The organism is Psychrobacter sp. AOP7-C1-14 (genome assembly GCF_052376135.1).
Lineage (GTDB): Bacteria > Pseudomonadota > Gammaproteobacteria > Pseudomonadales > Moraxellaceae > Psychrobacter.
This window is the reverse complement of sequence record NZ_JBQSVH010000011.1, coordinates 1-57,671: the sequence shown is the minus strand read 5'-3', so window position 1 is coordinate 57,671 and position 57,671 is coordinate 1. Positions and strand designations below refer to the sequence as shown.

Here is a 57,671-nt window from a genome sequence, read left to right as displayed (position 1 = left end):
TGCAAGAATCGGCAGCGACTGCTGCTAAGCCTAATCGACTGATAGAAGCACTAAGTTTTGCGGATAATGACACGGCAGTAGTCTATGCCAATATGCTTGCTCGTTACCCAAATGACGTGCAACAACGTAGTAACCAGCAAGCACTATCGTCAGCATGGCAGTATTTGAGTGATTACTTATCACATCAATTAGGTGGTATTTTATCGTCTCACTCTGAAGTCATCACCATGATGGCAGATGCTATGCCAAACACGGCAAACAAAGGTGACGCTAAAGGAAAAACCCATAATACGGCCTCTATCCGAGCAAGTATCCTGGCAACCGTCAGTACCGAAAAACTACAACAACTGGCCAGACTCAGTCAACACCAGCAACCACTAGTACGTGCGCAAACCATCAGGGTCATCTGTCACTTCTCTGAATTATTCGCTTATGAGTATTATGATGACGAAGACGATGTTTTTGAGACGTTGCAGAAGTGGCAGCGTGGTCTACAGGCATTATTAGGTGCTCACCCCGTATCAGCCTCCATTCAGGATACAAGTGAATCTTCTACTGACCCACAAGACTGTTTTGAAGTGCATTATCCATATCAATCTCTTGCCTTTGGTGCTTGGATTGGTGTCATACGTGCAGGCGATGATTATTATGCTGATAGCAGTACCACGGACCAAGCCATACGAGGATTGATGTGGCTGGCTACTCAATCACTGGAGTTGGATACTAATAGCGATGAAGGCTGGCAAGACAGTACCAGTCGCGTGTTGTTACCACTACTGAACCACAGTAGTTTTGATACTCGTGAGTTGGCATGGGAGTGCTTGTATAAGCTAAACATGCCTGCCAAAAAGCTGGCCGACTATGCCATGAGTACGCCCTACCGTGATATGGTAAAACGCGGCTTGGGTTTATTATTAGATATCACAAAGGACGATGCTGTACAGCAGCAGAGTGAAAAATCAGACACAAGTAACGTCAGCAGCAGTGCCAATCAGCAACTCATTGATTTATTAAAAACCAATAATCAAACCTTAGCAGAAGAGACCTATCATCTGCTAAAAGGTCGATTAGGTCATCTGCCAGCCAGCTTGCTTGGGCTACAGACCTATTGCCAGTCGCTGCTGCCTCAAATCGTTGCTGAGTGGAAACAAGTCATCGTCACACCCTTTGCAGACAGTCAATCGCCATCAGTGCAACGTCAAGACAAACTGACGTTTTTGCTACAGGCCGTCAAAAGTGATGACTGGAGTGCCAAGTACCAAGCACTGGAGCAACTGGTCGAGTTTTATGACGTACTGTTTGCAGACAGCACGCTATTTGATCACTTATTTGATTTTGCTGAAGATGCTCGGACCAGTGGAGAAAAATATCGTAGCTCGAAGCTACTGTCTGATGCACTCATATCGTACCAATACCTCAATAAGAATACTTTAGAAGGGCGTTTAGAGAGCAGCTTTGATAGCGAATTTGATATCACCACTGCTGAACAGGTTGCCAATGCGGCGCACTTTCGATTATTCGCCTTACTTGATGACCCTCACAACAAAAAACCCAAACAGATTATTTATTGGGATATTGCTGACCTGCGTAGCAAAAAATTGGTTGCACCCTTACTGCAGCGTTTAGAAAATCTGTTTGAGCACACGCCAGAAAAAAATAAAGAAGAGCGTAAATACTTATTTACTACTCTCTTAAAAATCAGCGGTTACGATCAAAAAATTGAGGATTATTTAGAGGAGCGTGAAGACACGCGTTGGTTACAACGTCAGCATCCAAGAGACCCGCAAGTGCTACTTTCGCTGTTTGTCACGCTTATGAATCATAATGATTATGAGCTTGCCACGCAGCTACTGCCATCACTTGCATGGGTAAAGTCGGACGACAGCGACCTATCCTCACGCATTGATACCGCTTTGGCACTTGCTTACGAGCAAATGCCAGCCAACCATACCTTTAAGTTGGTTGAAGCACTGGCATATCGAGCCAAAAGACGTCACGGCAGTATTGCTTCATTACAAAACGCCCTACGCAATAAAGACGCCGATGTGCAATTTGCCGCGGCTGAAGGGCTCGCTAAATGCGGTCATGCTGATGGGGTCAACATCTTGATGGCCACGATCGATTATAATCCTGATGCTGAGTTCCGCAGCTGCAGTGTGTTAGCCATTGGCGAGCTACTAGGCAGCAATAACAATCAAAATGCTAACTCGCCTAATGCCAAAGCGCCTGTGAACAATGCTGATAAAAACTTACAGGTTCATACTTTGTACAAAGCCTATGATAAGTTAATCAAACTGGCCGAAGACGATGAGCACTACCTGCAAGACGTAGCCAGTGAAGCCTTAGGTCGCCTTGCACAAGGTGGTGAGTTTGAGCATAGTCCGCATATTTTTGAGCTATTAAAATCGCACTTGTCAGACCCCGCAATCCATTTCACCAATCCCGCCATTGTCCATTGGTTAAATGGACTGCGCTGGCTCAACACAACGCCTGCTTGGGAACAAATACGCAGCTATATACGCATTCATATCGATAAAGCCATATTCTTCCGTCCACAAAGGCATGCGGTATGGCTACTGCAGATGAATGATAGCGATGCCAATAAAGCTTTAATTTTAGATATCTTAAAGCAAAACAATCTAGATCGTGATGTGCTCATGGTGGCTTATACTGCGGCACAAAAAACTTGGGGCAGTCTGGCGTCACAGATTTATCCTTATGATTGGGCAGCTATCCAAAGCCATAATGATACCTTTGTAGAAAAGACGGAGCGTTTAAGCCTAAAGCGTATTATTGATAATAGCAGCATCGATGAGCTGGCAGTATTCATCACGCAGCATGGTGCGCACTTGCCAGCCGATACCCTGATGGCACTGCAAAATGCCATTATGGCTAAGCAAGATATGCCAACATCACAGCTTACCGCGTTGATTACCAGTAACAACACACTGACACAGCATATTGGACTGTGCTATCTGACTCAGTATCCAACCAGCTATCTAGACAAAGAAATGGTGGCGACATTGCAGCAGCGTTTTGAAACCGCCAGCGAGCAATGGCATACACTGATCGATACCATCAACCACAGCCCGACTACTATCAGCAACAACCAGTGGGTCGAGATGGTTGAACAAGTGGGTGACACTATCAAACAACTGGTTTGGCTAATCATGCGTCATGTGGCCATCAAAACTGCCAAAGGATCTGTCGATAAAGTGGCGGTGAAGCAGATCTCAGCAATGCTAGATTGGCTCAATAAAGCGCGTCAACCATTGACTACTACCTCTATTCCATTACTGTCTACTACCGTCAGTAATTGGTGGCAGCAAGCACTGCTAGCATTACTGGCCAGACCTGTCGCTGAAGATAAGATGCTGTCAGGTATCGTAGCGACGTTGAGCGCTGTATCGACAGCAACTCAATCTCAGCTCACTTATGACAATCAAACCTTGCTAGAAACGTTGCTTTCTCGTATTGAACAAAGCGGTATATCTGCCCCAAAATCCATAATAACTGTGGTAAAAAATGCGCTGAAAAACAAGAGCTCGTCTACCGAGATGCCAATCAATCAGCAGCTACTACAGTGGGTCAGAGCAAAAGATGCCGATGCACTTTATCATTGTGCGAGTAATGACAACATGGATATGACCGTTCGTATCCGTGCCATCGAGGCGCTTGGACAACTACATGATCCAAATATCGAGCAGTGGCTGACGACACTCATGACGCATGAGAATGCAGATATTCAAAAGCTTGCTTATAAAGTAATGCGTCGCTGGCAGCGTGCCATGGTACGAGCACAGCAAAAGCGTCCATTATCATCTGGAAAATTGTCATCTAGCAATACAGAGTCGCAACCTAGCTCGACCCAAGTAACACAAAATAGTCAGGACAGCAGTCAAAAAAGCAATCAGGGTGAAGGAGACAGTCAATGACTATAGATAACCAATTGGACCAAGCGCCAGAAACAAAGTCAGAAGCAGTAGCAAACACTGATGGCTTGATGATGCAGTTAGACTACGCTGCACCCAGTCAAATCAGTCAAACCGATGTGAAAACGAGCGAGCACACTCAGCATGTAGCACTATTTGCTCAGCTGAATCGATCTGACGTTAACTTCCACGGTAAGGTCAAGTCTCCTCTTGTTTTTCGTGACAGTTTGCTAGCATTGTTTGATGTGGTGAGTAGTGACTACCGTTATGTGCCAAAAGACCGCTCAGCATATACGGTATTTATGCAGATGCGCCGTGCTAGTAGCAATAAAAACCTATTTACCGCACAACGTGATTATTTCACGTGGCTATTCGATAACGACCCACTCGCCTTTTGTATTTTAGATCCGATTATTCAGGTGCACGAGCAAGGCGTTAGCTTTGAGGTATTTAGCCGTGATGAAGGCTGCTATGCTCAATTGACATTGACCAATGAGATTTTTGAGCAAAGTACCAAACCGACCATTGGTACCACAAGCATTGATTACAGCGCGGCTCTATTTAACGGTATTGAAAAAATTCGCGACCATCAACAAACGATATTAGACATTGGTCATGAAGCGGTCGGCTTACAGCTACTTGAAACCATACCAGAAACGGACGCAGCAGATACTGATAGCGATGTAGCCAACCCTAGCGTAAAAGAGCAGATCATAGAAAAACGTATCAATGTACCCAAAAGTTGGATCAGAGCGCTGTTACAAGTACAGTCTGCAGGCCAATTACCACAAGATACTATTCATCTTGATCCAATCGCATTGTATAACGTATTGTTTGAGCTACGCATGCATGCTGATATCAAAGGCAAGCGCCGTGGCCTACTCATTGAGCTCAGGCCTCAGCAGCTGCCAGTGATTATACTAGAGCCTTTTGACATCACTGTTACCAGCCAAGTGAGTCAACAGCAAAAACCCTACCAAGGGCAACAAGCAAAACTAATTCGCTTGTGGGGTCGCAGGCGTCTGAGCTTGCTAAAACGTCTATTACCACATACTGATAGCGTGTCCGTATCATTACTCGGACAAGGCATGCCAAGCTACTGGACGCTAAAAGGCAAAGGCTTTCATTTCACCTTTGCTATGACCGGCTTTAGTCAAGCCAATTGGTCTCAGTCATTAAACTTTGATTTATTGCTGCCCAAGCGCCCACTACATAATACATTAGCTGCTAGTGAAGAAAACCTTTCAGACAGCCATAACGATAGTAACGATGACAATAATGGCTTGTCTGTATTAATTAAAACACTGACAAGCACCCCTAGTACTTTAGACGATTTGGTAAAGTCGCTGTCAGCAGATGCTTTATTGAAATCTGTGCCTGTTTCTCACTCACAAGTGCAGCAATGGTTACTATCAGGTACGCAACAAGGGTTGATTCGCTTTGAGATGGCGACACAGCTGTATCATTACCGACCTTTGACTCAAGTGCCGCTTGAAATGGCACAGTTCGCTTATCACAACGAAGCAGAAAAGCAGGCTTTTGATTTGATTGGCCGTACAGATGCTGTGCAGAAATTCACAGTTGAGACTGTCGCTGTCAAAGGTATCACTATCCGTGCAGATATCCATGTTGAAGAAGACAGACGCACTTATCACAGCCAGCTGCAATTAGGCGACGAAGGACTGGTGACTAAGGCAGAGTGTAGCTGCCCGCAGTACTTGCAACATCGTCTTACTCATGGCGTGTGTGCACATCTTATCGCGCTGCGCCTTAGATACAACCAGTACGACCCTAATAACACAAGCAATGATAGCTGGCATGATACTCGAGTCTTGAGTAAACGTGTGCCAAGCAAGCGTCTTAATAAGACTAAGAATACTCAAGCAAACGTACAAGAAAGTGCAAAAATAAAAGCAGCCAACAGCTCGCTTATGGCATTACCTTCTGCAGCGACGCTTGATTTGACTGCTCTAGCTCAACCAGCTGCTCATACACATACCAATGAAAACGGTAAGGCGCAGGATTCAGCAGCGCAAGAGAATTCTATTGCTTATGTCTACATCACTATTGCTCATAAGAAAATCACCATCGAACAAACAATAGGGGGCGAAGATACGCGCCAACAACTGGTGTTTAATCAACCTGCTCAAGCCAAATCCGCTTTTTTACAACATATTGCCAGATTTGAAGCCAAAGGCTTTATCGAAAACCAAGGGATGTAATGTATGACCATTCAAACAGCAAACAATAATGATTACATCAGTCCTGAGCCAACACCCACTCCTTTTGAGCGTCAGTGGCAACAGCTATGGCAAGACATTGAGCAGGCAGGTGGACGCTACCAATATGTGCAACAGCAACTGGTCAGTCAAGGCTTTATGGTTGATCGCAAACCTGTCGATAACATGAGTCCAAAAGAACGTGAGCGCTATAAAAAGGCCTTAAAAAAGGAAGCCGCTGAAGAAAAAAGTCTCAAAAAGGCTGCTTGGCAAGCATATAAAGCGCATCACATGGTTTATCTTGGTCGTCATGTGTATTGGTCAGATGATACCAGTACTGATAAGTGGGATGTCAAAGACGCCGCCAATCGTCTTATCGAAAACAAATTACCACTGTTAAATAAACACAATGAACTCGCAGAGGCTGTGAACCTTACTATTCCGCAACTAAAGGGACTTTGCTATCAAAGAGAGGTCGCCACCAATCTGTCTTATTCGCATTTTACGATTGCCAAACGCAATGGGACAGCGCGTCAGATATGGTCGCCGATACCGCGTTTAAAGTTTGTACAACGCTGGATTTTGCACAATATTTTGAATAACTTAACGACGCATGGTGCCGCTCATGGCTTTGTACGTGGCAAATCTATCGTAACCAACGCAGCAGTACATAGCAACAGCGAGTTACTTATCAAGTTGGATGTTAAAGATTTTTTCCCTAGTGTCAGCTGGCGCCGTGTCAAAGGTGTGTTTCGTCATGCCGGCTATCCAGAGCAAATTTCTACCTTATTGTCATTACTCTGTACCGAATCACCCCGTCAAGTGGTACAGCAAGATGGCAAAACTTATTACGTAGCGCTAGGAGACAGAGCCTTGCCACAAGGCGCGCCTACTAGTCCTGCGTTAACGAACATCGTCTGCTTAAATTTGGATCGTCGTTTAACAGGGCTGGCTGACAAAATAGGCCTGCGTTATAGTCGCTATGCCGACGATTTGACCTTTAGCATGCCCGCTGTTGAAGACACCAAAACTAAATCAAAAGCTAAAACTAGCACCACAAAGAAACAAGCCGATACGCAGCACAATAAGCTGATTGGGCAATTGCTTGGCTCAGTGCATAAGATATTACGCGAAGAAGGTTTTGCATTAAACAATGATAAAACGCGTGTGATTCGTAAAGGTAATCAGCACAACGTTACTGGCATGGTGGTAAATGGCGATGGTGTCCCAAGAGTCTCACGACAAATCAAACGCATGTTACGTGCAGCGCTTCATAATCTAGAGTCAGGTGGCAAATTGCGCGCGGATGAAACTTTGGATACGTTATCAGGATATGCCGCTTGGATTGCCTCAGCAGAGCCAGAACTGGGACATAGCTATCTGGCTAGAATTGAGCGGTTGCAAGAGCAGCAAGCGACACCTGCATAGATATTTATTTCTAGTTATAAAAAATGAGTATTAGAAAGAACTCTATTTCTAATACTCATTTAAGTAAAGCATACTAACGCAGAGCTATTTAACCCAACATGTCATTTTCATTACACCAGTAGAAACTGTGCAGTACGACTGTCTTTTGATTGAGCAACGTCATATGGTGTACCTTGAGCGACAATCATACCGCCCGCATCCCCTGCCTCTGGCCCGATATCAATAATCCAATCACTATTGCTCGCCACTTGCATGTCGTGTTCAACCATGATGACAGTGTTACCTGCATCGACGAGACCATTTAACTGTGCCATTAGCATAGACACATCAGCGGGATGTAGACCTGTGGTTGGCTCATCCAATATGTATAGTGTGTCGCCTCGCTGCGTGCGTTGTAGCTCAGTGGCAAGCTTGATACGCTGTGCTTCGCCGCCTGATAATTCAGTGGCAGGCTGACCCAGACGTAAGTAGCCAAGTCCAACTTGTAGCAACGCCTCTAATGCACGCAAAACAGGTGCTTCATCGACAAAAAACTCATGAGCCGCTTCAACTGTTAGGTTTAATACTTCAGCGATGTTTTTATCTCGATAAGTGACTGCTAGCGTTTCCTCGTCATAGCGTTGACCGCGACATACCTGACAAGGCGCATAAACACTTGGCAGAAATAGTAGCTCAACACTGACAAACCCTAAGCCTTCGCAATTTGGGCATCGACCTGTTTTGGTGTTAAATGAAAACCTACCAGCATCATAGCCGTGTGCTTTTGCCTGATTGGTCGCTGCAAATAGCTTACGCACATCATCAAATAAGCCAGTATAGGTGGCCAAGTTAGATCGCGGTGTACGTCCAATGGCTTTTTGATTAATATTAATAAGTCGGCGGATATACTTCATACCAGCGACGATTTCACCGCCAGTTACTGACTCAAGCTCTTGTTCAAGCAAATCCGCTTCACCGACAGGCGCTTCTGTCACTGTTTTTTGCCCCAATGCTTCGTTAATAAGCTCTACCAACGCTTGGCTAACCAGACTTGATTTACCTGATCCTGATACTCCTGTGACACTTGTCATTACTCCAAGCGGAAACGCAACGTCTAACCTTGTAATATTGTTACGCTCAATATTCGCAAGCTTTAGCCATGCGGTAGGCTGCCTTGTACTAGATTTGGATTGAGCGTTAGACATAGTATTGGCAGAGAGGTATTGCCCCGTGTGCGACTGCTCAACTTCACCAATATCTTCTACAGGCCCGCTATAAACGATCTCGCCGCCATGTATGCCCGCCTTTGGCCCAACATCGACTATCCAATCGGCATGTCTGATAACACTAACATCATGCTCAACGACAAACACTGAATTACCAGCAGCAATCAGCTCGTCTAATGCACTTAGCAAGGCTTGGGTGTCAGCAGGATGCAAACCAGCCGATGGCTCGTCAAGGACATAAACTACGCCAAAGAGTTGCGAGCGAATCTGAGTGGCTAGCCGCAGTCGCTGTAGCTCACCAGGAGAGAGTGTCGGTGTGGTACGCTCAAGCGATAAGTAGCCGAGTCCTAACCTGTTTAATGCTTCAACACGCGAGAGAATATCACTGGCAATACGCTGTGCGACGATAGCTTTTTCGCGATTCGGTGTCTCATCGGCTATCTTAGTGCGAGCAGTGACTTCTAACTTTTTCGCCATTTCAGTCAATGTCAACTGTGACAGCTCACCAATATCCAATCCTGCAAACTTAACTGATAGCGATTCTTTTTTTAGCTTTTTGCCATGACATTCTGGACACTCAGATATTTGCATAAACTGCGAGACGCGCTTTTTAGTACGCGGGCTTTGAGTCGTGGCAAAAGAGTGCAGAATGAAGTTTTTGGCACTGGTAAAAGTGCCCATGTAGTTTGGCTTTTCACCTTTCTCAATCGCATCGCGCGTTTGTTCAATATTGTATTCAGGGTAGACAGGTACGGTAGGCGTCTCATCCGTAAACAAAATCCAGTCGCGTGTCTTTTTGGGCAGCGTGTGCCATGGTTTATCGATATCATAACCCAGTGTGGTCAATATACGGCTGAGGTTCTGACCCTGCCACGCTGGTGGCCATGCTGCAATCGCACGCTCACGAATGGTTTTGGTATTATCTGGAACCAACAATTCTTCAGTGACTTCAAACACACGGCCGATACCTGAACAAGTAGGACAAGCACCATCAGGCGTGTTTGGAGAGAACGCATCCGCGTACAGAATTTCTTGGTTTTCTGGATACTCTCCTGCTCGTGAGTACAGCATACGTAGGCCGTTCGATATCGTTGTCACACTACCTACAGATGATCGCACTGAAGGCGTACCCCGCTTCTGCTGTAAGGCGACTGCTGGTGGCAACCCCTCTATACTATCAACATCTGGCTCGTCAACCTGATCGATTAATCTCCTTGCATAAGGGGATACCGAATCAAGATAACGCCGTTGTGACTCGGCAAACAACGTGCCAAAAGCTAATGATGACTTTCCTGAGCCAGATATACCAGTAAAGACCACTAATGCATTACGAGGTAAATCAACATCAACATTCTTTAAGTTGTGTACGCGTGCACCTCTAACCTGAATATTATCTTGGTCAGGGTTGTAAAGGGCATTTCTTACTTTGTTTGTTTTATTGGTTGTTTCTTCTAATTTTTTTGAGTTCGCCATAGCGTTATTGTTCCTATCAAATCTTTCTTTGTTCCTAACGAGTTGAGTTATCTTTTTTCAATTAGCAGAAAGATTAACACGTACTTATATGGTGCTATGGCTAGGATTACGTATTGATAGCACAGATAGACAAAACGATAACTCAAACCGCCTAATAATTCATCATGAAAAACCCGCATCAACGCGGGCTTTGTTTAGTAAAAAACACTATAGTCGATTCAATTTAAAAGTAGTACCAGGCAACCGAGTGTAGACGTATATTTAATACTTCAAGTGAGGATAACGATGTAATTTAAGATACTGATAACGTAGATATCATGACACGACCAACCGCATCAATTGCGTACTGATATAGCCGCCAAATGTCCCTACCGCATAACCCAAAATACCTAAGAACACACCGACTGGCGCTAGTGATGGGTGAAAGGCCGTAGCGACAATGGGCGCTGACGACGCACCACCTGTGTTGGCATTCGAGCCAACTGCCAAAAAGAAGAACGGCGCACGAATCATCCTAGCAACAGCAAATATGATAACGACGTGAATGCTCATCCATAACAGGCCAATGAGCAACAAACGCCACTGTGAGATGATACCAGCCAAATTGATTTGCATACCGATCGCCGCAATCAATACAAAGATAAATACTGTACCGATTTTTGATGCGCCCACATGATCTAGCCTACGAATCTTGGTAAAAGAGAAGACAACGCCTATTAAGGTAATAATCACCACCATCCAAAAGAATGAACTGGCAAAGCTATATTGTACCGCCCATTTATATGGGGCAAAAAACTCTGCAATCTGCCCTCCGACAAAGTGCGCTACGCCGACCATGGCAAAGCATAAGCCAAACATCACCATCAAATCGTTGATGGTTGCTGGGCGGGCATGATCGCGATCATAGCTTTCGACTGCTTTAATGACCTTGTCGATACTACTGGTATCCGCTCGCAAAAACCGATCTATCTTGTCACTGTGTTTTGCCATCACCAGTATGGCCAATAGCCATAGCGAAGCATTGGTCGCATCAACTAAAATCATCATACCAAATAGATCATCGCTGACCCCAAACAACTCCTTCATCGCTGCTTGGTTAGCTGCGCCACCGATCCAGCTGCCCGCCACTGCTGAAAACCCACGCCATAAGGTATCATCGGTAAACATCGCAGGTGATACCCATTTAGCGACTCCTAAGCTGATCGGACCACTAATAATAATAGCGACACTGGCAGCAAAGAACATAGCGATTGCTTTCCAACCTAAGCCCAATATTTTAGGTACATCCATGGATAAGGTCATTAATAGTAAACTTGCTGGCAGCAAATAAGTAGCGGTGAAGCCATAAATCTGCGAACCAACACCATCAGCAAACACACCCAAACTATTTAACGTAGCTGGTATAAAACAGCAAAGCACAATACCTGGTAGAACTGCGTAAAACCGTCGCCAAAACTTACCAGGTAAGCCTTGGGTATAAAAAACAAGACCAATAATGGCCATGATGATGCCAAAAGCTAATGGCAAACTATCAATTGCTAAATTTGAGGTGGCAGGCATCAAGGTGCTCCAAGCGTTACAACTGGCAAAAGTAAATCAGTATAGACAAGGCAAAAAAGTCGCGCAATGATAAATACAGAATTACCAGACACAAAAAAGCCAGACACCTAAGTATCTGGCTTTTTGATATTTTTAGACGATTAATGAATCAATGATTTTAATCGTCCAATCTAACCATATTACGAGTTATTACCACGGTTGCCACCGTTTGAACGACCTTGACCACGGCTGTCAGAACGACCTGCTGGACGGCCTTGGCTGCCACTTGGACGACCGCGACCACTTGCAGCACGCTCACCACGTGGAACGCCATTGCTATCACCACGGCTTGGGCCACCAGTACGCTTTCCTTGATACGGCTTGCCACCTGAACGCTCATTTGGTTTGCCAGATGAATCGCGTGACTTACCTTGATAACCGCTATCGTTGCTAGCACGTTGACCAGTTGGTGCGCTGTCGCTTGAACGACCACGGCCTTGACCGCCGCCATTAGAACGACCTGCATAACCACCGCTTGAACGACCACGGCCTTGACCACCGCCGTTAGAGCGTCCACGACCACGGCCACGGCCTTTACCTTTGTTTTCACTAGGTACATAAGTCTTCTTAGGCTCCATACCTTCGATGACACATACTTCCATCTTACGATCTAGATAGCGGTTGATGGCTGCTAGCTGTGGACGATCGTCCATGCTACATAAGCTGATAGCAACACCAGTACGACCAGCACGGCCACAACGACCGATACGGTGGACGTAGTCTTCAGTCTGACGTGGTAGGTCATAGTTGATAACGTGTGAAATAGCTGGTACATCTAGACCACGTGCAGCAACGTCAGTCGCTACTAGGATTTTACATTTGCCATTACGTAAGTCTTGAACGATACGGTTACGCTTGCTTTGTGGCAAGTCCCCATGTAGGAAGCTTGCTTTATGGCCCGCTTCTTGTAGCTGTTTTGCTAGCTTCTCAGTACTGCGCTTAGTTGCAGCAAAAATAATGATTTGATCCATTTCTTTTTGGCAAACGATTTTGTCAAGTAAACGGTTTTTATGATCAAAATCATCACAGTAGTACACTTTTTCTTCGATGTGTGCAGATTCTACTTTAATAGATACGCGCTCAGGATTCTTAGTGAAACTGGCAGCGATTTTACCTACTGGGCCATCCCAAGTCGCTGAACACATGATTGTTTGACGATCGACTGGTGCTGCACGGAGAATATCACTGATATCATCAGCAAAACCCATATCTAGCATACGGTCAGCTTCATCAAGTACTAGTACTTCTAGGTTTGATAAATCAACGCGGCCCGCATTGATATGGTCAAGTAGACGACCAGGAGTCGCAACGATTACTTGAACACCCTTTCTCAAAGCAGTGATCTGACCGTTGTACGGTGCGCCGCCAACTAGTGGTACACAGAATAGACCACGCATGTCTTTAGAGTAAGTGCGCACGCTGTCATGCACTTGCTGAGCAAGCTCACGTGTTGGCGTTAGGATAAGTGCTTTGGTTAGTTTGTCAAAGCTAGTTGCACGGCTCAAACGGTCAAGTACAGGGATAACAAATGCCGCTGTTTTACCACTACCCGTTTGCGCTGACAACAACAGGTCACGTCCGGCTAAAGCGAAAGGAATGGCTTGTTCTTGGATAGGTGTTGGATTGGTATAACCACTACGATCAAGCGCAGTAAGAATTGGCTTAGCAATACCAAGATCAGTAAAAGTGGTTTTGTTTTCTTCAGTGGCGTCAGTAGCAGCCGCTTGAGTATCAGTGTTTGGAGTATCGGTGTTTTCGATGATGCCGTTTTCAGCGGCGATAGTAGATAAGATGTCAGTCATAGGAATCCTTGGTAAGTATAAGCTGCTGTAAATTCAGCAAACTTGATGCATACCACTGATAACCGTTCACCACGCTGCTCTTATTAGCATTACCGAACAATATAAAATTGTCGATAATTAGAAACCAAGCCAATAGAGCTTAGCGTCTTTACAATAAATGCGTTCGTGCTGTCTGACGTATTTTGGTGGTAGTGCCGAGTGTCTTATCCTTGCTTGATATACGCGCATTATCAATGCTTTGTCCAAAGCAGATAAAGGCAAACAGCAACCAATCTAAACCCATTTTTTGGGCTAGTAGATAAGATATGAGTCAAAAATAACTGATTTTTTGAAAGGTTATTTAAGTACACAAAATCATCGGCAACAATTACTTATGGTCATCCTAGACCCAAAATCGCAGGCGATGTTATCAATCTCATAATTCACGAAAGCCTAAGCTAACGTGGCGACGTAGTATAGCACAATAAAAAATTATATCTAGCCATTTCTTTGGTTATGGGTGAGATAGTGCGTTACTCATATAAAAACCCAGCCTACTTTGACTATATTTCTTTCAACTGATATTCAACGAACAAGAGGCTCGCTGGTCACACATTAGCGCACCATTTTGACTTCAGTGACATAGGTAGGCAGTTGCCATGCCCCGCCCACCTCGATTAAACGGCAAAGCCCTGTGGTGCTTTCATGACTTTTTTCAAATGCACGGCCCGTCCAAAGCCAATCCGTTTTGCTCATGCAATCACCAATACCGCGACCTTTTTGTACAGAGGTAAGCTTGCCTTTATCGTAGCTAGTAGCACTGGTCGTCACTAACACCGGCTTATAAGGTTTACTGTCATTGATCACCCAAGCTCCTGCGCCAGAGTTATAAGCGCTTGTCCAGCACCCATGTTGCGCCAATAGTTGCGAGCCATTTAGACGACTGATACGCCAAGGTGATTTATCTGATAAGTTGGGACAAACATTGTCTGCATCTTTCATCGTACCTTTTACCAACGATGCCAATTGAGAAGACTGCATCACAAACTTTTTGTCATTGCTATCGTCAGCTTTGGCACTCGGCAAAACAAACCGTAGTACTGGCGCGGCTTTGGGAGGTAGTATACCGCCACTTGACTTAACAGCAGCGTCATTTTTAATAAAAGCACTTGAGGTACCAACACGGCCTTGAAACTCGTCTGCTTTTAGCATCGCAGCACTAGCACCTTTGTCAGAGACCTGCCAACGTGAATTACGTAAGGTTAGCGTAATCTTGCTAGACTTGGTCAAAGCTTCTAACAATGCATTTACCTGTGTTTGAGTAAGCTCAGCATTACCTGCGGCGGCTGAGTATGGCTTAGTCTCACCATAGTCTTTGTCATTAATAAACAATGAGATACGATGACGGTTGCCGAGCTGCATTAAGGCTTTAGACGAGCTATCCTTAGCCCCGCCAAGCTTTACTTTACCATCCACACCAGCATTCGCACCTGCGCGGCGTACGAGCAATATAGAAACCGGAAACTCGCTGTTGTTCTCTGCTTGATAACCTGCTAACCGGCACGTACGCGTATTATCACAGGCGACTTGCCAGTCTTGACTAGTAAATTCAGTTGATGTACTCGCTATACTAGTAGTACTAAATAAAGCTGTGCTAAGCGCTACAAATACAGGTAGTAATATTTCATTTTTCATCATAAAGGTGGGTTTTTCTTTTATTTTTTTAGGTATATTTTCTGAATAATACTCTATAGGGATGTTTTTTAGATTTTCATTAAATTGGGCACTATTATCATATATATTTGAATAGGTATTTGACCTGCTAGCAATAGTTAAAACAGCGCCCCTTAATAGCGACGTATCGTTTATATAATTATGGTCTTTCATAATCATCACCTTTCAGTAGAAAAAGTACAAACACCTGTCTATTGTAATGGTGCTCGGCTATCTTAACGCACTAGTGTTTCTATCTGTTATTCTAATGTAGCATTATGTAAATCTTATAGGAAGACCAAAAAGTAATTATATTCGTTTTTACAAATACAAATATAAAGGCTGATAAATGATAATTTATCAGCCTTACTACTCTATTTATGCTTTATTGTTATATCAAATCATATTGAGTATTTGGATTAGTCGATTGGTTTTAGCTCTAGCTCTACCGCCCGTTTAACTGCAGGACGTTCAGCAATTTTCTTGGCCCAACGCTGTAAGTGTTTATAGTCTTCTACTTGTAAGAATTCTGCTGCATCATAGAGCTTTCCTAATGCCAGCTGGCCATACCAAGACCAGACAATCATATCTGCAATGTTGTAATCAGACTCATCGTTGCCGCACAGATACTCGTAATCTTTTAGGTGCGTATCTAATACATCGAGCTGACGCTTTGTTTCCATGGTATAGCGGTTAATGGGATACTCTAGAGGTTCAGGCGCATAGGCATAAAAGTGTCCAAAGCCACCACCTAAGAAAGGTGCGCTACCCATTTGCCACATAATCCAAGACAAGCAATCTGCTCTCGCTTTGCCAGTAGTCGATGGAAGAAATTTATCAAATTTTTCTGCTAAATACATCAAGATTGCGCCCGACTCAAAGAGTGCTATTGGCTCCCCAGCTGTATCATCAGAATGATCGACCAAAGCTGGAATCTTTGAATTGGGGTTTATCTCTACAAACCCTGAACCAAACTGCTCTCCTTCAGAAATATCGATTTTGTAGGCATCATATGCAGCCCTCTCAACACCAAGCTCGGCCAGCTCTTCTAGTAGTATATTTACCTTGACGCCATTTGGCGTATTTAATGAGTACAGCTGTAACGGAGCATCACCAACAGGCAGCTCTTTATCATAGCGAGCACCAGACGTTGGACTATTAATACTGGCAAACTTGCCGCCGCTATCTTTGTCTTGCGTCCAAACTTTGGGTGGTACGTATTTATTATTATCCTGACTCATAGTCTCTCCTCGATTTATATTTATGACTGTCGCGAATGTTTACTATAACGAGAACTCATGATGATATTAAAGCTCTCTCTTGTAATCAATGTTGTGTTTCTACTGCTAAAGTAAAAGAAGATGTGCTATCAGTACTCAACAGCTTTTTTGTCTAATTTCATCTCTTGGCATTTTTATTAGCTACTCTTTGCATTGCTGTCTTAGATTAGGGCGTGTTGAACATTCAAATGTGGTGCTGGCAGTGACTATTTTTTAGACAATATGCAGTGAAATTTTTGATGCCTAGTCATTCTAGGTGAAACAATTTCGCCATATATTGGCAAAAAAGAGTACTGCCCTGAAAGGCTGATGCTAAAATCACCCCAAACGTCGTTACAAGCCTAGTTAAGGTCTCGACATTATCGTCGGCTTGCGCCTAGTTTGGTGAAATTTTAGCGATCAGCAGCCCTAATATTTGAATGTTCAACACGCCCTAATTACTTTGAGTCACTTTTATTATAGGTCAGGCTTTCTTATACTACTCAGTTTGCATAGTGATCTGCTCGCAAATCCGCTATTTTCTTACTTCATAACGAGACGTTCAATGGGACTCACATGGTAACGCTCACCCCGACTCAAGATAAATACCTACCTTACGTACTAGCGGTAGCGCTATTTATGCAAATTTTAGACGCTACTATTTTGAACACCTCATTGCCACAAATGGCACAAGCACTAGGTGAGTCACCACTAAAAATGCAGTGGGCCGTCATCAGCTATGCATTAACTCTGGCGATTTTTATCCCTATCAGTGGTTTTTTAGCAGATAAATATGGCACGCGCCGCGTATTTTTGTCCGCGGTTATTATTTTTTGTGTTGGCTCATTACTGTGCGCTGCGTCGCAAACATTAGATTTTTTGGTTGCCTCACGTGTGGTACAGGGTATTGGCGGTGCCATGATGACGCCTGTCGCTCGTTTGATATTGGTCAAGTCTTATCCGCGCAATAAGCTGCTCACTGTGATGAATTTTGCCGTGATACCTGCGTTGGTTGCGCCACTAGTCGGTCCAGTATTGGGTGGCTATATCGTGCAGTATGCTAGCTGGCATTGGATATTCTTGATTAATATTCCAATGGGTGTGGCAGGTTTTATCATGGGCAAAAAGCTGGTACCAGCACTATTTGAAGATACCAAGCGCCTTGATTGGACAGGGTTTGCATTGTTTGCCGCAGCTGCTTGCGGATTCACACTGGCTGTCGAGTTTGGTTCACAGACGGGTCGCGGAATTTATGGTTTGTTGCTCGGGTTAGGCGCAAGTCTATTGATCGGCGCGTATGTCTGGCATGCCAAACGACGAGCAGCTCCACTGTTTCCACTTAGTTTGTTTGACATTCGCACTTTTCGAATTGGTATTACCGGCAATTTATTCACGCGGCTTGGTATCAGTGCAGTGCCATTTTTACTGCCGTTACTACTACAAGTGGTATTTGAATACTCGCCTTCGCAGGCAGGTTGGTTGCTTGCCCCGATTGCGGTTGGTGCTATAGGGATTAAACCTTGGGTCAGTAAGATTATTCAGCGTTTCAGCTATCGTAAGGTTTTGGTCTACAATACTTTGTTTATGGGCTCGCTTATCATCGTACTAGCACAGTTTAATGATGCCTCACAGTGGCTATGGTTTATACCTATCTTGACCATTATGGGTGCGTGCAACTCTATGCAGTTCAGTGCGATGAATACGATTACGATTGGCGATTTACAGGGTACACAGACTAGTAGCGGCAATAGTTTGATGGCGGTTAATCAGCAGTTAGCGATTAGCTTTGGTATTGCCTTTGGTGCTGCTGTGTTGAATCTATTACGTGAGCGCCTGCAAATGGATACGTTATTAGCGTTCCAAACCACTTATTGGATATTGGGTATTTTAACCATTCTCTCAGGGCTTTATTTCCTACGTTTAAAACCTGAGGATGGTCGCGGTTTGTACTAGAGCGTACTTTTAATCGAGACAAGTTTTCTATTAAGTGAGATTTTACATACGACACGTCTCTACTTTGTATAGACAGAAAAAAAGCCAGTATGCGATTGAGTTGTCAATCATATACTGGCTTTTTTGTCATGACTCACACTAATGGTGAATACGACTATGCGTCATCATCACTCATTTGCGATTGGATATAACGCTCTACACCAATACTTTCGATCAAATCTTGCTGCGTCTCTAACCAATCGTCATACTCTTCATTGCCATCTTTTAGCGTGACTAATAGCTGGCGAGAGACATAGTCAGACTTAGTCTCACACAATGTGATAGCATCAGTAATGATATCGAACTTTTGTCTCTCAAGACGTAGATTACACTCGATGATTTCTGGTACATCTTCGCCGACCAGTACCTTACCTAGCTCTTGCAAGTTTGGCAAACCGCCTAGCAGCAAGATACGAGCGATTAAATCGTCTGACCATTTCATCTCAGCAATAGATTGCTTATATAATGAATCATTAAGCGCTTCTAGACCCCAATGACGTGCAATACGTGCATGCAAAAAATATTGGTTAATGGCAATCAATGACTGCCCAAGTACTTTGTTTAACGCGCGAATGACTTCTTTATCCCCTGTCATTACCTTTCTCCTTTAATCTTTATTATTTATGCTAAATACTGTGAATGTTATTCATACGTTGGATGATATCAAACAAGATTAGGAGCAACTTCAGCCACTTGGCTTTGTAGGTAGTTCGGTAGACCGATCATGTCGATGAGACGAAGTTGTTGCTCAAGCCAATGCGCATGATCTTCTTCTGTATCTTTCAATTGTTCAACCAGCATCTCACGCGTGACATAGTCATGTTCTGCTTCGCATAGCGCGATACCTTCTTTTAGATGCTTTTGTACTTGGTACTCTAAATCCAAGTCAAACTGCAACATCTCAGGGACGGTAGTACCGATATGGATAGCATCGACAGACATTTTTGGCGTGCCACTTAGCATCAAAATACGACGAATAATATTCTGTGCGTGTAGCGTTTCGTCTTCCATCTCATGATGGATACGGTCGTATAACTTGCCGTAGTGCCACTCAGCATACATTTCCGAATGGATAAAATATTGGTCACGAGCGGCAAGCTCACCACCTAGTAAAAAATTCAAATAATCAATGACTTTCTGGCTACCTATCATAACGCGTACTCCCCTATTTATTTCTACAGATCAAAATACATCCAAAATTTATTATATATGGATAGCATAATTGGCAAACTGATCAGTAAAAATTAAAATCAATAAAACGGCTTATAATCTTAGGTAAATATAGTAGCATACAGACGCAATATAGGGTGTAACGTTATGAACTAAGAATAAGATGCTAATTGAGAATCATAATTAGCTACAACTGGCAGGAGACTATTCAACATAGATTATGTTGGTGCAGGAGTGAGGTTACACGAACGCTTGCATCCTACCCTTTATATAGAGTAAATAAGGTTGGATGCAAAATACTGAATATAATTTGTCGTGTTAGGTTTTGTTGTACTAGATAGTGAGAACGTGTGATTAACGGTGTTTAAACAGCATACGCTAGATTATCGAGTTTTGCATGGTGTTCGTCTAAGTAGTCGTTGACCATCGGTTCACAACAGCCACAACAAGTTGCTACGTCAAGGGTATCTTTTAGACCATCGAGTGTATCAACACCTGTAGCGATAGCGGCTTTGATTTGTTTTTCTTTTACGTTGTTACAGATACATACGTACATGGACTGCTCCTCGGCATACTACTATTCGATAATAACGACATACGACACTTATATAAAAAACCTTTCTAGTAAGTGCCATTAATAAACGAATAATTTACTATTTTCTAGCCATTGAAAATTATTAATTTGAATCACGTTTGTTCCTTGCAGTATAATAACGATAATTATTATCATTTTCAATAACATTCGACATATTTATTAGTCGTAGCAGTATCTTTTTATAACAATCATTTTATTTGTGTAAGTAGATATAAGCGTGCATGTAACCGAATATTATAAAAGGTAGTAAATTGACGATGAACTGTAAATTTGCTTATTTTTTAATCGATTTTGTAGATAACTGCTGTTATATTAAACCCCTATTAACGAAGCCCATTGGAATGCTCCTATGTCTGATAATAATCTTATGATACGACCTATCGATTTATTTAAAGTCCTATCTGATCCGACACGCCTAAAAATATTTCAAATTCTTTTTAAAAAAGAAGCACGTTGCGTGGGTGATTTGGTAGATACGCTTGATCAACCACAACCAACGATATCACGACACCTAAACCATTTGAAAAAACTGGGTATTTTAAGCTGTGTGCGTGACGGTACCTGGATGTGGTATGAAGTTGCTGATGATTTACCAGATTGGTGTCAAGATATTTTAGACATCACCTACGAGCAAATCTCTTCTAAGGCGACCAATAGAGACGTATCAGACCTTGCGTAGATACTGTTGTCCGTTTAGATATTTGACTGCATTTCATTAAAAATGCTTGAAAAAATAAATCTGCGGCAAAGCACTAAACAAAAAAAGACCTACTCGCGTAGGTCTTTTTTTTTGGCTTAAACATTGATATTTAGACACAAATTGATTTAGGTCAAGTGCTTATACAAGGTCTAAGAAATCGCTGATAAAGGTATTGGCAGGATTGTGTATCAATTCCTCTGACGTTCCTACCTGCTCTACTCGGCCCTGATTCATCACAACAATCTCATCTGATACTGCACGTGCTTCTTCTTGATCGTGTGTCACCATGATGCTGGTGATACCAAGCTCGTGATGAATGTTCTTTAGCCATGTGCGTAGCTCTTTACGTACTTTAGCATCCAGTGCCCCAAATGGTTCATCTAGCAGCAATAGTTTTGGTTTGACTGCAAGCGCTCTTGCCAGTGCAATCCTTTGACGTTGACCACCTGATAATTGATGTGGATAAGCATTGGCAACTTGCGGTAGCTGTACCAGATCTAATAGCTCTGCCACGCGTTTGTTAATATCAGCTTTACTAGGTCGCTCGTTTTTTGGCAACAGGGTCAGACCAAACGCCACATTGTCTGCGATATTTTTATGACGGAATAAGGCATAGTGCTGAAACATAAAACCAATATGGCGCTTTTGTACAGGTGTATTGGTGACATCTAACTCATCAAACAATACCTGCCCAGAGTCGGCATATTCCAAACCCGCGATAATACGTAGCAAAGTAGTCTTACCGCAGCCTGATGGACCTAGTAACGTTGTCAGTTTACCGGTTGGCACAGTGATATTGATATTGTCTAAAGCCGTAAAACTACCGAATTTTTTGTTAACGTTGCGAATTTCAATACTCATAATCGTATCTCTTATTATATCTTTTGTAGTATCGTGGCAAGTAGCTTGGTAGCAATTGCATCAATAGTATTAACATCATTTATTCAGATAATGGCAGTTATACCTTGCCAGTACTTTCAGCGCTTGTCGAGTCAGTGTCTGCCGTTGCATTAGCACTCACTGGCAGTTCAGGTGCGCTAGCGAGCCGATCAGACTTGGCAAATTTACGCTCTTGCATCTTGGTCATGACTTGCTGAATGAGTAGCGTTACTAAGGCGAGCGCCGCTAATATGCTCGATAAGGCAAACGCGGCGGTAAAGTTATAATCGTTATAGGCAATCTCAACCAGTAACGGCATAGTATTGGTCTCGCCGCGAATGTGACCAGATACCACACTGACAGCGCCAAACTCACCCATCGCACGCGCATTGGTCAAAATCAAACCATATAGCAGCGCCCATTTAATATTAGGCAGTGTCACATGCCAAAAGGTCTGCCAACCAGTCGCACCTAAAGTTAACGCTGCTTGCTCCTCAGAGTCGCCTTGAGTTTGCATCAAAGGAATCAACTCACGTGCAACAAACGGAAAGGTCACAAACAACGTCGCTAAAATGATGCCAGGTACCGCATAAATTACTTGGAAGCCTATACTCTCAAGCCAGCCGCCGATCGTAGAGTTCAGTCCAAACAGCAGCACAAACATCAAACCGGCAACAACTGGTGATACCGAAAATGGTAAATCAAGCAAAGTGGTGACTAGCTGCTTACCTTTAAACTGATAGCGCGTGACTAACCATGCAATCGCAATACCCATTACCATATTAATCGGCAAAACAATGGCTGCGGTAATCAACGTAAGCTTAATTGCTTGTAGTGCTTCAGGATCGACCAATGAGGCAAGATATAACTGCCAGCCGTTTTTAAAGGCTTCATAAAATACGGCAAGCAATGGCACTACCAGCATCAAGACCATAAACAGTACAGCAATAACAATAAAGGTGCGGCGTATCCACGGGGTATCTTTAGTCGCTGCATTTTTTTGGTAGTCGTAGCTATTAGATATTTGCATATTAGCGAGCTCCTACACGGCGCGACAGTTTCCACTGCATGACATTAATGGTCAACAAGATGACAAACGATATGAGCAGCATAAATAATGCGACTGCAGAAGCACCTTGGATATCAAATTGCTCAAGCTTACTGATAATGATTAGCGGCAAAATCTCAGACTGCATCGGGATATTACCTGCGATAAAGATAACCGAGCCATACTCACCAGTGGCACGGGCAAACATCATACCCGCCCCCATTAATAAAGCAGGCAACAACTCTGGCAAAATCACTTTACGAAAAGTCGTCAAACGATTGGCACCCAGTACCGCAGCCGCTTCCTCAAATTCAACTGATAGCTCAGCGAGTACTGGTTGCACTGCGCGGACAATAAAAGGAAAGCTGACGACAACCAATGCTAGCCAAATACCTATCGGCGTAAAGGCGACTTGGATATCGAACTTAGCAAACCATTGACCAATCAAGCCATTAGGCGCATATAGAGTCGCAAGTGAGATACCTGTGACTGCCGTTGGCAATGCAAATGGCAAATCGACTAAGGCATTAATTAATGATTTACCCCAAAATTCGTAACGGACAAGCACCCATGCAACCAGCGTACCAAATACCATATTAGTCAGCATCGCCAAAAACGACATCCATAAGCTCAGTTTGATAGCAGCAGTGACTTGTGGCTGAGTAATGGTTTCCCAAAACCCAGTCCATCCCATCTGTGTCGTGGTATAGGCCATCATGGCAAACGGTAGGACTACCAGTAATGACAAGCTAAAAACAGTGATACCCATGCTCAGACCGAACCCAGGTAGCACATTGCGCTGACGCAAACGGGTCAGCCAACCTTTTTTGTTGCTGGGTTTACTGGCAGGAGAAGATGTTGCACTCATAGTGGTGTCCTATTGCCTAACTGATGGTACTTAGCGAGGGTGCTCACTGTAAGACCATTATTACCATTGTTATCAAAATTATTATTGGTCGGCTTATGATATAAAGGACATAGTGCGTACGACCATGTCCTTTATGGGTGCTTCATGACTGACTGCGCCAAACATTATTAATCCGTTTCATTAGCGCAGTAGCTGTTCTAACAACTCAGCAAGCGATTACTGAGGCGTATTGATTGCTAACTGGTCAAACACACCGCCATCACTGAAGTAAGTGCTCATAATTTCATCCCATGTGCCAAAGGCATCGTTCGGACGAAAAGTCTCAACAGGTGGTAATTTGTCACCATTTTTCTCAAGTACGCTTTGGACACTAGGACGCAAGTATAGGTCAGCTGCTAGCTGCTGAGCAGGCTCACTCCATAAGTAATCAAGATATGCTTTGGCAGCGTCTGTGGTGCCTTTTTTGTCTGTTACCGTCTTCACAACAGCAACAGGACTTTCTGACTTGATCGAATATTTTGGATAAACGATGTCTACTTGACCAGCACCAAAATCAGTCGCGGCAAGGTTGGCTTCGTTTTCAAAAGTGACTAAGACATCACCGATACCGCGCTGTACGAAAGTTGTCGTTGCGGCACGCCCGCCGTTTTCATAGACTTTGACATTGCTTAGCATGTCTTTTACGTAGCCTTTAGCTTTTGTTTCATCTTGATTAAAAGCATGTAGACCATAGCCGTAAGCTCCTAAGAACGCATAACGCCCGTTACCCGTCACTTTTGGATTGGCCATCACAGTCTCAATACCGTCTTTGGTCAAGTCTTCCCAGTCTTTGATATTTTTTGGATTGTCTTTACGTACCAAAAATACGATCGTACTAGTGAATGGCACCGCGTTGTCTGGGAATTTGCTCTCCCAATCTGATTCAACCAAACCTTTTTTCTCAAGTAGTTCAATATCAGAGCCTTGGTTCATGGTGGCAACATCCGCTTGCAGACCGTTAGCAACAGACAATGCTTGCTTACTTGAGCCGCCATGTGACTGTTTGATTAGGATATTGCTGTCTGGATTTTCCGCTTTATAGTGCTCAACAAACAATGGGTTGTAGTCTTTATAGAAATCACGTGCCACATCGTATGAGACATTGAGTAGCTCGATATCTTGCCCTTCTGTCGTCGCTGAGCCGTCAGCTGCGGTATCAGTGGTCTCACTATTGCTACAGCCGGCCAAACCAAGTGTTAAAGCAACACCAGCAATACTTAAAGCACTAAGGGTTTTACTTTTTTGTTGATAACGAGCTACGTCTGTCATAAATACCTCAAAGATGTCTGTTATGTAATTCAAGTATGCTAACAGCGCCATCTTATTATGTTTAATGATGAATATGCGTATGTTATTGCCAAAAGGGAATAACCAAAAAACAAAGCGAGACATATCAATAAGTTGTTAAATATTTTATATGTATAACTGGCTGTTTACTTACTAATGGTTTTAATATTGGTATGCGCTCTACCTATCTACCTATCTTGTTCGCGCTTCACTGAATGTCGCCAAGATAGATAGTTCTATATACTAGAAACTAATAGCTATTTAGTGCTCGCCAGCTGATCAAAGCGGCCACCATCGACAAAAAATTCATCCATGATTTGGTTCCATGAGCCAAAGACCGTCACAGGATCAAACGTCTCGATGTCAGGTAAGGTGTCTTTGTGAGCAGCTAAGACTTGCTCGTCATTTGGACGCATGTACATTTCTGCTAAGAGTTCTTGTGCAGGTTTGTCCCACAAGCCCTTCAGATAAGCATTTGCTGCTTTCGTCTTGCCAGATTTTTCAGTCACTGCCGTGACAACTGCTACTGGGTTTGCAATCGTAATAGAGTAGCTTGGGTAGACAATATCAACTTTACCTTTTGCAAACTGTTTGGCCGTCAAATGCGCTTCATTTTCAGTGGTAATCAATACATCACCTAGACCTCGCTGAGTGAAGCTGGTCGTTGCAGCACGTGCCCCATTGTCATAAGTGACCACGTTTGCTAGCAGTTTCTTAATAAGGCCATTGGTTTTAGTCGGGTTTTCACTACTATTTTCTTTAAACTGATGTAGCCCGTAGCCATAGGCGCCTAAGAAGGCATAACGTGCTGTACCACTGGTCTTGGGATTAGGGATGACGACCTCGACATCATTGCGTGCCAAGTCTGACCAATCTTTGATATTTTTTGGATTACCCGTACGAACCAGTAGCACCATGGTACTGGTATAAGGTATAGCCCCATTGGGTAACGCTTGTTGCCAATCAGTGCCTACTAAGCCTTTTTCAACCAATAAATTCATGTCAGTTTCTTGATTGAAAGTAACCACGTCAGCCTGCAAACCATTGGCCACAGACAATGCTTGCTTACTTGAGCCACCATGCGATTGGTTAACCTTTACCTCGCTGTTTGGATGAGTTTTGAGATACTCGGTGCCAAACAGTTCGTTATAGTCTCGATAAAAATCGCGGGACACATCATAAGAGACGTTAAGTAGTTTGATATCTTGGCTCTCGCCACTGATACTATTTGCTATGTTATCTTGTGTTGCTTCTGTTGGGCTACAGCCTGTCAGTATGATCGCTGCTGCGAGCATACTGCTTGTGGCAAGTACACGCGCTGTCAACTGCTTAGGGTTTGTTAACTGGATGCTAGCAATGCTTACTTGTTGGAATTTTTTCTGCATGATGCTCTCGATAAAAATAATATAAGCGTTTTTTCGAAACCTTGACTAGTATCACAAGGCCGATAATCTTCTACACTTAGTAAGTTTCGCGTCAACTTTTTTGATTCCAGTTGTCGGGATGATGAAAATCATGCTAGCAGCATAAATTACAAACGCTTAGTGACGAATTCGCTTATCGAATAGTCATGTTGGCATAAGTGATACTAGCCATCGTTTTGCACCATCAAGAATAAAACGGGTTGAATAACTGCTGGTAGGTTTATTAAGTAGACTATGATTTGGGTAGGCTGTACCATTATTTGTACGTCATAAGGTTTGCATAGTAGTAAAATGATAAAAGTATCATCTCGCTACTATGCAAACCTTACCCTCCTACTTGACCAAAGGCCCATATATGACTCTTTCATACCGTCAATTTCGTCCTGTTATAGGGCTAATAATGATGACCTCTACCCTAGCTGCTTTAACAGGCTGTAATAGCGTATTGCCCACTGTGAATAGCGCTCATCACAGCATGGTCGAATCAGTTTCCACTACAGCATCTGACTTGCCAGCTAATCAAAGTAATGTCTTGAGTGACAATGTTTTAGTAGATACGGTTTCAATAGACAAAGTTTCAGCAGATTATGCTACTGCAGGCTACGACAAGCGTGCGCAAGGCTATGATTGGGTGGGCGTGATGGTACGAGCAGAGAGTGATCGCCAAATTGACATAAAGGTTCGTTCACGCAGTGATATTAAAAAACCTACTTGTCATTTCGATGGTAAAGCGACATTAGTAGGCCAAGATACCGCTCACGGTACAATTTTTCAGACAAAGGTAAATGACAGCATCGCCTTTTTTCAATTTAAAGACGACACCCTCATCATCGACAGCCCAGACAAGTATGCATTGAACTATTTTTGCTTAGGTGGTGGCTCGCTTGCTGGTGAATATAAAAAATTGGCAAAAGACTTAGAGGTTTAATAGTCAGCGCTCGCATGTGTTAGAGCGTATTTTTATTTTAAAATAGTAATAAAAACAAAAAAGGTGCCAGACGATAAGTCTGACACCTTTTTTACAGTTGGCTTAGTGCGAGGTTATTTATACCAGTAATCTGTCTCTATACTGCAGATGCACCCGTTAACTTAACCTCAGCACGCTCTTCTTTTGCGATGCCAGCATAGTAATCACGTAAAATCTGTAGCACTTCTGGACGGCTAAAGTTATCTGGTACGTTTTCATCTTCTGATAGCGCTTTACGCAGCTTAGTACCTGACACTTTAACGTGCTCAGAGGCATCATGCGGGCAAGTCTTGTCAGAGGCCATCGCATTACAAGCATTACACCAGAAAGTCCAGCCAATTTTAAGCGGTTGGGTGATAAGGTCATCTTTACCAACGTGCTCAAAAATCGTTTGTGCATCGAACGCACCATAGTAATCACCAACACCAGCATGGTCACGACCGACAATCAGATGGCTACAGCCGTAGTTTTGACGGAATAGCGCATGCAGTAGCGCCTCACGTGGACCGGCATAGCGCATGTCTAACGGATAACCCGCTTGGATAACAGTATCTTGTCTAAAGTAATTATCGATCAAGGTCTTGATGGCTTCTTGACGGACTTCTGCTGGAATATCGCCTGGCTTTAGCGCGCCTAATAATGAATGAATCAACACACCGTCGCAAATCTCAATTGCAATCTTAGCCAGATATTCGTGTGAACGGTGCATTGGATTACGCGTTTGGAATGCAGCCACTGTTTTCCAGCCTTTAGCATCTAAGATTTCGCGCGTTTCTGCTGGCGTTTTGTAGATTTCTGGATATAACGTTGGGAACTCACCTTCACTTAATACTTCAACACTACCGGCAATATTGACTGCTTCTTGATTCAGTACTTGCTGTACGCCTGGATGCTCTGAATCCGTGGTCGTAAATACTTTCTGACACTCGTGTTCTTTATCGATGATGTAAGTCTCTTCTACCGTCAAGATACCCATGACTTCGCCATCTTGAGCGACCAATGCGACTTTATCGCCTTGATTTAAACTATCCGCAGTCGCTTTTGGTGCAGACAACGTAATAGGAATTGGCCAAAACAACCCTGCGTTTTCGCCGCTCTGCAGACGCATATTGTCAACCACGCCCTGCCAGTCCGCTTGATTCATAAAACCATTTAGCGGAGTAAAACCGCCAATACCGAACATGATTAAATCACCGCGCTCACGTGAGCTTAAGGTGATGGTTGGCAAGGTGCTGGCAAGCTCTAATGCTTGATCGCGTGCTTCACCATTTAATAGTAGTGGCTTAAGCTCTGCACTACCATGTGGAGGAACAAGTTTTGATTGGCCTGGATTCTGAATCTGGGTCTGAGACATATAGTTATTAAAACCTCTTATAAAAAGAATAATTGAGAAATGAGCAAAAATGTAAGAGCGATTAAACGTACAAAACTAAGAAGAAAGCCCTCGATAGATAATGAATAGCGTGCTAACGATTGGACATTAAAATTGATACGCATAGGCTACCTAACTTTCGTTATGAAAATTTATGCTGTGTTTGGATATGGATATGTCTGAAAGGAATTTATGTTTATGACTACAAGCTTATATGATGTATAGCTGAATTATTTACATTGCGAACGGCAATAAAACCTATTACACACGCAAATCATTTTCGTCGCTGATTTTAAGATTAAAAACAAAACTGAGATTACGTCATGTATCAATATAATTACGCTGACCAGACTTTGGTAGAGGAACGAGTTGCTCAATTTCGCGACCAAACCGAGCGGTTTTTGGCAGGTGAGTTGCCAGAAGAGCAGTTTTTGCCATTGCGGTTGCAAAACGGTTTGTATATCCAGCGTTATGCTCCGATGTTGCGTATCGCCATTCCTTACGGTTTGCTTGCCAGCTACCAATTGCGCAAATTGGCTGAGATTACCCGCAAGTATGATAAAGGCTATGGGCATTTTACGACTCGTACCAATATTCAGCTGAACTGGCCAAAGCTAGAAGATGTGCCAGATATTTTAGCAGAGCTGGCATCGGTACAAATGCATGCCATCCAAACCTCAGGCAACTGTATTCGTAATACCACGACCGATCCATATGCTGGTATTCATAAAGAAGAAATCGCTGACCCACGTCCCTATTGTGAAATCATTCGTCAGTGGTCAACTTTCCACCCTGAGTTTGCTTTTTTGCCACGTAAATTTAAGATTGCCGTTATCGGCACCAATGATGACCGTGCAGCAACGCAAGTACATGATGTCGGTCTACACGTAAAAACCAACGATGACGGTGAGATTGGTTTTGAAGTATTGGTTGGTGGCGGTCTTGGACGTATTCCTGTCCTTGGTAAAGTTATCAATAAATTCTTGCCACGGCAGCATTTGCTGAGCTATTTAGACGCCATCTTGCGTGTCTATAACTTGCATGGCCGCCGTGACAAAGGCAGCAAATACAGATCTCGTATCAAAATTTTGGTCGAAAGCATGGGCGGTCCAGCGTTTGCCAAATTGGTCAATGCTGAATGGGAAGCACACATCAAAGACGGCCCACTTACCTTGACGGATGAGAACTTTGCAACAGCGACTGGTTTCTTTAGTGAGCCTGACTATGCATCGTTCGACGCACTACAAGTACAGTCTGAGCTACAACAGCAACTAAACGCTGATAAAGACTTTGCCAATTGGTATAACCAAAACACTGTCGCTCATAAAGTAGCAGGTTACCGTGCAGTCGTAATCTCGCTTAAAGCGGGCTTGGTTGATGGTAAATATGTACCATCCGGCGATGTTAGTGACTCACAAATGGATGCACTCGCTGATTTGTCTGATAAATACAGCTTTGGTGAGCTGCGTGGTACGTATCAACAGAACTTAGTATTCGCTGACGTACAGACCAACCATCTTTATGAGTTATGGCAGCAGCTATCTGACCTACATTTAGCACGCGCAAACATCAATACCCTAACAGATATGATTGTCTGCCCAGGTTGGGACTATTGTTCGCTTGCCAATGCGACCACACATAACATCGCTGAGCAAATCGAAAAGCAATTCGATGACCTAGACTATCTATATGACTTGGGTGAGATTCGTCTGAACATGTCTGGCTGTATTAATGCCTGTGCGCACCATCATACAGGTGATATCGGTATCTTGGGTGTTGATAAAAAAGGTGAGCATTGGTACCAGATCAGTCTTGGCGGTAACTCTAGCGACGATGCCAAACTTGGCAAAATCTTAGGAAAATCTGTGCCTGCTCTTGAGGTTGCCAATACCATACAGCAGATCGTTGATGTCTACGTAGACTTACGTGCCAGCACTGACAATGATGTAGAAAGCTTTGGTCAATTAGTTGAGCGCGTTGGTATTGATCCATTTAAGGAGAAGGTCTATGGCTAATCACCATATTTTGGACAGTCATGGCGTCGATATTGGCAGTCAAGATACGTGGCATGTACTTACTACTGATGCACTACCTGAGAGCATTGTATCGCCCAATATTACGTTACTTGAGCTATTACAAAAACAAGAAAAACCTGACGTCATCGTGCCGCTCGCTGATTTATTGGACGAATCAGGCGCACAGAATGGTGGCCTGATCAAAGAAGTCTATGAGCTAATCGTACAGCACAGTAGCCGCCTTGGATTGTGGGTTACTGCGGATACTGACGCTGATGCACTAGAAAATCTTAGTGAGTTCTTATCAACGCACGCGCTTATCGTGATTGATGTGCCGAAATTCGCTGATGGTCGTCACTTTAGTTTTACACGTACGCTGCGCCAAGTCGGCTATACAGGTGAGATTCGAGTAGCTGGCGATTTTGGCCGTGATCAAATTGCTTATATGCTACGTACAGGCGTTAATAGCTTTGTATTGAGCGAGCATGATCTAGAAGCTGACTCTAAATTCGGTATTGAGCAAGCCTTTACTGCCCTTGCTAGTAGTTATGATGGTCGAAGTGCCTCAGATTTACCGATGTTTGCGCAGTCATCAGAGCCTTCAGTTGCCTAGCTGTTGCATGGACCATAATTTTTATAGTAATACCCGATATTTTCAATCAACACTTTTACATTAACAATAATTAAGGAACGTACTATGAGCCAACTACACCCAAACCTAGATCTTGATCAAGCCAACCAAGACCTGCAAGGTAAGTCACCTGAGCAAATCGTCGAGTGGGCATTGACTCAAGCGAAAAACCCAATCATCACGACCAACTTCCGTCCGTATGAATCAGCGATTTTGCATTTGGTTGCTAAACAGCGCCCTGATATCACGGTATTGTGGGTAGACTCAGGCTACAACACTGACGCTACTTATCAGTTTGCCAACAAGCTTATCCATGACTTGAACCTAAACGTTGTTACTTATATTCCTAAACAAACAGCTGCACACCGTGACGCGACGATGAATGGCATTCCAGGTATCGACAACCCACAGCATGATGAGTTCACTGAGCAAGTTAAACTTGAGCCGTTCCGCCGTGCATTAGATGAGCTAAAACCAGATGTGTGGTTCAATGCTATTCGTAAAGACCAAACTGAGTTTCGCCAAGGTCTTGATGTACTTAGCTTATCAAAAGACGGTGTACTAAAAGTAGCGCCATTGTTTGAAAAAACTGATGCTGATTTGGATGTATATTTAGAGGAAAACAATTTACCAAACGAGCATGACTACTTTGATCCAACGAAAGTAGAAGAAAGCCGTGAGTGTGGCTTGCATACTCAGCTATAATCTTTGATAACCGCTCACAGCACTCTGCAACAATAAAAAAGCCCTCTCATTTTGAGAGGGCTTTTTTATTGTTGGGAAGATACGTAAGTACCGTTCGTTATTGTTGACGACTATGTTGGCAACTATTAAAGTTATTTGCGACCTAGCACCCAACCGCCATCCATCAAAACGTTAGCGCCTTGCATATAATTAGAATCATCAGATGCCAAAAACACAGCAAGTGCAGCAATCTCTTCAGGCTTGCCAGCACGTTCGGCAGGAATACGCTCTAGACGTTCATCGTCAATACCCTCAGTCATTGGTGTTTTTATAAAACCTGGCGACAATGTATTAACTTTAATATCCTGACTACCAAAATCGAAAGCCAATTGTTTCGAGAACCCCAAAATAGCGTGTTTGGATGTCACATATGCTGACCCACCCGGTCCTGCCATTTGTGTCGCTTGCGAACCAACATTAATAATGGTGCCGCCGCCTTGCTTAATAAAATGCGGAATCACCATTTTGGAAGCCAGATAAGGCGCTTTGACATTAATCGCCATCAATTCATCGTAGAAATCCTCTTCTAGCTCAACAGCATTGTCATAAGTATCATGAATACCAGCACCGTTGTACAAAATGTCAATATGACCATACGTCCTTAATGCTTGGTCAACAACGGCTTGAATGTCGTTCTTTTCCGTCACATCAGCTTTGACAAAAATGGCGTCTTGATTATTATCTCTAATGTCTTTGACGATTCGATTGCCGTCTTCCTCATCGCGTCCTGTAACGACTATTTTAGCGCCTTCATTAGCAAACGCTTTGGCCGTCGCCTCACCTAACCCTGATGTGCCACCAAATAGAATCGCGACTCTGTCTTGTAATTTCATAGTATGCTTACTCTTTTGAATTATTGTTAATTATTGATATACGATTAATTGTCTTAAGACATGCTAGCACAACTTAATTTTGGGAGGTGTTAGCGTGTGTTAGATTACTTATTCATTTGAGCAAGTAAGTTCATCTATTCCTATTAGCAAGAAAAATATCAATTAATATTTCAAAAACGAATATACTAATGCCAATTCACTACGTGAGAGTATGCCTGTGATACCTCATAATGGCGGCATCCCTTATACCTTCTCTACCTTTCATAATAAACAATTAAATATATGGTGACACTATGAACACCTTCCCGCTATTTTTTAAATTAGAAGGCCGTAAAGTGCTCATCGTGGGCGGCGGCGAAGTAGCACTGCGTAAAGCGGACTTGCTCAGCCGTGCAGGTGCCTGTATCACGATTCTCGCGCCCGATATCAGCCACGAGCTACAAGCTTTACTCACTGAAGATAAGCATGAATTTATCTATGAGAATTATAATAAAGCTTATATGTCAGGCGCACGGGTAATCATTGCCGCGACCGATGATGAGACGCTGAATCACCAAATTCATGCAGATGCGACTGAGCTAAACATTCCAGTCAATGTGGTCGACACCCCGCATTTATGTGATTTTATCTTTCCAGCCATTATCGATCGCAATCCTATCGTGATTGGGATCTCATCAAATGGTAAAGCGCCAGTATTGGCACGTCTACTACGGGCACGTCTTGAGACCCTAATCCCGCAAGGCTATGGTAAATTAGCCAAGCTGGCCGGTGACTTCCGCAATGAGGTAAAAGCTAAGATACCAACGCTTACTGGCCGTCGTCAATTTTGGGAGCGCGCATTTGAAGGTCAAGTCAGCCAGCTGATGTTTGCAGGTAATGAGACTGAAGCCACTGCCCAACTGCAAGCGGACTTGGACCGTACTGCCGCTGCCATTCACCAAAACAGCGAAGATAAAAACTCGGTGAAAGAACCTGATACGAATGCGCCTGCGCTAGCACATGAGTCAGAAAAAGAAGGCACAGCAGTCGGCGAAGTCTATATCGTTGGTGCAGGCCCTGGTGATCCAGAACTTTTGACATTTAAAGCACTGCGTTTGATGCAGCAAGCCGATGTAGTATTTTATGATGCGCTGGTTTCACCGCAGGTCTTGGACTTATGTCGCCGTGACGCTGACAAAGTATTTGTCGGTAAGAAACGTAGCAACCATACAGTTGCGCAATTAGGCATCAATGAGCTACTTGTTAATCATGCCAAACAAGGTCGCCGTGTCGTACGCTTAAAAGGTGGAGATCCATTTATCTTTGGACGTGGCGGCGAAGAGATCGAAAGCTTACGAGCAAACAATGTGCCATACCAAGTAGTTCCAGGTATCACTGCTGCCAATGCTGCTGCTAGCTATGCAGGAATTCCTTTAACTCACCGTGACCATTCACAATCAGTGCGTTTTGTGACAGGATTTTTAAAAGCTGGTGCACCCAACAGTAACTTTAAGAGCTTCTTAAATACTGATGAAACGGTCGTATTTTATATGGGTCTGCACTCGCTGGCACGTTTGACTGAAGGCTTGGTTGACGCTGGTCGTAGTCGCGAGACGCCGATTGCTATCGTTTCTAATGCGAGTATGCCCAATCAACAGGTATTAACCGGTACGCTTGCAACGATTGTTGCCAAACAAGAGCAAGCACAATTGCCAACGCCTGCCCTCCTCATTATGGGTGATGTGGTTAGCTTGCATCATGATTTGGCTTGGTATAATTTGCAAAACCAGCAGCACAGTCAAAACAGTGATGACATAGCTAACAATTGGTTGCGTGAAGGATCGAGAGGTGAAGCCATAAAACAACCAATAGACCAACAAGCCCATGCACTTTCTATGGTCGCGAATCTTGCAATGCAGCAAGGAGACGGTCTGGAGCAATTGATTGTGGACTAGCGCTTCCTTCCTAAGCTGAAGCTGAAAAACGCTGAGTCGTAAATAAGAATAAAACCCTATCAATATATTATTGGTAGGGTTTTGTTTTGGCAACAGCGCAAATATCAAAAATTCTTGCTAAAATAATCACTGCATTCCCTTCCTCATTTAGCCAATTATATTAAGTGCCACTATGCCCGTACTCGCTGCCGTACCATTAACCATTTTGCACACATCCGATTGGCACTTAGGACGACGGCTTTATGGATATATTCGCTATAGCGAATTTGAAGCTTTTTTAAGCTGGCTTGAAGAGACCATCAGTACGCAAAAAGTCGATGTATTAATTGTCGCTGGTGATATCTTCGACACCATGACCCCAAGCAATAGAGCCCAAGCGCTGTACTATGAATTTTTGGGTAAGGTATCAAAATCTTGCTGCCAACATATTATTATCGTGGCAGGCAATCATGACTCCCCAACATTTTTAGACGCACCCAGTCAAATCCTAAAGTTTTTAAACGTGCATGTGATCGGTACGGCTTGCGATGATGTCAACGATGAAGTGCTGTTATTAAATAATGCTCAAGACGTTCCCAGCTGTATTATCGCAGCGGTACCTTATCTGCGCGACCGCGATGTTCGTAGTAGCGGTGCTGGCGAGTCTATGGACAGTAAAGACGCCAGCGTGATTAATGGCATTTGCGCGCATTATGATGCCGTAGCAGCCATTGCCAAATCGTACCAGCAAACCATTATCAAAACACACAATCGTCAAATTCCTATTATTGCTACTGGTCATTTATTTGCCTCAGGTGGTAGCACCACTGCTGATGATGGCGTGCGTGACTTATATATTGGTAATTTGGGTAAAATCTCTGCCGAAATGTTCGACGAGTGCTTTGATTACGTCGCACTGGGGCATTTGCATGTGCCGCAGCGTGTGGGCGCGCGCGAGCATATTCGCTATTCAGGCTCACCCATTGCCATGGGATTTGGTGAAGCCAAGCAGCAAAAACAGGTCTTACTGATACAATTTGGCGCAACATTAGACGATATTAAAGATAATATTGATAATAAAAGCCATCATGAATGTACAAATGAAGCTCCAGCGTCGAACCTAACCTCCGATATGGCTCAGCTTAGTAATACATCTGCCAAGCCTGAGATATCAGTAGAAAAACCCATGACCAAAAAGGCAGCCAGTCAAACAGACTTTATCGATGACTTATTTGGTTTTGATGACGTAATAACAGACGAGTCGATATCAAGCGGAAAGACTAACAACAGCGCTCAAGAAGACATCGGTATTGAAGCAGAGAATAGTAGTGAAGACAATAATATCGAAGAAAAGGCCACCCAAACAGATATAGCTCAGAGTATCATCGGCATTTCAGAGTCAACGCCTTTAACTTCTGCGTTCGCTGCTCAACTACTCTACCATGATGCTGAACGTCAGATGCAATTGTCATCTTTACCTATTCCAAAATTCCAAAAATTGGCACAAATATCTGGCGATTTGCAGACTATTCAACAAACAATCGACAGCACCATTCAGTCTTTAGCACCGAGCGAATCGGTTTGGCTTGAGCTCATTTATACCGGTGACGATATTGTCAGTGACTTACGTGAACAGATTCAAGTTATGGTCGATGGCTTGCCCTGTGAGGTGTTGAAAATCAAAAACCCTCGTACTTATAACAAGGTGTTGAATCAAGAGGCGGCTTCTGAAACCTTACAAGACTTAAATGAGATGCAAGTATTTGAGCGTTGTTTGAGTGCTAATGAGGTGACAGATGCGCAAAAGCTGACCTTACGTGATGCTTACGCACAAATTATTCATAACATTCATCACAACGATACGCAGGCTGAATAATAAAACCTTAAGTAGCATTCTTTGAAGTATTACCCCTATTTTAAAATAACAACTGTTCCAATAACGATAAGACCCAACCATGCGCCTAATTGAACTACGACTAAAAAACCTAAACTCGCTAAAAGGTGAATGGCACATCGACTTTACGAATGCCGCTTTTATTAATGAAGGTATATTTGCCATCACAGGGCAAACGGGCGCTGGCAAGACCACCATTTTAGATGCGATTTGTTTGGCACTATATAGCCGAACTCCTAGATTGGGTGACATTACGGGCTCAGCCAATGAGATGATGACCCAAGGTACAGGCGAGTGCTCAGCCGAGGTAGTGATAGAGATCGGTGATAAGCATTATTGCTGCTCATGGTATCAGCATCGAGCGCGCAAAAAAGCCAAAGGTAATTTGCTGCCCATCAAGCATGAAATCAGTGATGTCAAAAGCGCAAAGGTATTAGAAGAAAAAAAATCAAAAACAGCCGTCTATATCCAAGACTTAATTGGCATGGATTTTAACCAGTTTACCCGTTCCATCATGCTGGCACAGGGTAGCTTTGCCGCTTTTTTAAAGTCCGATGTCGCTGACAGAGCGGCCATTCTAGAAAAAATCACTGGTACAGCCATTTATGCCGAGATATCTAAAAACGTGTTTGAAAAAAAACGACACGAAGAAAACCAACTGGCCAAACTACAAGCCGGCATCGACAGCTTACCCTTATTAAGTGATGAAGATGAGGCGCAGCTGCACGTGGAATTAACCACTCTCAAGCAGGAGCAAGCCGTACAGCGCAAAGCCTTTAAGGAAGTGAGCGACCAACTACAATGGTTGGATAAAGTCACAGAATTACAGCAAAATCTGACCAAGCACCAAGGATTAATGGCAGACGCATTGCAAGCGCAGCAAGACTTTGTGTCAGAAGCCATGCGTTTGGATGCTGCCAATAAAGCATTAGAGCTTGACAGTCCGTTTCGAGAATTGACTTATAGCCGAAAAAAAGTGCAAGACCTACAGATAGAAAACACCACCATCACTCAGGAACTACCAACGCAACAGGCTTCTGTGCTAAAAGCTAATAATGAGTTGCACACTGCTACCACCATAGAGGCGCAAGCGACAACAGCACTGAATGATACCCTGCCAGTTATCACAAAAGTGCGGGATCTAGATAACAAAGTTAATCAGCAAACCCGATTGTTAGCAGACGACACGCAACGCAAAAACATGCTTGCTACTAGCATGCAGAACTTACGTCAACAGATAGACACACACCAACAAACCGAAAGTGATATTAAACGTCAGCTTAACCACATAAAAAAATACTTTAGCGACTACCCAGAGCTCAATAATTTAGATAGCGACATACCCACTTTTAATGACAACTGTATTCGATTAAAAACGCTTTTAACGAGTAATATCAGCCTAACAGCAGACAAAGCCACACAGCATCAGAAAATGCGTGAGCAACAAGACAATGCGGATACATTATCAAAAAAACTAGAGACAGATAAGTCATCAATCTCGCAGCAACACACGCAACTTGCCAGCTTACAACAGCAGCAAGACGCTCTTGTGAAAGACCAATCGGTTGCGAGTATGCGCAGCGAGCAAGAACAGATTGGTCAAATAAGCGCTCATATTGAGCAAGTCCGTTTTAAGCTACAGCATTTATCTGAATTATCTGACCAAATCAGTCAGATTGACCTGACACTGCCAGCACTAAATAAAGAGCTGGCTACGTTAGCAGACTCGATTGTCCAACGTCGGTCAAACTTACAAGGGGCCAAATCCAAGCAGCAAGAAAAACAGGAGCATCTAAGACTACTACAGAAAGTCGCCAAGCTTGAAGATTACATCATAGAGCTAGAAGACGGTACGCCCTGCCCGCTTTGCGGCGCGCATGAACATCCTTATGGTAAGGATCATCCATTATTAGATAAGCATACAGACGGCGATAAATCTCAGTCGCGAATGCAACAAACCCAGCAGCAAATAGATGATCTAGATACGTTGATCGAAAATATCGAGCAGACCCTATCTAACGATAATATTAAACATGCGACAAAACAATCAGCCATCAATAGCGAACAGCAGCAATTGGCATACCTGCAGACACGATCCACAACTCTAGCCAGTGATATGCAGTCTGTTTTGGTCTCAATACTGCCTAATCAAAATACATATACCCAAGCGCTTGCTGAGATTATCCAGCCACTGACTGAGATGAGTGACTTTTATAAAAGTGCCAATGTCTTTGATATGGCTCATATTAAGCATTTTACCGCGATATTAAACAACACCAAGCAGAAGCTCAATCAACAAAAGCAGTCGACTCACACCATACTAACTGAATATGATGCTCAGGCAGAACAGATTATAGCGCTTAACAGAACGATTGAGACCGATGAAAAACAGCAACAGGCGCTGATTGATGAGGTCAACAGCATAACGACTGATATAAAATTGATATCACAAAAAATTGAAGGTATAGAAAACCATATTAATGTTAATTTTGCTGAATTGGCGCCTATTATTACGGTGGTCTGCGCGCAAGTAGATAAATACCCCATTGATAAATACAAAGCATATTTGAATACAGCACCGAACAGCGCAGACATTCAGGCGGCACTCTCGCAACTGCATCATAGTATTCAAACGCAAGCAGTATTAAGTAAGACTGAATGTGACACTCACATCGATCAACTACGCCAGAAAAGCAGTGCGCTGAAGGAATTAAAACAAACCTTTAATGAGCAAGTCGACCAGCAGCATCAGCTGAATAATAGTCTAAGCAGTATCACCGCACAAATTGATACCAAGCAACATCAGCTGGCAAGTGAAGAAGCCGCACTTCAGCAATTAGACACTTTAATTAGCGAGCATACTAAAACGCATCAGCACTTACAGGCAGAAAGAGAGGCGCTATTTGCAGATAAAAACCCTGATCACGAGAGCAATCGACTACACACAGCGCTAGATGAGGCAAAAAACAAGACAGCTATCGTACAACGGCAGGCAGATAATGCGGCACAGTTGCTAGAGCAATCACAATCGCGCGCGCAGCAATTGGCAAACGATATTGATATTGCTATGACCACACTTAATGAGCAGCAAACGAATTTTACCGCGTTATTGGCACAATCGCAGTTTACAAGCGAGGCGGATTTTGAGCAGGCACGACTGCCAAAAGAGACGCGTGATGATCTAAAAAACCGCCAGTTCGGTATTGAGCAAACATTAAACCAGACCAAAGCGCAATTGCAAGCCACACAGCAATCATTGGATGAACAGCTTGCCAATCCTTTGACTGATGAGCCAAGAGACGCACTCACTGACAAGCAGAACCAGCTACAGATAGAGATAGATAATCGTTTTGGTGCATTGGGCGCTATCGAACAACAGCTCACAACCAATGAGCAGCAAAAAACCGTACAGAGCGAGCAGCACACTGCTATCGCTGCACAAAAAGAGACCATGCAAGTCTGGCAACAGTTGTATGATTTGATTGGCTCCGCAGATGGCAAAAAATACCGTACTTTTGCGCAGGGCTTAACCTTTCAGGTGATGATTGACCATGCCAATAAACAGCTAGCAAAAATGAGCAATCGCTACTTACTCATCCATGATGCAGACAATGCATTAGAGCTTAACGTGGTTGATGATTATCAGGGCGGTGATATCCGCAGCACCAAAAACCTATCAGGCGGTGAAGGCTTTATCATTAGCCTAGCATTAGCACTAGGATTGTCACAAATGGCCAGTCAAAATATACGAGTGGACTCGTTATTTTTGGATGAAGGGTTTGGCACACTAGATGAAGAGTCGCTTGATATCGCGCTTGATACTCTAACCAGCCTACAACAAGAAGGTAAAATTATCGGTATTATCTCTCACGTTCAAGCGTTAAAAGAACGTATCTTGACACAAATTAAGGTCGAAAAAATCTCTGGTGGGTTTAGTCAAATTAGCGGACAAGGCTGTCGTAAAGTCGTTAGTGAAAAAGCGTCATAACAAATTAAGCCAGACAGTTGACGGCTTTCTACTCTATTTTTAATTAAACAATTTTTAGTTAAATAATAAAAAACCACCGGACATTAAGAACGGTGGTTTTTTTATGAGGAAGTTTGGGATTGATATTATTTCATTACTTAGTGACTAAACCACTAAGCTCACTCATCAATACCGACAATGTTGATAAACCGATTTGACCTTCTTCATCGTTGCTATGCAGCTCATCTAACTTATTCATCTCTGTTGTAACTGCTGCAAGCTGATCAACGTGTCTTGCTCTCCATTCACTAAATGCTTGCTTGGCATCTGGTTTTGAGAGTACCACATCCATTAGTAGGCGCAAGCTACGCGACAGCTCGTTCACTAACGCATGGCGGGCACGGCGATCCCAATAATCTTGCTGTGGTAAGCTCGCAATATTTTCCATCATCCAATCTAACTGCAACACTTGGTAAGCTTCAAAGTATAAGGTTGCAATCTCATCGACAGGACGTTCATATTGCTCAGCAAGCAATGCAGCATCAAGTGCATCGACATGATACGGTAGCATCGCAAATAGCGTAGCATCATTATCAGACAGATCTTTTTGCATCAAGCGCTTAGTATCTTCTTGTAGATATTGCGCAAACTGCTGCTCGATAAAACCACTTGGCTTAGTCAGTTTTTCAACACTTTCACTAAAGCGGCTAATCATATCAGCGACTTGCAAGTTTTGACCGAAGGCATTGATGAACCAGACCACACCGCGCTCAAGAGAATCACGTAAACGTAGCTCAAGGTTTAACAACAATGTCGCCTCAACTTGATTGTCTAGCGCCTCTAGTGCTTTCCAAGCGCGCGATATATTGAATACGTCACGGCTAATCGCATAGCCACGTACAATAGTTGCTAGTGATTGATCGGTTTCCTCAAAGAGACGGAACAGCGCTTCAATACCTAAACGGTTCACCACACTATTGGTCAAATAAGTACTGATAATCTCACGATGCAAACGGTGCTCAGTCATCTCATCAAAGAAGCGTGAAGCAAGCTCATCTGGGAAGTACTTGCGTAGCTCATTGATAAAGTACGGATCATCTGGCAAATCAGACAATAATAAGTTGTCATAAATCCACATTTTTCCGTAGGCTAAGACCACTGCTAGCTCAGGATTGGTCAGACCAGTATCTGCTTTTTGACGTTTGGCAATCTCTTCATCTGATGGTAGGTACTCAATCGCACGATCCAAACGCCCTTCACCTTCTAACATCTGAATAAAGCGTTGATGATCACTCAGATTAGCTGCTGCACGAAGTTGACTCAGCTCGATCGCTTGTGGTTGCAAGTAGTTCTGACGCAGTACCAATTCCGCTACGGTGTCGGTCATACTCTCAAGCAGCTCATTACGTTGCTTAATTGTCATATCGCCTTGCTCAACTACCTTGCCGAGTAGGATTTTGATATTGACTTCATGATCCGAGCAGTTAACACCGCCTGAGTTGTCGATTGCATCTGTATAGATACGTCCACCGGTTTGAGCGTATTCGATACGACCTTGCTGAGTTAGACCCAAGTTACCACCTTCACCAACGACGGCTGCACGTAGCTCATTACCATCAATACGTAGTGAATCATTCGCACGGTCACCAACGTCAGCATGCGTTTCGTTCGCACTTTTGACATAAGTACCGATACCACCATTCCAAATAAGATCGACAGGAGCGCGTAGTAACGCACTAATCAAGTCATTCGGTGCAAGGCTGTCTTCACTAATATCAAAGAGCGATTTTATCTCAGGACTGATAGCGATGGTTTTGTCTTGGCGTGAGAAGATACCACCACCTTGACTGATTAACGATACTTCATAATCTGCCCATGATGAGCGTGGTAATTCAAACAAGCGTGCACGCTCAGCGTATGAGGCGGCGGTGTCTGGATTAGGATCAATAAAGATATGTAGATGGTTAAAGGCAGCAACTAACTTAGTATGCGTCGATAGCAGCATACCATTACCGAATACATCACCGCTCATGTCACCGATACCGACCACGGTAAAGTCATCACGGTTTTGGATGTCCATACCACGCATACGGAAGTGACGTTTAACCGATTCCCATCCACCGCGAGCTGTGATACCCATTGCTTTGTGGTCATAACCTACTGAGCCACCTGATGCAAAGGCATCATCTAGCCAGAAGTTGTACTCTGCTGCTAGTGCATTGGCGATATCAGAGAACGTGGCTGTGCCTTTGTCTGCTGCGACAACCAAGTATGGGTCGTCTTCATCATGACGTACCGTATTGGCTGGCGGGACAATATTGCCATCTATAATATTGTCTGTGACATCAAGCATGCCGCGTAAGAATGTCTGATAGCAAGCGATACCTTCAGCCTGAAATGCTTCACGACCATCAGCCATACTTTTGGTCTTTACAATAAAGCCGCCTTTAGATCCCACAGGAACGATGACTGCGTTTTTGACCATCTGTGCTTTAACAAGACCAAGTACTTCAGTACGGAAATCTTCCATACGATCTGACCAACGCAGACCGCCACGCGCGACTTTTCCACCACGTAAATGTACCGCTTCAACGCGTGGTGAATACACAAATATTTCAAACATTGGCTTTGGTTTAGGCAAGTTTGGAATGTCTGCTGCCAAGAATTTAAACGACAAACGATCTTTACGTTGACCGCTTTCATCTGTTTGATAGAAGTTGGTACGCACCATTGCATTGATCAAATCTAAGTACCAGCGCAAGATACGATCTTCGTCTAAGCTATCAACATCTGCTAACGCAGTTGTGATTTGCTCTTGAATCGTAGCAGCCTTTTCTTGGCGCTCCGCTTCGCTATACTTAGGATTCATGCGCGCGTCAAACAAGCTACCTAACGCTACACTGATATCACTGTTTTTGACCACCGTTTGCTGAATATAAGCACCAGAAAATGGCGCACGAGCTTGCAGCATATAGCGAGACAATGCACGTAATACAACGACATCATAGGTATCGAGCTTAGTCGTTAGTACCAGTTCGTTGAATGAATCACTTTCAATACGACCTGCCCAAATTTGTTTAAGGCTGTCTTCGAACTGACCACGCACTACTTGCATATTGACAGTATCGACATGCTCTAGCGTTAGCTCATATTCTTGCATCCAGATAGGTTGTTCTGGTAGATCAAACTCATAGGTCTGCGCAGAGATAACTGACACACCAAAGTTTTCAAGTATTGGTAATACTTTTGACAAGATAACCGGTTGTTCACGACCGTACAATTTTAGATGTAATTGGTTGTTTGCGTCACCCGTTGAACGATACAAGTGCCAAAGCATTGGGTTCTCTGCGGTCAATCCAGCCAAGCGCTTTGTATCTTCGACTGCAGTACGAGCATCAAAACGCTCTTGGTAGGCAGCAGGAATATAGTTTAAGAAGCGACGGTTTAAAGCGTTGGCTTGTTGCTCACCCACGTTGTCGAGTAGCATTTTTTGATAATTGTCATCCCACGATTGCATGAGTGCCGACAATTTGGCTTCAAGTGTGGCGATATTGACGTCATTTACTTGACCAGGCACGGTACGTACGTGGACATGCACACGAGCATGTGCAGACTCGTTGAACTCAGTGGTAAACCCTGAAGACATACCGTTGTAGGCGTCTTTTAGGACGTTTTGTACCTTGATACGTAGCTCAGTGTTGAACTTGTCACGTGGGATATAGACCAAGCACGAAACAAAACGCTGATAATGGTCGATACGGCTAAACAGACGTAAGCTTTTCTTATCTTGTAGCTGAGTAATACCCGAAACAATTGGGTATAGTTCTTCGACGCTGGCTTGGAATAAATCATCACGTGGTAACGTGTTAATCACATGCATCATCTTATGGTGAGCATGACCGTCACGTGGCAAGTCTGCCATTGCCATAATCTTGTTGGCTTTTTCGCGCAATAGTGGTATTTGCTGTACTGTCAGCTGATAAGCTTGTGACGTGAGCAAGCCAACAAAGCGGTATTCACCAATTAGTTTACCATTGTCATCGAACTTATGAATACCCAAAAAGTCCATATATACTGAACGATGCACAGGTGATACACGGCTGGATTTAGAGAGCATCAACACACGTGGTTCAGTCAACAATTGCTTTAACTCTCTAGGCAATTGGCTGAAGCTTTCTGATAGTTTGTCTTTTTCAGAGCCACGTAATAGACCAAGGCCACTATTACCAATCGCAAATAAATCCAGATCGGTTGGTTCAGCAGTCACTTCGATAGACTGTCCGCCTTCTAAGCGGTATTCACGATATCCTAAGAATATAAAGTGATCGTCTAAGATCCAATCCAAAAATGCTTGGATTTCTTGCTGTGAGTAGAATACTTCTGGTAGCGGCTTAGTCGAAAGCTCAGTTTTAATGTCATTTAACTGTGCACGCATCTGTTTCCAATCGCCAACGACGGTATCAAGCGTGTCAATTTTTGACATGAGCATCTGTTGTAACGCTTCTAAGTCTGCATCGTCTTGATAAGCAATTTCACAATGAATCAATGACATATGTGAAGTAGCACTTTCATGTGCGCCTTCGATATGCGTAATATCACCATTATCATCACGTTCAACATTGATAATGATGTTATAAGTACGATGAACATCGATACCTTCAGCTTCAAGGCTCATCAAAATCGTATCAACTAAGAATGGTCTATCATAAGCTGCAATTTGAATGACCGTATGTGAGCTGTGAAAGTGCTGCTCTTCTGCTGCTGGGTTTAGTACTGTCAGCTGCGGCTTGCTGCCATTGTAAGCTTTGAGTAGTGTAAAGTGGTGTAGCGCCATGCCCGCCAAGTCAGCATTACTAATCGCCTCTGCAGTTTCTTGATGCAACGGCTGATAATAGCTATGAATAAAATGATCAAATAGCGATTTGTCTTTTTGTACATAACTGGTAGCAATATCGCTTATCTGGCTAATGCGCTCTTTTGCGATACTGAGAGAGTTTGGCATTTCTTATGTCCTTTTTTTATAGATTTGGTTTAACACTTATTTATTTAAGATTATCGATTTATATTGACTACTATTGCTACCTATTCATCATTGGTGCAACGGTGCAGTATATCCATTCACGCGACTTATTTTATTTTTATAACGACTAGAATTCTTCTCCTTTTTTACTCTTATTTTTTATCAATATATAGTCATCAGAATTTAACACCACCAATATAGTGAAGTGTAACGCACATAAGGCGCGAGCTAAAGTGTACAACATCATTTCATGAATCAACAACGCGTCGATAACCTTTACTAATGAGATAATACGATTTTAAACATTGATATTGATGATTCAGTGCTGGCAGGCGGATACTCATGGTAATTGGAGACGTTTTTTTGTTAGAATATGCCAACATATTTAAGAGCGTACGACTCGCTCACTATTAACTTTCAATGCTAAGGGCAAAAGGTATGATGAATATTTTGGTGGTTGGCTCAGGTGGTCGCGAACACGCATTGGCATGGCAATGTGCAAAAGATGACAATGTAAAAAATATTTACATCGCTCCTGGTAATGCTGGCACCGCCCTTGAGCCTAAATGTCAAAACGTTACACTAGAGTCTACCGATGCTGAAGCAGGCGAGCATAGTGCTGTTATCGCGTTTTGTCAAAATAACGATATCGATATGGTGATTGTTGGTCCAGAAGCGCCGTTGGTTACGGGTATTGTTGATGCTTGTCGTGAAGCAGGAATTAACGCATGGGGACCAACAGCGTACTGTGCACAGTTAGAAGGCTCAAAAACTTTTGCCAAAGAGTTCATGGAGCAAAACAACATCCCAACGGCTGCTTATCAAGGGTTTACCGATGCAGTCGCTGCTAAAGCTTATGTCGATGAGCAAGGCGCGCCTATCGTTATCAAAGCAGATGGGCTTGCTGCAGGTAAAGGCGTTATCGTTGCTGAAACGATCGAACAAGCGCATGAAGCTATCGATGATATGCTAGCAGATAACAAGTTTGGTGATGCCGGCAGCCGCGTGGTTATCGAGCAATTTTTGCAAGGCGAAGAAGCCAGCTTTATCTGTATGATTGATGGTGACAATATCCTGCCAATGGCAACCAGCCAAGATCACAAACGTGCTTTTGAAGGCGATACCGGTCCGAACACGGGTGGCATGGGTGCATACTCTCCTGCTCCCGTTGTTACGAGCGATGTTCACAACAAAGTCATGCAGAAAGTGATTCAACCAGTGGTTGATGCTATGAAAAATGCAGGCCATCCTTATACTGGCTTCCTATACGCTGGACTTATGATTGATAAAGCAGGCGACCCTTATGTCATCGAGTTTAACTGCCGTTTTGGTGATCCAGAAACACAGCCTATCTTAATGCGTTTGCAGTCATCAATGGTAGATTTAGTCGCACAAGGCTTAGCCGGTCAGCTACCTAGTGAAGCAAAATGGGATGCTCGCCCTGCTCTAGGTATCGTTGTTGCATCAAAAGGCTACCCTGAAACTTCGTCGAAAGGTGATGTGATTGCTGGCTTGCCAGAATTAGATCCCAACAACGATAACGCTGTTAAAGTTTTTCATGCTGGCACAGCATTTTCTAACGATAATGATAAAGAGGTCGTTACAAATGGCGGACGAGTCTTATGTGTAACCGCCCTAGCAGATAGCATTTCTGATGCTCAGCAAGCAGCATTAGCAGTCACCGCTGCTATTAGCTTCGATGGTGCGCAGTATCGCCGTGATATTGGTCACCACGCCATCACTCGTGAAAATGCTTAGCAGCTAAAGCATACTAAAAGACATATTGAGTAACGTCTTGGGCAATATTTTAGATAATGCGAAGGTTTCGTCTAATATGTTTGCTTAATAGTATTTCTATATTTATAGCTCTATATCACTATTTGACCTAGCATCATGCTAGGTCTTATTTTTAGTATCTTTTTGATACTTACCCATCGGCTATAAATAGATTTTTCTAAATTTAAATGATCAGTGAATTTTCTAGAAAATTCTAACTACTTATTAATCATACTCAAATTAGTAAGTACCTATTTATCAATAGTTATCAATAGATATTGGCTTACAAAGTAACTATCAATGGCCAGCTCAGGCTCATAAAACCAGCACACTTTATATGATACAATTTTGTACCTGTGCATCACGTCTCCCTTGTATTGTAGGTTTCGAACCCGCAAATCAATACCAATTGGATGAATGATTATACTTATGGCAAATGATACGTCTAAACCTTTTAGTAACAAGCAATCAATCGATAGCCTAAAAACCTCAGGTTTTGATCGTCGTATGTCGATTGCAAAAACTTCTTTGAATATTGGTCGTCGTTGGGCGGGTAATAGCGTGTCTGGTATGTTCTTAAATAAAGAAGCACGTACTGCACGTAATCAGGCGTTTATGGAAACTCAGGCAAATTATCTGGCATCTGAGCTAGGCAAGTTGAAAGGTTCAGTCGTCAAAATTGGTCAGATGCTAGCGATTTATGGTGAGCACATACTACCGCCAGAGATCACGCGGGCTCTGCAAACCCTTAATGATGATACAGCGACACTAACTTGGCCAACGATTGAGCAAACCTTGCGTCAGTTATTGGGTAACAAACTAAATGAGCTGAACGTTGACCCTGTCCCAATTGGAACTGCTTCTCTTGCTCAAGTTCATCGTGCGACCGTAGTCGCCACTGGCGAACAAGTCGTTTTGAAAATTCAATATCCGGGTGTGGCAGATGCTATCAACTCTGATCTTGCTTTGTTCAAGCAGTTGTTAAAAGTAAGTAATATCGTTCCTCAAACACGCTCACTTGATGCTTGGTTTGAGGAAATACGTGACCTACTCCACCACGAAGTTGATTATGATGCGGAAGCGGCTACGACAGAACGTTTTTACGAGCGTTTAATCGACGATCCACGCTATATCGTTCCTAAGATTAATCGTACTTACTCTAAAAAACGTTTGCTATGTATGTCGTATGAGCCAGGTATTACGGTAGTCTCAGAAGCATTACAACTGTTACCTCATGAACGCCGAAATGCCATTGGTCAAGCGGCTATCGAAATCATGATGCAAGAAATTTTTGTATGGGGTGAAATGCAGACAGATCCTAACTTTGGTAATTATTTAGTGCGTGTGAGCGAAAGCGAAGAAGATATCGATAGATTAGTTTTACTAGATTTTGGGGCAATTCGTCAGTTTGATGGCAATTTATTAACGATTGCCCGTGGTTTACTACGTGCAGGATATCGCCATGACCAACAAGCAATGAACTTGGCTATGACGGGATATGATTTTTTCGATAGTATGAGTAGCAAGGTACGGTCAGATATTGCTTCGTTATTTTTACTGGCTACAGAGCCTTTTAGTGATCCTGATAAAAACACTAACATCCCTAGTGAATGTTTGGACAACCAGAACCGCTACATTTGGGCGAATAGTAAGTTACATTCACGTTTATCTGCTACTGCCACACGTGCAATGCAGTCCTTTGAATTTAACCTACCTCCGAAAGAATTTATGTTTATTAGCCGCAAGTTTATTGGCGCATATACTTTTTTAACTGTTTTAGATGCGCATACTAATTCTAACAGTCTTGTAAAACCCTACTTATAAACTGTGTAAATTTTGAGCCGTCCTTTAGTGACGGCTTTTATTTTTTTGATTTCATTTGCTTAGGCTATTTTATATCTAACACCATTAGCTCTACTGTATACCACCGATATAAACTGCATTTTTCTACTTAGGCTATTATTTTTCGTTCATAGTACTTACCTGCCAATTATCAAACCTAGTCTTGTACCACTTCGGCTTACGAATACTCAGCTCCCAACACACCTCTTGTCGTGCAAGGTACTTCACTTCGAAATGCGTGCGCTGACTAGTCGCTGGTACTCGAGTACGTGTCGATGGTAGGCACCATACTTTAGTTGCTTGGTGTTCTGCATTATCCATATAGGATTCGATATTAGTCACTAATATTATTTCTCCGCCCACCTGCAAGCGTGATAACAAAAACTCAAAAAAAGGCATATTCAGCCACTGCTGATTTGGATTGTGCTGCTCAGGATTGGGATAAAGAATGAATATTTTAGCCAAGCTGTTTGGTTTGATGGCGTGCACTGTCCATGCAATCGCATCCGCATGAATCGCATCTAGGTTTGATAGATTTTGTAGAGTGGCTAATTTTGAGAATGCTTCAAATTTATTACGCGTGCGTTCAATGGCTATCAGATGCTTGTCAGGATTTTGTGCGGCAAAGCTAAGTGCATGCTTACCCTTCCCTGCCCCAACCTCTAGCATCAACGGTTTTTCATCTTTATTGTCACTGATAATACTTGGAATAATAAAGTCACGCGGTGCTGACAGTTTTTGTGGTTGAAAGGCACGCTCTTGCTGATGCGTGAGATCAATATTGTCGGTCATCTACTATCCTTAAAGCATTTGTCTTTTGTCATTATTCGGCCCCATGCTATTATATAACCAATCTAATTGAATAGTAATACAGCAACAGCAAGTACGCTTTATTTTGTCGTCATTTAAATAACGAATTCGTCTTACACTTTACCCCTATGCAACCGATATTAATAACATTTAGGACATTGCTCTTTTCTTATGACTGACTCTACTGCAAATACGCACCCAAAGACCTACCCTTGCCCACGTTGCGGTACTCAGACGGCCTGGCAAGACAATAAATATAAGCCCTTTTGTAGCAGTCGCTGCAAACTGATCGACTTAGGTGCTTGGGCAAACGAAGATTACACTTTACCTGCGGAAACCACGCCTTTTTCTGACGAGCTATAACCCACACTTTTACTCAATTTTATACCAAGGATGTTTGACATGTCTGCTACTTACCTGATGCCCACTTATAATCGTCAACCAATCAGCTTTACGCGTGGTACAGGCAGCTGGCTCTATACCAAAGATGACACACCTTACTTAGATGCCTTAACTGGTATCGCAGTATGTGGCCTGGGACACTGCCACCCACAAGTCACTGACGCTATTCAGCAGCAAGCAGGTACGTTAGTTCACACCAGCAATTTGTTCGGTATTGATTGGCAAGAGCGTGCTGGAGAGATACTGTGTACCGCTGCCCAAATGGACAGTGTGTTTTTTGCCAATAGTGGTGCTGAAGCAAACGAAGCAGCATTAAAAATGGCACGATTATATGCACATAAACAAGGATTCAAACGTCCAAAAGTTATCGTCATGGAACAATCATTCCATGGTCGTACGCTACTCTCATTATCAGCCACTGCCAATCCAAAAGCGCGCGAAGGCTTCTATACATTAGATGAAGACTTTATTCGCGTACCATTTGGTGACATTGCTGCCATCCAACAAGCAGCACAAGATCACGATGAGATTTGCGCTATTTTTGTCGAGCCCATACAAGGTGAAGGCGGTCTCAATACAGCGGACAATGGTTTTGCTTATCTTGAAGACTTACAAGCAGAATGTGAAGCTCATAACTGGTTGTTTATGATAGATGAGGTACAGACAGGTAATGGCCGTACTGGTAAGTATTTCGCTTATCAACACAGCAATGCACGTCCTGACGTGCTAACGACGGCTAAAGGACTGGGGAATGGTTTCCCAGTTGGCGCTTGTATGGTAAGTGGCCGTGCTAATGGCTTATTTGGTGCTGGTAGCCATGGCTCAACTTATGGTGGTACGCCATTGGCCAGTCGCGTGGTTCATAGTGTGTATGACGTATTAGCCAACAGCGATATTATGAATAACGCGGTCACCGAAGGGTTGTTCATTCGTGAGACGATAGTCGATACGCTAGGACAGTATGACATCAGCAGTCGCGGTGCCGGTATGATGATCGGTATTGTATTACCTGAAGACATGGATTGTAGCCAGCTCGTAAATCGTGCTCGTGATGAACAAAATCTAATCATCAATGTCACAGGCGGTCATGTAATACGCTTATTACCGCCGCTTAATATGAATCGTGATGAAAGCACACAGGTGGCTGAGCGTTTGATTAACTTATTAATACCTTCCTTTTAAAACAAGATTTTTGAAACACGTTGATACAGTATGCAATCATATTTTATTAATAGTTAAATATAAAAAAGACATAAACCGATAGGCTTATGTCTTTTTTTATGGGCTAATAAGAAGAATTACGAGCGGGCTTCAAACGCATCCTCAAAGATACCAACAATTTGTTCATGACTTGCTTGGATAGGGTTAGTTAAACCACACACGTCTTTTAAGGCATTTGTTGCTAGCTCATCAAAATCTTTACGCTTAACACCGAGCTCTTTTAACGACTTCGGAATATTGACAATATCTGCCAGTTTTTTAATCGCGTCAATCGTATTTAAACCTGCCAAGTCGCTATTGTTAACACTTAAAATCTGACCAACGGTATTCAACCTTTCTGTAGCTGCTGATTCATTGAATGCTTCGACATGTGGTAATAGCAGCGCATTACATACACCATGCGGCAAATCATACATGCCACCTAATTGATGAGCCATTGCATGAACATAACCAAGTGATGCATTGTTAAATGCCATTCCTGCTAAGAATTGAGCATAGGCCATGTTTTCTCGAGCGACCATGTTTTTCGGTTCTTTGACGGCGGTCGGTAAAGATGTTGCTATGAGCTCAATAGCTTTGACAGCACAGGCATCTGTAATCGGGCTAGCACCTGTAGATACATAAGCTTCTACTGCATGGGTCAATGCATCCATACCAGTCGCCGCCGTCAAACCAGCGGGCATATTAGACATGATGCCAGAATCGTTGATCGACAAAATAGGCGTGACATTCGTGTCAACTATCGCCATTTTAACATGAGTATTCTCGTCTGTAATAATACAGAAGCGAGTCATTTCAGAGGCAGTGCCTGCGGTGGTATTGATGGATACTAATGGCAGTTGAGGCTTCGTAGACTGATCAAGACCTTCATAGTCTTCAATCTTGCCACCATTGGTTGCAACCAATGCGATTGCTTTAGCACAGTCATGAACCGACCCGCCACCAAGCGATATCATCAAATCTGCATCAAACGATTTTAGTTCTGCAAGTCCTGCATTGACATTACCAACTGTCGGATTAGGCTGAACTTCAGTAAAAATTTTGACTTTTATATTTTTTGATTCGAGTGGCTTTTTAACTTGATCTACAACACCAATCTTTTCAAGAATACTGTCAGTAACGATAAATACTTTTTTGCAGTTTAGTTTGTCTAACTGCTCAATACCTTTTGCTAAAGCACCTTCACCGACTAAGTTGTTGGAAGGTATGAAAAATTGTGATAAAGCCATAATAACATCCTTGTTAATTTTACCTAATTAAAACTTAGCGTATAGCTAAGCAGAGTAATGATGCTTAATTCCCTTATATTTCCAAGGTCATCACATCATAATTTAAGAAAACAACTATACTTTTTACATTACTTCTATTTATAAGAGGCCGTATGCAGCTTGTTACTCATAGTAAGAACACAAAAAGACAATGCGCTAAGCAATCAAGTCAACCCATTCTGAAAACGGGTTACTCATTAACTGCCACTGTGCGGGGCCTTGGGCCATTTCATCATCGTTAAGCAAACAATCGTTGAACTTATCGATAAGATTTGATTCATCCATTTCTATCCCAATCAACACAATCTCCTGACGGGCATCACCTGTACTCTCATCCCAATTACTTTCTATAATGTCACGATTCTGCTGATCTTCTGGCCATTCTTCTTCAGGAACTGTTGCCCACCAATACCCAGCCAGACCATGTCTTGCCATCGCACCAGCTTGTGACCAAGAACCTGCTAGCTTAGGATTAGACGCAAGCCAAAAGAAGCCTTTTGAGCGCACCACACCTTTCCACTCTGTATTGATAAAATCGTAAAAACGCTGCGGATGAAAGGGACGACGGGCTCGATAAACAAAACTACTGATGCCGTACTCCTGTGTCTCTGGAGTATGCTCTCCCCTAAGCTCTTTTAACCAGCCTGGTGCCTCAGAGGCTGCCTCAAAATCAAATAGATTGGTGTTCAGTAGCTTATCTAGATTGACTTGACCAAACTGAGAAACCTCAATTTTAGCTCGTGGATTTAAGGAATGAATAATCGCTAGTAGTCTCTCTTTCTCGTCATCTGAAATCAAATCAACTTTATTTAACACAATGACATCACAAAATTCAATTTGATCAATCAGTAAATCAACCACGGTACGCTCATCTTCTTCACCTAACGACTCACCTCGAGATTGTATGCTGTCATAAGAGCTGTAGTCCTTTAAAAAGTTAAAAGCATCAACAACGGTAACCATGGTGTCTAAACGGGCAAATTCATTTAGACAGGAACCATCGTCATCTTCAAAAGTAAAAGTTTCTGCGACAGGTAACGGTTCAGAAATACCTGTTGATTCGATAACCAGTTGATCAAAGCGATTGTCTTCTGCCAGACGTCGCACCTCTATTAATAAGTCTTCTCGCAAGGTGCAACAAATACAGCCATTGCTCATTTCGACCAGCTTTTCATCGGTTCGGGACAGCTCGGCCTCACCGTCTCTGACCAATGCTGCATCAATATTTACTTCAGACATATCGTTCACGATAACCGCAATGCGTCTACCCTCACGATTATTCAAAATATGATTGAGTAGCGTGGTTTTACCTGCACCCAAGAACCCAGACAACACGGTCACAGGCAGTTTTTTTTCGATGGCTAAAGAATTACTCATTGGCTGTCTCTTCTCTATCAATTTGTATGCTTGTTATTAAATATACTCAAAAAATATTGGTTCTTAAATATGGTTACTGTTTGGTGTGACTATCAGTACGTGCTGACTTTCAACAGACTGATAAGTACCAGCTCTCAAAAGGCGTATAAGGTAAAAAATGGGGTACAGCAAGTATCGCTATATTTATTAATTTAATAGCAATGTTATAACATAACACTTTATAATTCAACTGAGTTCTGCATATTAATGATCTTCCTGATATATCTGCGAACCTAAAAGCACCAGCCAATTCTACTTGTTTAGACTGAATCGGCATGGAACATATAGCTCTACTCCTTTATATTGAGAACATATTTTGTCCAAGCCATATAATAAGTGCTTTTGTTAACCTAGATAATCCTCTATCAAGAGCATCTATAATATCTGGGCTATATATATATAATTACTGGAGTTGGTCAAATTAAAAAACCTTAACACCTCCCACCTCAAAGAGACATTGCAAGGCTTTCTCAAATGGTAAATACAAACACGTCTATTTTTCTGACCATGGAACACGGCAAAAAAAGACCAAGAGTACTGCTTTGATACCGTGATAAGTCATATCGCTTAAAATGATCAAGGGTTAATAGCCGCGGTCGCACAAGACGTGCAGACCAAAGAGATATAATGATGGCTCGGGTCAATATCGAAGCACTCATAGAGACCTTAACCACTAGAAGTGTCTGATATTGGTCGCGGGCCAGACCAACCTTATGGCGAAATTGACCAAACGGCTATTATTTACGGCAAAGTGATTATTCACGGCAATGCCTTCATTACGCCTTATGCTGTTATCCATGCTGATGAAGTGGATGCACAAGGTGAAATGAAAACTAATTCGTAATGCTGTGGTCGTAAATGGAGGCATTCAAAAAACGAATGATGTACTGATAGAAAATAGCTGCATCAAAAAAATACAATGCAGTATTACAGGTGTGTCCGATGCAAAAAACATTGATGTCGAAGGCACTGTAAAAACAGAATCGATAATAGCGGCTGTTGGTGATATCACAAGCTACACGGACACGCCCAATACATAGCCTGCGACATTGGGTTTGAAGATACTGAAGATACCATAGCAATATGCCAAACAAGTTCTAAAGCTTTTAAGCGTTAGAGTCCGTACCAGTAAAGGTACGGACTAAAGATTACTGCCGATAGATGAGTTAGAAAGGCTTTTTAAATAAGTTATGGCTAGTCAAATAGCGGAAATTACTATGAGCAATATTGAAGAAAATATTATAATTCAAACTGAGTAAAGATGCGGTTTATCGTTCCTCTCTAAGAACATGTCCTTATTTCAAACATGTCCTAATTTGCATGAAAGTACTTTTTCAGCACTTCTAGGCAACGAATAATTTTGGCCGGTTGCTGGTCACGGTTCAATGTTACCGCATACAATACAAAACTTGGTAACTGGTAGCCGGTCAATACTTCTACTAACTCTCCGCTTTCAAGCTCTTTCTTGACATCCATTTCTAACATTCTGACCAATCCGTGACCTTCTTTGGCCAATGTTGTCGCCATAAATACATTGTTAGTATAAATACGAGAGTTCATTTTGACTCGCGTTTTTTTGCCAGTTTCAGTCTGAATCATGTCAATCTGATTGGCATCTTTCATGATTTCAATACAGATTAATTGGTGCTCAGTTAAGTCTTTAGGCGTATTTAGCTTATCATGTTGACGCAGGTACTGAGGTGAGGCAACCAATAATTGGCGCACATCAGTCAATGGATGACTACTTAGACTAGAATCATTAATCGATGGACTCATACGAATAGCAATATCAATACGCTCGTCAATCATATCAATATAATGATTGTCAGCTAGATAGGTGACACTTAAATCATCATGTGCCGCCATCCACGTAGAGAGTGCTGGCAGGATGTGGTTGACACCAAGCTCAGGAGTAGTCGATACACGCAAACTACCTGCCAGCTCATCACGCAATTGATTAACTTTGATACGCCCTTGTTCAGCCGCACTGACCACATCTTTTGCAGCTTCATAAAAGCTTTCGCCAGCTTCTGTTAAGCTTAGCTTACGAGTTGAGCGATGTAATAATACTACGCCAAGATCATTCTCTAACGAACGAATTTGCTGACTGACTGCACTTGTCGTAATACCTAGCTCACGTGCTGAGCCACTAAAAGAGCCATGTCCGACCACACTGGCGAACACAGCCATACCGCGCAAATTATCCAACATATTCTCACCTAAACGTCATTTCTGTTTTTAATATAACTTAACCATTATAACGACTTTGTATTTATCTTATCGTTATCAAATGGTTCTCTCTTGTTTGATAAATATATTTTGACTCGTAATAAAAACAAAAATATCAAGGCGATATATTCTTATCACCTTGATATTTAATATAAAACCACGTTCAATATATAAATATACTTTTAGATATTCGAAGCAATCACTGCTCTAAGTCTTAATATAGCTGTACTTTACCCATCTTCCCCTCACCGCGTTCAGTTAAATACTGCATAACTGGTGTGTTTAGTAATTTTGTTTCAGCAACGGTTTTCGCCTGCTCTAAACGTTTTTTCTGTCGACGCTCTGGGGTTTTATCTTCGGTCTGCATGATACTACTATCAATTTTTAAGTCAATGTCAGCTTGCGTAAATTGCTGTTGTAACTTGGCAGCTAATTGCTGAAAAGTAGCCTGTAGATGCTTACTATCAACACTAGTCAAAAACGTGGCTTTGCCGTTGCACTGACCAGTCATTGTACCTTGTCGGGCTAGTGCTAGCTCATCTTGTGCCAAAATTTCTCCTTCACGAGCAGTTTGTAACCAGTAATCCCATTTTTCCGGATTCCACTCGCCTGTCAGCTCTTGAGGTGAACAGCGTAGTAAAGTGCGTGGATCTTCGTCAGAGTTGGTCATTAACTGAGAATCATTTACGCCAGGCTCAACAACTGGTTCAGGCTCAACAACTGGTTCAGGCTCAACAACT

General features: G+C 42.9%; 37 protein-coding genes and 1 pseudogene (1 of these 38 running past the window's edge). 17 read left to right on the top strand and 21 right to left on the bottom strand.

Going from position 1 to position 57,671, the window contains the following annotated elements:
• The 3 genes in view from ACT3QN_RS08805 to ACT3QN_RS08795 are tightly spaced (at most 3 nt apart) and all read left to right on the top strand, a layout consistent with a single transcriptional unit that may run on beyond the window.
• Positions 1–3,935: the 3' portion of a HEAT repeat domain-containing protein gene (locus ACT3QN_RS08805; RefSeq protein WP_444522567.1), read on the top strand. It extends 3,766 nt beyond the left edge of the window; 3,935 of the gene's 7,701 nt are visible here — the last part of the coding sequence; its start codon lies beyond the left edge, outside the window; it ends in the stop codon at positions 3,933–3,935.
• The gene (locus ACT3QN_RS08800) at positions 3,932–6,154 is read left to right on the top strand and encodes a hypothetical protein (RefSeq protein ID WP_444522568.1); all 2,223 of its coding nucleotides are present in this window, start codon (positions 3,932–3,934) and stop codon (positions 6,152–6,154) included. Before ACT3QN_RS08805 ends, ACT3QN_RS08800 begins: the two co-directional genes overlap by 4 nt.
• 3 nt (positions 6,155–6,157) lie before the next feature.
• Positions 6,158–7,579, top strand: coding sequence for a reverse transcriptase family protein (locus ACT3QN_RS08795; RefSeq protein ID WP_444522569.1), 1,422 nt, complete (start codon positions 6,158–6,160; stop codon positions 7,577–7,579).
• 110 nt (positions 7,580–7,689) lie between these two features.
• Here the strand turns inward: ACT3QN_RS08795 and uvrA are convergent, their stop codons facing one another.
• The 5 genes from uvrA to yghU all read right to left on the bottom strand — a co-directional run bounded on the left by uvrA (position 7,690) and on the right by yghU (position 16,591).
• Positions 7,690–10,257, bottom strand: a complete 2,568-nt coding sequence (uvrA, locus tag ACT3QN_RS08790; protein ID WP_444522570.1) for an excinuclease ABC subunit UvrA — start codon at positions 10,255–10,257, stop codon at positions 7,690–7,692.
• Positions 10,258–10,572: 315 nt separating this feature from the next.
• Positions 10,573–11,817 (bottom strand): DUF819 family protein, encoded by a 1,245-nt coding sequence (locus ACT3QN_RS08785; RefSeq protein ID WP_444522571.1) that lies wholly within the window; start codon positions 11,815–11,817, stop codon positions 10,573–10,575.
• Between the two features lie 179 nt (positions 11,818–11,996).
• Positions 11,997–13,658 (bottom strand): DEAD/DEAH box helicase, encoded by a 1,662-nt coding sequence (locus ACT3QN_RS08780; protein WP_444522572.1) that lies wholly within the window; start codon positions 13,656–13,658, stop codon positions 11,997–11,999.
• Between the two features lie 594 nt (positions 13,659–14,252).
• On the bottom strand, positions 14,253–15,335 hold the full coding sequence (locus tag ACT3QN_RS08775) for a DUF1176 domain-containing protein (protein WP_444522573.1): 1,083 nt from the start codon (positions 15,333–15,335) through the stop codon (positions 14,253–14,255).
• 434 nt (positions 15,336–15,769) lie between these two features.
• The gene (gene yghU, locus ACT3QN_RS08770) at positions 15,770–16,591 is read right to left on the bottom strand and encodes a glutathione-dependent disulfide-bond oxidoreductase (protein WP_444522574.1); all 822 of its coding nucleotides are present in this window, start codon (positions 16,589–16,591) and stop codon (positions 15,770–15,772) included.
• A 594-nt stretch (positions 16,592–17,185) separates the two neighbouring features.
• On the opposite strand from yghU, the gene ACT3QN_RS08765 reads away from it, so the two are divergent.
• Positions 17,186–18,562, top strand: coding sequence for a DHA2 family efflux MFS transporter permease subunit (locus tag ACT3QN_RS08765; RefSeq protein ID WP_444522575.1), 1,377 nt, complete (start codon positions 17,186–17,188; stop codon positions 18,560–18,562).
• 154 nt (positions 18,563–18,716) lie between these two features.
• On the opposite strand, the gene bfr (ACT3QN_RS08760) is transcribed toward ACT3QN_RS08765, so the two are convergent.
• The 3 genes from bfr (ACT3QN_RS08760) to ACT3QN_RS08750 form a co-directional block, all read right to left on the bottom strand.
• Positions 18,717–19,196 carry a bacterioferritin gene (gene bfr / locus ACT3QN_RS08760; RefSeq protein WP_444522576.1) on the bottom strand — a complete coding sequence of 160 codons (480 nt, stop codon included), beginning with the start codon at positions 19,194–19,196 and terminating at the stop codon, positions 18,717–18,719.
• A gap of 68 nt (positions 19,197–19,264) precedes the next feature.
• Positions 19,265–19,753: a bacterioferritin gene (gene bfr / locus ACT3QN_RS08755; protein WP_444522577.1), complete on the bottom strand. Its 489-nt coding sequence runs from the start codon at positions 19,751–19,753 to the stop codon at positions 19,265–19,267.
• 382 nt (positions 19,754–20,135) lie between these two features.
• Positions 20,136–20,327, bottom strand: coding sequence for a (2Fe-2S)-binding protein (locus ACT3QN_RS08750; RefSeq protein ID WP_444520815.1), 192 nt, complete (start codon positions 20,325–20,327; stop codon positions 20,136–20,138).
• Between the two features lie 388 nt (positions 20,328–20,715).
• On the opposite strand from ACT3QN_RS08750, the gene ACT3QN_RS08745 reads away from it, so the two are divergent.
• Positions 20,716–21,045: an ArsR/SmtB family transcription factor gene (locus ACT3QN_RS08745; RefSeq protein ID WP_444522578.1), complete on the top strand. Its 330-nt coding sequence runs from the start codon at positions 20,716–20,718 to the stop codon at positions 21,043–21,045.
• 159 nt (positions 21,046–21,204) lie between these two features.
• On the opposite strand, the gene ACT3QN_RS08740 is transcribed toward ACT3QN_RS08745, so the two are convergent.
• The 5 genes from ACT3QN_RS08740 to ACT3QN_RS08720 all read right to left on the bottom strand — a co-directional run bounded on the left by ACT3QN_RS08740 (position 21,205) and on the right by ACT3QN_RS08720 (position 26,482).
• Positions 21,205–21,927, bottom strand: coding sequence for a sulfate/molybdate ABC transporter ATP-binding protein (locus ACT3QN_RS08740; protein ID WP_444522579.1), 723 nt, complete (start codon positions 21,925–21,927; stop codon positions 21,205–21,207).
• 97 nt (positions 21,928–22,024) lie between these two features.
• The gene (cysW, locus tag ACT3QN_RS08735) at positions 22,025–22,975 is read right to left on the bottom strand and encodes a sulfate ABC transporter permease subunit CysW (RefSeq protein ID WP_444522580.1); all 951 of its coding nucleotides are present in this window, start codon (positions 22,973–22,975) and stop codon (positions 22,025–22,027) included.
• Between the two features lies 1 nt (position 22,976).
• Complete coding sequence (gene cysT, locus ACT3QN_RS08730; RefSeq protein WP_444522581.1) at positions 22,977–23,861, bottom strand: sulfate ABC transporter permease subunit CysT; 885 nt, start codon at positions 23,859–23,861, stop codon at positions 22,977–22,979.
• 216 nt (positions 23,862–24,077) lie between these two features.
• The gene (locus ACT3QN_RS08725) at positions 24,078–25,169 is read right to left on the bottom strand and encodes a sulfate ABC transporter substrate-binding protein (protein ID WP_444529173.1); all 1,092 of its coding nucleotides are present in this window, start codon (positions 25,167–25,169) and stop codon (positions 24,078–24,080) included.
• A gap of 275 nt (positions 25,170–25,444) precedes the next feature.
• Entirely contained in the window at positions 25,445–26,482 is a 1,038-nt protein-coding gene (locus tag ACT3QN_RS08720; RefSeq protein ID WP_444520841.1) for a sulfate ABC transporter substrate-binding protein, read from the bottom strand.
• 529 nt (positions 26,483–27,011) lie between these two features.
• On the opposite strand from ACT3QN_RS08720, the gene ACT3QN_RS08715 reads away from it, so the two are divergent.
• A complete protein-coding gene (locus tag ACT3QN_RS08715; RefSeq protein ID WP_444522583.1) occupies positions 27,012–27,539 on the top strand; it encodes a hypothetical protein in 528 nt (175 codons plus the stop codon).
• A gap of 136 nt (positions 27,540–27,675) precedes the next feature.
• Here ACT3QN_RS08715 and sat read toward each other — a convergent pair whose 3' ends face one another.
• The gene (sat, locus tag ACT3QN_RS08710; RefSeq protein WP_444522584.1) at positions 27,676–28,932 is read right to left on the bottom strand and encodes a sulfate adenylyltransferase; all 1,257 of its coding nucleotides are present in this window, start codon (positions 28,930–28,932) and stop codon (positions 27,676–27,678) included.
• A gap of 341 nt (positions 28,933–29,273) precedes the next feature.
• On the opposite strand from sat, the gene ACT3QN_RS08705 reads away from it, so the two are divergent.
• From ACT3QN_RS08705 to ACT3QN_RS08695, 3 genes are all read left to right on the top strand, one after another.
• The gene (locus ACT3QN_RS08705; protein WP_444522585.1) at positions 29,274–30,965 is read left to right on the top strand and encodes a nitrite/sulfite reductase; all 1,692 of its coding nucleotides are present in this window, start codon (positions 29,274–29,276) and stop codon (positions 30,963–30,965) included.
• Positions 30,958–31,578 carry a DUF934 domain-containing protein gene (locus ACT3QN_RS08700; protein WP_444522586.1) on the top strand — a complete coding sequence of 207 codons (621 nt, stop codon included), beginning with the start codon at positions 30,958–30,960 and terminating at the stop codon, positions 31,576–31,578. The genes ACT3QN_RS08705 and ACT3QN_RS08700 overlap by 8 nt, the downstream gene beginning before the upstream one ends.
• Positions 31,579–31,662: 84 nt before the next feature.
• The gene (locus tag ACT3QN_RS08695) at positions 31,663–32,301 is read left to right on the top strand and encodes a phosphoadenosine phosphosulfate reductase domain-containing protein (protein ID WP_444520806.1); all 639 of its coding nucleotides are present in this window, start codon (positions 31,663–31,665) and stop codon (positions 32,299–32,301) included.
• Positions 32,302–32,432: 131 nt separating this feature from the next.
• Here the strand turns inward: ACT3QN_RS08695 and ACT3QN_RS08690 are convergent, their stop codons facing one another.
• Positions 32,433–33,173, bottom strand: a complete 741-nt coding sequence (locus ACT3QN_RS08690; RefSeq protein ID WP_444520805.1) for an SDR family NAD(P)-dependent oxidoreductase — start codon at positions 33,171–33,173, stop codon at positions 32,433–32,435.
• A gap of 293 nt (positions 33,174–33,466) precedes the next feature.
• Between ACT3QN_RS08690 and cysG the strand changes: the two genes are divergently transcribed.
• The 3 genes from cysG to ACT3QN_RS08675 all read left to right on the top strand — a co-directional run bounded on the left by cysG (position 33,467) and on the right by ACT3QN_RS08675 (position 40,968).
• Positions 33,467–35,107, top strand: coding sequence for a siroheme synthase CysG (gene cysG, locus ACT3QN_RS08685; protein WP_444522587.1), 1,641 nt, complete (start codon positions 33,467–33,469; stop codon positions 35,105–35,107).
• 172 nt (positions 35,108–35,279) lie between these two features.
• Positions 35,280–36,962, top strand: a complete 1,683-nt coding sequence (locus ACT3QN_RS08680; protein ID WP_444522588.1) for an exonuclease SbcCD subunit D C-terminal domain-containing protein — start codon at positions 35,280–35,282, stop codon at positions 36,960–36,962.
• A 79-nt stretch (positions 36,963–37,041) separates the two neighbouring features.
• The gene (locus ACT3QN_RS08675) at positions 37,042–40,968 is read left to right on the top strand and encodes an AAA family ATPase (protein ID WP_444522589.1); all 3,927 of its coding nucleotides are present in this window, start codon (positions 37,042–37,044) and stop codon (positions 40,966–40,968) included.
• Between the two features lie 133 nt (positions 40,969–41,101).
• Here the strand turns inward: ACT3QN_RS08675 and ACT3QN_RS08670 are convergent, their stop codons facing one another.
• Positions 41,102–45,949, bottom strand: coding sequence for an NAD-glutamate dehydrogenase (locus ACT3QN_RS08670; protein ID WP_444522590.1), 4,848 nt, complete (start codon positions 45,947–45,949; stop codon positions 41,102–41,104).
• A gap of 459 nt (positions 45,950–46,408) precedes the next feature.
• Here ACT3QN_RS08670 and purD point away from each other — a divergent pair, with 459 nt between their 5' ends.
• Both purD and ACT3QN_RS08660 read left to right on the top strand, forming a co-directional pair.
• Positions 46,409–47,725, top strand: a complete 1,317-nt coding sequence (gene purD / locus ACT3QN_RS08665; protein ID WP_444520840.1) for a phosphoribosylamine--glycine ligase — start codon at positions 46,409–46,411, stop codon at positions 47,723–47,725.
• Between the two features lie 447 nt (positions 47,726–48,172).
• On the top strand, positions 48,173–49,567 hold the full coding sequence (locus tag ACT3QN_RS08660) for an ABC1 kinase family protein (RefSeq protein ID WP_444522591.1): 1,395 nt from the start codon (positions 48,173–48,175) through the stop codon (positions 49,565–49,567).
• Positions 49,568–49,702: 135 nt separating this feature from the next.
• Here ACT3QN_RS08660 and ACT3QN_RS08655 read toward each other — a convergent pair whose 3' ends face one another.
• Positions 49,703–50,377 (bottom strand): SAM-dependent methyltransferase, encoded by a 675-nt coding sequence (locus ACT3QN_RS08655; protein WP_444522592.1) that lies wholly within the window; start codon positions 50,375–50,377, stop codon positions 49,703–49,705.
• Between the two features lie 189 nt (positions 50,378–50,566).
• Here ACT3QN_RS08655 and ACT3QN_RS08650 point away from each other — a divergent pair, with 189 nt between their 5' ends.
• Positions 50,567–50,758 carry a DNA gyrase inhibitor YacG gene (locus ACT3QN_RS08650; protein WP_444520798.1) on the top strand — a complete coding sequence of 64 codons (192 nt, stop codon included), beginning with the start codon at positions 50,567–50,569 and terminating at the stop codon, positions 50,756–50,758.
• 39 nt (positions 50,759–50,797) lie between these two features.
• Entirely contained in the window at positions 50,798–51,979 is a 1,182-nt protein-coding gene (locus ACT3QN_RS08645; protein ID WP_444522593.1) for an aspartate aminotransferase family protein, read from the top strand.
• Positions 51,980–52,095: 116 nt separating this feature from the next.
• On the opposite strand, the gene ACT3QN_RS08640 is transcribed toward ACT3QN_RS08645, so the two are convergent.
• Both ACT3QN_RS08640 and zigA read right to left on the bottom strand, forming a co-directional pair.
• Positions 52,096–53,247: an iron-containing alcohol dehydrogenase gene (locus ACT3QN_RS08640; protein WP_444522594.1), complete on the bottom strand. Its 1,152-nt coding sequence runs from the start codon at positions 53,245–53,247 to the stop codon at positions 52,096–52,098.
• A gap of 195 nt (positions 53,248–53,442) precedes the next feature.
• Complete coding sequence (gene zigA / locus ACT3QN_RS08635; RefSeq protein ID WP_444522595.1) at positions 53,443–54,663, bottom strand: zinc metallochaperone GTPase ZigA; 1,221 nt, start codon at positions 54,661–54,663, stop codon at positions 53,443–53,445.
• A gap of 718 nt (positions 54,664–55,381) precedes the next feature.
• Here zigA and ACT3QN_RS08630 point away from each other — a divergent pair.
• Positions 55,382–55,546, top strand: a complete 165-nt coding sequence (locus ACT3QN_RS08630; RefSeq protein ID WP_444522599.1) for a hypothetical protein — start codon at positions 55,382–55,384, stop codon at positions 55,544–55,546.
• Between the two features lie 467 nt (positions 55,547–56,013).
• On the opposite strand, the gene ACT3QN_RS08625 is transcribed toward ACT3QN_RS08630, so the two are convergent.
• Together ACT3QN_RS08625 and ACT3QN_RS08620 are read right to left on the bottom strand one after the other, a co-directional pair.
• Positions 56,014–56,913, bottom strand: a complete 900-nt coding sequence (locus ACT3QN_RS08625; RefSeq protein ID WP_444520793.1) for a LysR family transcriptional regulator — start codon at positions 56,911–56,913, stop codon at positions 56,014–56,016.
• Positions 56,914–57,145: 232 nt separating this feature from the next.
• Positions 57,146–57,671: pseudogene (locus ACT3QN_RS08620) on the bottom strand (DNA polymerase III subunit gamma/tau); the annotation flags it as partial.

What these genes read in the sequence shown, in the direction of transcription:
- ACT3QN_RS08800 (WP_444522568.1), top strand. Translation starts at nt 3,932, where the DNA reads ATGACTATAGATAACCAATTGGACCAAGCGCCAGAAACAAAGTCAGAA.
- ACT3QN_RS08795 (WP_444522569.1), top strand. Translation starts at nt 6,158, where the DNA reads ATGACCATTCAAACAGCAAACAATAATGATTACATCAGTCCTGAGCCA.
- uvrA (WP_444522570.1), bottom strand. Translation starts at nt 10,257, where the DNA reads ATGGCGAACTCAAAAAAATTAGAAGAAACAACCAATAAAACAAACAAA.
- ACT3QN_RS08785 (WP_444522571.1), bottom strand. Translation starts at nt 11,817, where the DNA reads ATGCCTGCCACCTCAAATTTAGCAATTGATAGTTTGCCATTAGCTTTT.
- ACT3QN_RS08780 (WP_444522572.1), bottom strand. Translation starts at nt 13,658, where the DNA reads ATGACTGACATCTTATCTACTATCGCCGCTGAAAACGGCATCATCGAA.
- ACT3QN_RS08775 (WP_444522573.1), bottom strand. Translation starts at nt 15,335, where the DNA reads ATGATGAAAAATGAAATATTACTACCTGTATTTGTAGCGCTTAGCACA.
- yghU (WP_444522574.1), bottom strand. Translation starts at nt 16,591, where the DNA reads ATGAGTCAGGATAATAATAAATACGTACCACCCAAAGTTTGGACGCAA.
- ACT3QN_RS08765 (WP_444522575.1), top strand. Translation starts at nt 17,186, where the DNA reads ATGGTAACGCTCACCCCGACTCAAGATAAATACCTACCTTACGTACTA.
- bfr (WP_444522576.1), bottom strand. Translation starts at nt 19,196, where the DNA reads ATGACAGGGGATAAAGAAGTCATTCGCGCGTTAAACAAAGTACTTGGG.
- bfr (WP_444522577.1), bottom strand. Translation starts at nt 19,753, where the DNA reads ATGATAGGTAGCCAGAAAGTCATTGATTATTTGAATTTTTTACTAGGT.
- ACT3QN_RS08750 (WP_444520815.1), bottom strand. Translation starts at nt 20,327, where the DNA reads ATGTACGTATGTATCTGTAACAACGTAAAAGAAAAACAAATCAAAGCC.
- ACT3QN_RS08745 (WP_444522578.1), top strand. Translation starts at nt 20,716, where the DNA reads ATGTCTGATAATAATCTTATGATACGACCTATCGATTTATTTAAAGTC.
- ACT3QN_RS08740 (WP_444522579.1), bottom strand. Translation starts at nt 21,927, where the DNA reads ATGAGTATTGAAATTCGCAACGTTAACAAAAAATTCGGTAGTTTTACG.
- cysW (WP_444522580.1), bottom strand. Translation starts at nt 22,975, where the DNA reads ATGCAAATATCTAATAGCTACGACTACCAAAAAAATGCAGCGACTAAA.
- cysT (WP_444522581.1), bottom strand. Translation starts at nt 23,861, where the DNA reads ATGAGTGCAACATCTTCTCCTGCCAGTAAACCCAGCAACAAAAAAGGT.
- ACT3QN_RS08725 (WP_444529173.1), bottom strand. Translation starts at nt 25,169, where the DNA reads ATGACAGACGTAGCTCGTTATCAACAAAAAAGTAAAACCCTTAGTGCT.
- ACT3QN_RS08720 (WP_444520841.1), bottom strand. Translation starts at nt 26,482, where the DNA reads ATGCTCGCAGCAGCGATCATACTGACAGGCTGTAGCCCAACAGAAGCA.
- ACT3QN_RS08715 (WP_444522583.1), top strand. Translation starts at nt 27,012, where the DNA reads ATGATGACCTCTACCCTAGCTGCTTTAACAGGCTGTAATAGCGTATTG.
- sat (WP_444522584.1), bottom strand. Translation starts at nt 28,932, where the DNA reads ATGTCTCAGACCCAGATTCAGAATCCAGGCCAATCAAAACTTGTTCCT.
- ACT3QN_RS08705 (WP_444522585.1), top strand. Translation starts at nt 29,274, where the DNA reads ATGTATCAATATAATTACGCTGACCAGACTTTGGTAGAGGAACGAGTT.
- ACT3QN_RS08700 (WP_444522586.1), top strand. Translation starts at nt 30,958, where the DNA reads ATGGCTAATCACCATATTTTGGACAGTCATGGCGTCGATATTGGCAGT.
- ACT3QN_RS08695 (WP_444520806.1), top strand. Translation starts at nt 31,663, where the DNA reads ATGAGCCAACTACACCCAAACCTAGATCTTGATCAAGCCAACCAAGAC.
- ACT3QN_RS08690 (WP_444520805.1), bottom strand. Translation starts at nt 33,173, where the DNA reads ATGAAATTACAAGACAGAGTCGCGATTCTATTTGGTGGCACATCAGGG.
- cysG (WP_444522587.1), top strand. Translation starts at nt 33,467, where the DNA reads ATGAACACCTTCCCGCTATTTTTTAAATTAGAAGGCCGTAAAGTGCTC.
- ACT3QN_RS08680 (WP_444522588.1), top strand. Translation starts at nt 35,280, where the DNA reads ATGCCCGTACTCGCTGCCGTACCATTAACCATTTTGCACACATCCGAT.
- ACT3QN_RS08675 (WP_444522589.1), top strand. Translation starts at nt 37,042, where the DNA reads ATGCGCCTAATTGAACTACGACTAAAAAACCTAAACTCGCTAAAAGGT.
- ACT3QN_RS08670 (WP_444522590.1), bottom strand. Translation starts at nt 45,949, where the DNA reads ATGCCAAACTCTCTCAGTATCGCAAAAGAGCGCATTAGCCAGATAAGC.
- purD (WP_444520840.1), top strand. Translation starts at nt 46,409, where the DNA reads ATGAATATTTTGGTGGTTGGCTCAGGTGGTCGCGAACACGCATTGGCA.
- ACT3QN_RS08660 (WP_444522591.1), top strand. Translation starts at nt 48,173, where the DNA reads ATGGCAAATGATACGTCTAAACCTTTTAGTAACAAGCAATCAATCGAT.
- ACT3QN_RS08655 (WP_444522592.1), bottom strand. Translation starts at nt 50,377, where the DNA reads ATGACCGACAATATTGATCTCACGCATCAGCAAGAGCGTGCCTTTCAA.
- ACT3QN_RS08650 (WP_444520798.1), top strand. Translation starts at nt 50,567, where the DNA reads ATGACTGACTCTACTGCAAATACGCACCCAAAGACCTACCCTTGCCCA.
- ACT3QN_RS08645 (WP_444522593.1), top strand. Translation starts at nt 50,798, where the DNA reads ATGTCTGCTACTTACCTGATGCCCACTTATAATCGTCAACCAATCAGC.
- ACT3QN_RS08640 (WP_444522594.1), bottom strand. Translation starts at nt 53,247, where the DNA reads ATGGCTTTATCACAATTTTTCATACCTTCCAACAACTTAGTCGGTGAA.
- zigA (WP_444522595.1), bottom strand. Translation starts at nt 54,663, where the DNA reads ATGAGTAATTCTTTAGCCATCGAAAAAAAACTGCCTGTGACCGTGTTG.
- ACT3QN_RS08625 (WP_444520793.1), bottom strand. Translation starts at nt 56,913, where the DNA reads ATGTTGGATAATTTGCGCGGTATGGCTGTGTTCGCCAGTGTGGTCGGA.